Raw genomic sequence first — 57,671 nt, forward strand, 5'->3', positions numbered from 1 at the left:
TACATTAACCTCGCAACAAAGATACGATTTCGGAAGTAACGACATTGATTTCGTTTTCTCCGTTTACCTGACGCAAAAGACCTTTATTCTCATAAAACGCAAGCAGCGGTGCTGTCTTGTTATCATACTCATCCAGACGCTTGCCTACGCTCTCTTCGTTGTCATCCGGACGTTGATACAACTCACCGCCATCAATGTCGCAAATGCCTTCTTGCTTCGGCGGGTTGAAAATTAAATGGTAGGATGCTCCGCAAACCCTGCAGATTCTACGTCCCGTAAGACGCGCCATCAGCAGTCCACGGTCTACATTCAAGTTGATTACATGATCCAATGAAATATTGAGGCGGTTTAAGATATCTTCCAGCGCTTCCGCTTGCGAAAGGGTTCTTGGAAAGCCATCCAATAAGAAACCTTTTTCGCAATCGGACTGCTGAAGCCGTTCTTCAACGATTCCAATAGTCACATCATCAGGTACAAGCAAGCCTTGTTCGGTATAAGATTTGGCCTTCAATCCAACCGGAGTCCCCTGCTTGATTGCCAAGCGGAAGGCGTCACCTGTCGAAATATGCGGAATGCCAAGCTCTTTAACGATAACTGCTGCTTGTGTCCCCTTGCCTGCCCCAGGAGGGCCCATGAATAGAATGTTCACGATTTCTCTCTCCCCCCAAAAGTTCGCCACCAAGCAAGAAACAGCACAATAGGTGCCGGGAAGTCTGTAAATCTCATGCTTCGCCGGAACCTATCCACTATTTATTGATGAAGCCTTTGTAATGGCGTTTGATCAATTGGCTCTCGATCTGCTTCATGGTATCCAATGCTACACCGATAACGATCAGGATGGATGTACCACCAATCTGAACCGAATCAGGTAGACCGGAGAGCTTCCCGAAGAATACAGGAAGTACGGATATAAACGCCAAGAACAGCGCGCCGGACATAGTCAGACGGGACATTACCTTGGTGAGATATTTCTCCGTTGCTTTACCAGGACGGATGCCCGGGATATAACCGCCATTCTTCTTCATGTTGTCGGCCATCTGCTGTGGATTCATCTGAACAAACGTATAGAAGAACGTAAATCCAATAATCATCAGCACATACAGAACCATACCGAGAGGCTCATTAAACTTCAGGTTGCCAGCAACCCATTTCGCCCACTCATGTGTTGACCAGAAGCTGGAGAGTACAACCGGGAATTGCAGTAGAGAAACAGCGAAAATGACAGGAATAACGCCAGCTGCGTTAATCTTCAGCGGAATATGCGTATTCTGTCCACCATACATCTTGTTGCCGACTACGCGTTTGGCATATTGCACAGGAATCTTACGAATCCCTTGCTGTACGAAGATTACTCCAACAATAATCGCCGCAACCAAGATCAACACGATAACGACTTTAAGAATATTAAGGAACATCTGATCCGGCTGTATAAAGCTGGACTGAGCCGTAGCCGTGATATGTCCCGGTATGGCAGCGACGATTCCCGCAAAAATCAGGATCGAAATCCCGTTTCCTATTCCCTTTTCCGTGATCTGCTCACCCAGCCACATCAGAAACGATGTACCCGCAGTCAAAATGATCGCGATAAGCAGATAATCCGCAAAGGTTGCATTCGGGATCATCTCAGTGCTGTAGATCCGGTTGAATCCGATTGAAGTCGCAAACGCTTGAATCAGACCGAGCACTACTGTGCCGTAACGGGTGACTTGCGCCAGCTGCTTTTTCCCGTGCTCCCCTTGTTTAGCCCATTCGGCAAACTTAGGGATAACATCCATCGAAAGCAATTGCACGATGATCGATGCGGTAATGTACGGGTAAATACTAATCGCAAAAATCGAGAAGTTTTTGAGCGCTCCGCCCGAGAAGGTGTTCAGAAGACCCATCAAAGCGTCACCGCTTTGATTTGTTGTTTCCAGTACTTCTTTGTTCACACCAGGAACCGGTACAAACGAACCGAGTCGGTAGATGATCAGAACGAACAGGGTAAACAGGATCTTTTTGCGCAAATCTTCAATATGCCATATATTCTTAAGCGTCTTGAACATTAGATCACCTCGGTTTTACCGCCGGCAGCCTCGATTTTCTCTACCGCAGATTGAGAGAACTTATTTGCTTGTACAGTCAATTTAACAGCTAGTTCGCCGTTACCGAGAATCTTAATGCCGCTTTTGGAATTCTTGACAACACCAGTTTCAATCAGCAACTGTGGAGTCACTTCAGTTCCTTCAGCAAAGCTATTCAGATCTTCCAGGTTCACAATCGCATACTCTTTACGGGTAGGATTGATGAAACCACGTTTAGGCAGACGACGATAGAGTGGGTTTTGTCCACCCTCGAAGCCGGGACGAACACCACCGCCGGAACGGGAGTTTTGACCCTTATGACCGCGACCGGAAGTTTTTCCGTTACCGCTACTAGGTCCGCGACCAACGCGATTGCGTTCTTTGCGGGAGCCCGGAGCTGGAGCAAGTTCATGTAACTTCATCGTTTGCACCTCCTTATGTTTGTTAATTTATGCGAGGCGTTTAGCCTTCGATTTCTGTAACGGACAGCAAGTGGCTCACTTTGTTGATCATTCCGCGAATTGCAGGAGTGTCATTGTGAACCACGGACGAGTTAGTCTTACGCAGGCCGAGCGTCTTAACAGTAACACGTTGTGTTTCTGGACGTCCAATTACGCTGCGTACGAGGGTAATTTGCAATTTTGCCATTGACGTTCCCCTCCTTAACCGCGCAATTCTTCGACAGATTTGCCGCGAAGTTTCGCGACCTCTTCAATGCGTTTCAGACGGGAAAGACCCTCTAAAGTTGCATTGACCATGTTCATGGAATTCGAAGAACCCAAAGATTTTGTCAAGATGTCGCCAACGCCTGCCAATTCCAATACCGCACGAACTGGACCGCCGGCAATAACGCCAGTACCTTCCGATGCTGGTTTCAGCAGCACGCGTCCTGCGCCGAAATGTCCAGTAACCAGATGGGGAATCGAAGTTCCTACGATTGGAATGTGAATCAGGTTTTTCTTGGCGTCTTCAATGCCTTTACGGATGGCATCCGGAACTTCGCCGGCTTTACCGATACCAGCACCAACGTAGCCGTTGCCATCGCCCACAACAACAAGTGCACTAAAGCTGAAACGGCGTCCGCCTTTTACAACTTTTGCTACACGGTTAATGTGTACAACTCTTTCTGTCAGCTCTAAACTGTTCGGATCTACACGCAAGTCGTTAACCTCCTTTTAAGAAATATTCTAGAATTCAAGACCAGCTTCGCGAGCTGCATCAGCCAAAGCCTGAATTCGTCCATGGTACAAGTATCCACCGCGGTCAAATACAACCACTGCATAACCCTTAGCTTTAGCACGCTCAGCGATCAGTTGACCTACTTTGCTTGCAGCTTCAACGCTGCCGCCATTGCCGATTGTAGCGCTCAGATCCTTATCAAGTGTCGAGGCAGATACGATTGTAACGCCTGTCACGTCATCGATCAATTGAGCGTAGATGTGTTTCGAAGAACGGAACACGTTCAAACGTGGACGCTCAGTAGTTCCCTGGATTTTTTTACGAACACGCAGGTGTCTTTTGAGACGAGCCTTGTTTTTATCCTCTTTTGTAATCATGACTTCCCTTTCACTCCCTTCAGTTTGCCGTAAACAGCTTCACTTTAAGATGCACGGGGTATCTTACAATGAAGAGTAAGCCGATTATTTCTTCTTACCGGCTTTACCTTCCTTGCGGATGATACGCTCGCCTTCATATTTGATACCTTTACCTTTATACGGTTCTGGTTCACGTACGGAACGGATTTTGGCAGCATACGCGCCAACGCGTTCTTTATCGATACCTTTAACGATGATCTTCGTGTTCGCAGGAACTTCGAACTCGATGCCCGCTTCCGGTGTAATTTCAACCGGGTGGGAGTAACCAACGTTCAGAACGATTTTATCTCCGGATTTGCTTGCACGATATCCGACCCCAACCAGCTCCAGAGATTTCGAGAAACCTTCAGTCACACCGCTCACCATGTTGTTGACAACGGAGCGGGTTGTGCCGTGAAGTGAACGATGCAATTTGTTGTCCGACGGGCGGACAACGGTGATTTCGTTATTTTCAACTGTAACCTTCATGTCTTTATGAAGCTCACGAGTCAAAGTGCCCTTAGGACCTTTTACTGTAATAACGGCGTTGTCCAAAGTGACATCTACACCGCTAGGTACTGCGATTGGTTTGCGACCAATACGAGACATGTGTTGCACCTCCTTATCTTGTGACGTTTATTACCAAATGTAGCAGACAACTTCTCCGCCCGATTTTGATTGACGAGCTTCTTTGTCGGTCATAACTCCCTTAGATGTGGAGATAATCGCGATTCCTAGGCCGCCGAGTACACGAGGCACTTCATTGCTCTTCGTGTAAACGCGAAGGCCTGGTTTACTGATTCTTTTCAGACCAGAGATAACGCGCTCTTGGTTAGGGCCGTATTTCAAGAAGATACGGATAATCCCTTGTTTGCTATCTTCAACGAATTCCGCATCACGGATGAAACCTTCACGCTTCAAGATGTCCGCGATTTGTTTTTTCATAGTAGAAGCAGGCATTTCTACTGTCTCGTGACGCACAGTGTTGGCGTTACGAATACGAGTAAGCATATCTGCAATAGGATCAGACATAGTCATGTGTGTAAACCTCCTTCCCGTTTATAAACTTCTTACCAACTTGCTTTTTTCACGCCAGGGATCTGGCCTTTATAAGCTAACTCACGGAAACAAATTCTGCAAATTTTGAACTTTTGCAGTACCGAATGTGGACGACCGCAACGCTCACAACGTGTATATGCACGTACTTTGAACTTAGGCTCGCGTTGTTGTTTAACTTTCATCGAAGTTTTTGCCACTTTAGCCTGACACCTCCTAAACAGTTTCGGAGAAATGGATGATTCTTACTTAGCGAAAGGCATTCCCAGCTGATTCAGCAGCTCACGGGATTCCTCATCCGTCTTTGCAGTCGTTACGATAACGATGTCCATACCGCGGACCTTATCCACTTTGTCATACTCGATTTCTGGGAAGATCAGTTGTTCTTTAAGACCAAGCGTGTAGTTACCACGGCCGTCAAAGGCTTTAGTGGAAACACCGCGGAAGTCACGTACGCGTGGAAGCGTTACGTTGAACAATTTGTCCAGGAAGTAATACATACGCTCGCCGCGCAGTGTTACTTTAACCCCAATCGGCATATTTTCGCGCAGTTTGAAACCGGCGATGGATTTTTTAGCTTTAGTGATTACTGGCTTTTGACCAGCGATCAGTTGCAAGTCATTAACTGCAGCATCAAGTACTTTGGAGTTCTGAACAGCGTCACCCACACCCATGTTGATGACAACCTTCTCGATCTTAGGTACTTGCATAACAGTTGTATAGTTAAACTTCTGCATCAGAGCAGGTGTTATTTCATTCAAATAACGTTCTTTCATTCTTGCTGCCATGAAGATTTACCTCCTTTCTTTAGGACTGTATTAGTCGATAATCTCTCCGGATCTCTTTGCTACCCGAACCTTCTTACCGTTATCGAGTACTTTGTAACCGATACGAGTAACTTTACCGCTCTTCGGATCAATGTGCATTACGTTGGACACATGAATCGAAGCTTCTTGTTCGATGATTCCGCCTTGCGGATTCAACTGGTTAGGCTTCTGGTGTTTTTTCACCATGTTCACGCCTTCTACCAGAACGCGGTTTTCACGAGGATAAGCAGCGATGACACGGCCTTTTTTACCTTTGTCTTTCCCGCTGATCACAAGTACCACATCATCTTTCTTCACATGCAGTTTATTGTTATGGGATTCCAGAACTTTTTTCACTCTAGGCATTTATTACACCTCCTATGACTAACCTTCTCAGAACTTCACGTTACTTTAGGGGTAACTTTTTTAGATTACTTCCGGTGCCAAGGAAACGATCTTCATGTAGTCTTTATCGCGAAGTTCGCGAGCAACTGGTCCGAAGATACGTGTTCCGCGCGGGCTTCTGTCGTCTTTAACAACAACAGCTGCATTTTCGTCGAATGCGATGTAAGAACCGTCTTTACGGCGTACAGAACGTTTAGTACGAACAACCACCGCTTTAACAACATCACCCTTTTTGACAACGCCGCCTGGTGTTGCTTGTTTAACGGAACAAACGATCAGATCACCGATTGCTGCTGTACGGCGTCCAGTACCACCCAGTACGCGGATACACATCAGTTCCTTCGCACCAGAGTTATCAGCCACATGCAAACGTGTAAATGGTTGAATCATTATTAATTTCCTCCTTCCGGAAAGGCTCTGCTCATTATCTTAGATGATAACCGCTTTTTCAACCACTTCAACAAGTCTCCAACGTTTGTCTTTAGACAAAGGACGAGTTTCCATGATTTTTACAGTATCACCGATTTTAGCAACGTTTTCCTCATCATGTGCTTTGAATTTATTCGTAGACTTGATGCGTTTGTGATACAAATTGTGTTTCTTATAGGTTTCAACAGCAATTACGATGGTTTTATCCATTTTGTCGCTGACTACTTTACCGATCAGCACCTTACGTGCATTACGTTCTTCGCTCATAGTTAGCCTCCTTCCTGATTACGGATCATTAATCCGCCCTCACTTAGCTGATCCCGAGTACTCTTTGATGGATAACGGTTTTAGCACGAGCTATTTCCTTACGCACATCACGAATCCGAGTCGGGTTATCCAATTGGCCAGTTGCCAATTGAAAACGGAGATTGAAAAGTTCTTCTTTGAATCCTGCGATCTTTTGTTCAATCTCGGCAGTGGTTAAGTTGCGAAGTTCATTAGCTTTCATTTGCTTCACCACCCAATTCTTCACGTTTCACAAACTTAGTCTTGATAGGCAGCTTGTGAGCGGCAAGACGCATCGCTTCACGAGCGATTTCTTCCGACACGCCTCCGAGTTCGAACATAATCTTGCCCGGTTTAACTACGGCTACCCATTTCTCAACGTTACCTTTACCACTACCCATACGAACCTCAAGAGGTTTTTGAGTAATAGGCTTATCTGGGAAAATCTTGATCCAAACTTGACCGCCACGTTTGATGTAACGTGTCATTGCGATACGGGCAGCTTCAATCTGACGGTTAGTGATCCAAGACGGCTCCAAAGCTTGCAAGCCGAATTCGCCGAAGTTCAATTCGGTACCGCCTTTTGCCATACCCTTCATGTGACCGCGTTGTTGCTTGCGGTGTTTAACGCGTTTTGGTACCAACATGATTAGTTGCCTCCTTCCTGAGCAGCTTGTTTCTTAGCTGGGGGAAGAACTTCTCCACGGTAGATCCATACTTTTACACCGATACGGCCGTAAGTAGTATGTGCTTCAGCCGTTCCGTAATCGATATCGGCACGAAGCGTATGAAGTGGAACTGTTCCTTCGCTATAACCTTCTGAACGGGCAATCTCAGCGCCGCCAAGACGTCCGCCAACTTGAGTTTTAATTCCCTTTGCACCGGAACGCATAGTTCTTTGAATCGCTTGTTTCAGAGCACGACGGAACGATACACGACGTTCCAATTGTTGTGCAATGCTTTCAGCAACAAGAATTGCATCCAGTTCAGGGTGCTTAATTTCGTTGATGTTGATGTGAACCTTTTTGCCACCAGCGATAGTTGTAACTGCGCTGCGAAGTACTTCTACTTCTGCTCCGCCTTTACCAATTACCATACCTGGTTTAGCAGTGTGAATTGTAACGTTCACGCGGCTTGCCGCTCTTTCGATCTCGATGCGGGAAACAGCGGAATCCTTCAACTTACCTTTAAGGTATTCCCGGATTTTGACGTCTTCCATTAAAAGAGTACCGAAATCTTTGCCTGCATACCATTTAGATTCCCAATCGCGAATAATACCGACTCGGAGTCCGACTGGATTTACCTTTTGACCCACGTGTTATCCCTCCTTATTTCTCAGATACCACCAAAGTAATGTGGCTGGTACGTTTATTGATCCGACTTGCACGGCCCATGGCGCGTGGACGGAAACGCTTCATCGTAGGACCCTGGTTAACGAAAACTTCGCTAACGAACAAACTGTTCACGTCCATAGAGTAGTTATGCTCAGCATTGGCGATCGCCGAGTTAAGCAACTTCTCAACTACTGGAGAAGCGGATTTTGGAGTGTGGCGAAGAATTGCAATTGCTTCCCCCACTTGCTTGCCGCGAATCAAGTCAACAACCAGTTTCGCTTTGCGAGCGGAAATCCGCACCGATCTTGCATGTGCTTTTGCTTCCATTGTTTTCCCTCCTCTCAAACGAAGACCTTAATTATCTTCTTGTTTTCTTATCGTCACCCGCGTGGCCTTTGTAAGTACGTGTTGGCGCGAACTCGCCCAACTTGTGACCTACCATATCTTCCGTTACGTATACTGGCACGTGTTTACGGCCGTCATATACACCAAACGTATGTCCGATAAACTGAGGGAAAATGGTTGAGCGACGGGACCAGGTTTTAACAACGACCTTCTTATCTGCCGCGTTCAATTCCTCAACTTTTTTCAGCAGGTAGCCATCGATGAACGGCCCCTTCTTTAAACTGCGACCCATGTATGAATCCTCCCTTCATCCGGTTCTTCAAACCGCGAATCGACGCTTCGCGTTAATCTAACTTGCCAGAAGCGTCTTATTTCGTGCGGCGGCGAACGATATATTTATCAGATGCTTTGTTTTTCTTACGCGTTTTGTAGCCGAGGGTTGGTTTACCCCAAGGTGACATAGGCGATTTCCGTCCGATTGGAGCGCGGCCTTCACCACCACCGTGTGGGTGATCGTTAGGGTTCATTACAACACCGCGTACTTCAGGACGTTTGCCCAGCCAGCGACTGCGTCCGGCTTTACCAATCTTGATCAGTTCATGATCACCGTTACCTACGGATCCGATCGTTGCACGGCATACGCTGAGGATTCTGCGAACTTCACCGGAAGTCAAACGAACAGAAACGTATTTTTCTTCTTTACCCAGCAATTGAGCTTCTGTACCGGCAGCGCGTACCAACTGACCGCCTTTGCCTGGTTTAAGTTCAATGTTGTGGATAACTGTACCGACTGGAATGTTCGCCAGCGGAAGGCTGTTACCAATTTTGATGTCAGCCGCAGGGCCAGACTCAATCTTATCCCCAACTTTAAGGCCTTGAGGAGCGAGGATGTAACGTTTCTCTCCATCGGCATAGTGGATCAAAGCAATATTTGATGTACGGTTCGGGTCATACTCGATCGTAGCAACGCTACCTGGTATGCCGTCTTTTGTACGTTTGAAGTCGATGATACGGTATTTACGTTTGTGTCCGCCGCCATGGTGACGAACTGTAATTTTACCTTGGTTGTTACGTCCCGCATGTTTGAACAGCGGTGCAAGCAAAGATTTCTCTGGCTCATTTGTTGTGATTTCTTCAAACGTAGACACGGACATGTTACGTCTGGCCGGAGATGTCGGTTTGTACTTTTTGATTGGCACTGTATTCCCTCCTTACTTTACAGAGTATTATTCAACCGCTTCAAAGAATTCGAGCGGCTTGCTGTCCGGGCTGAGCTTAACGATGGCTTTTTTCCACTCTGGAGTATAACCGGAGTATTTACCATAACGCTTCAGTTTGCCAGGTACTCGCATTGTGTTCACACTAACTACTTTAACTTTGAAAATAGCCTCGACAGCTTTTTTGATTTCGGTCTTGTTAGCACGGATATCCACTTCAAAAGCGTATTTCAATTCGCTCATGTATTCGGATGTGCGTTCCGTAATCACCGGACGTTTGATAATATCACGAGGATCTTTCATTACGCGAACACCTCCTCTACCTTCAGAACTGCTTCTTTAGTGATGATCAGTTTGTCGTACGTCAGTACGTCAAGAACATTGATGCCGTCAGCCGCTACGAATTTCACCCCAGGGATGTTACGAGCGGAAAGTGCCACATTGTCATCATAGCTAGGAGCTACGATCAGGGCTTTGCTGCCTACTTTAAGATTGTTCAGAATCGCTGCGAATTCTTTCGTCTTCGGAGCATTCATTGTCAAGCTATCCAATACGATGATGTCATTCCCGAGTACTTTCGAGGACAACGCGGATTTGATGGCCAAACGGCGAACTTTCTTAGGCAGTTTCCAGGAATAGCTGCGTGGTGTTGGTCCGAAGACTACGCCGCCGCCTTTCCATTGTGGAGAACGAATGGAGCCTTGACGAGCACGACCTGTACCTTTTTGTTTCCAAGGCTTACGTCCGCCGCCACGCACTTCAGAACGTCCTTTTACTTTATGTGTACCACGACGAAGGGAAGCTCTTTGCATAAGCGCAGCTTCGTGCAGAACATGCACATTCGGTTCAATACCGAACACTGTATCGCTCAATTCAACTTCGCCAACTTCGTTACCACTAATATTATAAAGTGTTACTTTTGGCATTTCATGTTCCTCCTTTCTTCAGTAATTATTTCTTAACGGTTTGTTTAACTTTCACAAAGCTGTTTTTAGGACCTGGAATAGCGCCTTTAACCAGCAATACGTTACGTTCAACGTCTACTCTGATGATTTCAAGCTTTTGAACCGTTACGGTCGTGTGACCCATATGTCCTGGCAGGCGTTTGCCCTTTGGAACACGGTTAGCTTGGATGGAACCCATGGAACCTGGTCTTCTGTGGTAACGCGATCCGTGTGCCATTGGTCCGCGGCTTTGTCCCCAACGTTTGATAACACCTTGGAAACCTTTACCCTTAGATGTACCTGTTACGTCAACAAATTCGCCTTCAGCGAAGATATCAGCCTTCAGCTCTTGTCCAACCTCGAGTGCCCCGAGGTCAACACCGCGAATTTCGCGAACGTAGCGCTTAGGTGTTGCATTTGCCTTTTTGGCGTGACCCTGTTCAGGCTTGTTGGAGCGACTTTCCTTCTTGTCGGAAAAGCCCAACTGCACTGCTTCATATCCGTCGATATTCAGGTCTTTCTTTTGCAGTACCACACAAGGACCAGCTTCGATAACCGTAACCGCGATTACGTTACCTTCTGGAGTAAACACTTGAGTCATACCGAGTTTTTTTCCTAAGATACCTTTCAATGTTGACACCTCTTTTCTTTTCCTAGTTGCTTTAATAGATAGTATTACAATTTGATTTCGATATCTACACCGGACGGTAGATCCAAGCGCATCAAGGCATCCACAGTTTGTGGTGTTGGGTTCACAATATCGATCAAACGTTTGTGAGTCCGTTGTTCAAACTGTTCACGGGAATCCTTGTACTTGTGTACCGCACGGAGAATAGTAATGATTTGCTTCTCAGTTGGCAGCGGGATCGGCCCGGATACACCAGCACCCGAACGTTTTGCTGTTTCAACGATTTTCTCTGCGGATTGATCAAGAATTCTGTGGTCGTATGCTTTCAAGCGGATACGAATTTTTTGCTTTGCCATTTTAGTCCCTCCTTCTATCGCCCAATTTATTATCGGACATACTCCGTGAAAATTTTCTGACGTCGACCTCATGGCAAAGGGGCCGGGTGTGTCAGTAACCTCTCACATCATCGCAACGTCTCAGAACAACATTTATTATTATATATAATAGGCGGACACTTTGCAAGCGAAAATACAAAACAACTCATGATTTTTTTCACAAGTTGTTTTCTTTCTATATATATGGCACATATGTAGTCGTTCCTAATTAAAGACCTTCTGTAGCTGAACGGAAATACTCCGCTGAGGCGGTAGATTGTGCTGTTGTAGAGCCGATTCCTTCGATAGTTTTAATCAACACTCTTATCTCTTGTTCTACGGTCACAATTTCCTGGGTGCTGGTCTGCATGGAATCCACGATTTCACTAAACAGCCGGCTGGTCTCAACCGATTGATGTTTACCGCTCTTAGTCAGTTCCTGTACCTTGCGGATCTCTTCAACAACCTGAGAGATCAGCCTCCCTGATAGATCGGTTAGCTCGCCGATGCGTACAACTGTATTCTTGGTATCCTCGGCTAGCCGGTTGACCTCCTGCGCAACTACGCTGAAGCCTCTACCATGCTCTCCAGCCCTCGCAGCTTCTATAGTAGCATTGAGTGAAAGAATTTTGGTCTGATCAGCAATTTCCTGAACTGCTGCAACAATCTTCTGGATCTGCCGAGATGAGCTGGTTGGTTCATTCACAGACCGTTCCATTTCATTGGTGCTTTCATAAATCAGATGGATTTGACCGGTAAGGCTGTCCAAGTGCTCATGCCCGTCCCTAGCCATCCCCTGAGACTCCTTAGCCGAATTTGCAGTTCGTTGGAACGTACTACTCACTTCGTTACTGCTTGCCACCAGCTGCTCTACAGCAGCGTTAGTATCCATGCTGAGATCTACTAGCTCACCGCTGAATTCCGCAATTTTTTGCTTCAGTTCATTTTTTACGATTAAGTACTGTTCTTCCTTCTCTCTAGTATTTTCCTTTTCATACGCTTCTAGTACCAGCTGTTGCTCCAAATTCAGCAGTTTGGTTATGGTCTGAACCACTTTTAAGGTCTCGTTTTTTTTCAGGTATTGATTATATACAGCTGTAATAAATACATTTTGCAGGTTTTGAAAAGCCGACAAATACCATTTTGGATCCAGTCCGACCCTCTTATGTATCTTCGCAATGCTGAGACGTTTGGCAATGTAATGTTCATCAACGTTTCCATCGAAGATTTCAATAATATGCTGCTTTAAAGTCTTTTTTAACCGTTCAATACTGCTGTGTTCAAGAATAATCGCTTCCAGTTTACCGACTCCAAGCACCGTCTTGTAAAACTGGTCGGTTATGATGTCGATATCTCTTTCCACAACCGGTTTCAATAGACGCAGAAGCGTAAGATCTTCCTCAGTTAAGTCAATCATTTGCATCTGTTCATTGAGTTCCTCATGCCCGGCAAGGGTATGAAAAGACTGCGTGGCAGTGGGTATAAGATTCTTGCTGTCCATTGAGTGAACTTTGGGAGATTCCTCGCTTGTTATACGTGATGTTAAACCATGTATAAAGAAAAAGGACATCTCCCCATACTTCCACTCTCCCTGAATTTCCTGAAAATAACATCGCTGATATAGAAATATTTTACTCTATGGATAGAATAATTGTATAGAATTATAAGTAATACTTTGTTGAATAATGTTGAAAAATAAGTTATTAGAACCGTTATTTTGTCGTATATTGACGTTTCTTGATTCTATTCTTTCATTTCTGCCATTTGATTCAGTGCTTTTAGATCTAAAATGTCTACCGTTCTCTTACGGACCGTGATAATCCCCATACTTTCCAGATAATTCAGCTTGCGGCTAAGTGTTTCGGCAGTGGCTCCAATCATAGCGGCGAACTCTTTTTTGGCAGCCGGCAAATCAATGCTGTTACCTTGTACACGGGAGGAATCCTCCGATTGATTCCTGTTATGCAGATAAAGCAGCAACCGGGCGAGGCGTTTTTCTACATCATATATATGCATTGCACCAGCCAGCTCTTCGGCTTGATGCAACTGTTCGCTCATTGACATTAAAAAGCTGAATGCAAGCGCCGCGTTGTTCTCCAATAAAGGAACAAATTGTTTGCGGTGCATCCGGCATACACTTCCACTCTCTACAACTTCGGCTGTTACATAATTTTGTTTGTGGTGCAGCAAAGCAAACTGTCCGAAATAGTCGCCGGGGAACAGGAATCGGAGGATATGCTGCTTGCCTTCTTTATTGCTCTGCGTGAGCTTAATGAGGCCACTCTTCACTACAAAAAGTGAATCTGACTCTTCTCCCTCTCTGAATACAAGACTTCCCTTAGCATAATGGCTCGATTCTACTATCGCTTCTACCATTATCAATTCTTCATCTGATAGATTCTTGAATACGGGCACCTGGGAAACACAAGAATGAGAATTGCATACTGTGCATTCCATTCACTCACCATCCTTTCTGCTGTTCTCACCATAACAAGGATCCTAGAGCTGCCCAGTGACTGCCCTCACAACTTTTTTTAAAAAACTTGATCTGCATCAAGGAATATATTATCAATATCCGTCACAATAGGTCCTATAGAGAGATCTAAAGGAGATGGAGTATCTATGCTGCAATATACCTTCGAAGATATGAAAAGTATGGACAGATCTGTGCTTGGCAACATGGTTCCGCTTGAATTATTCCGCACCATCCGCCTTATCGGAATGAACCAGGGTCTCCCCCTTGGCGGTAAAGGAACTACACTTACTGTGGGCCGAAAAATCGGTGAGAGTCTACCAGTGAACACACTCGAGGAGTTACTACAACTATTCGAGGATTTGAAAATAGGGATTCCACGCATCCTGCATGAGGATGACCGCAAGATCAACATCGCGGTGGAGGACTGCTTTTGTAAAGGTCTCCCGACGCTGGAGGAAGAGAAGCTGATTTGTGATTTGGAAGGAGCTATCCTGGAAGGGGCTTTATCCAAAATCATGGGAAGACGGATATCCGTCAGAGAAATAAAATGCAATGCTGCAGGTCATGAGCATTGTGAGTATGAAGTTAAACTTTAAAACAACAATAAAAACGAAGGTTGGGATTAATGATGGAGAAAAAGACATTAGTAGAGGCAATTCAATATCAGGAGGAACGGTTTACGAAGAAAATCCTATTTCAAAAAGGTGATAGTGTAATGTTTATGCTTAATTTCATGCCAGGCCAACAGCTTCCAGCGCATAAGCATCCCGGAGCAGATGTATTCATCCTTGCTCTGAAGGGAAACGGCATCATTAATGTTAACGATGTAGAGCAGGATCTAGCTGAAGGTGATGTTATCCACCTCGCCGGTGATGAATCCTTTTCCTACCGTAACAATGGTCATCAACCTGCAAGTTTGCATGTGGTAATATCCAAAGTTCCAGGCCCAGCGTACACCCAAGAAATTTCCTAATCGTTTCTTTTGAATTCAACTCTATTTCCGCGTTTTTATAAGGAAATAGAGTTTTTTGTATGCAAAAAAACAGGGAGTCTTCCGGAGAAGAATCCCTGCCTTTATGGTTCAGCACTATCCTAACGGATAGAACCGAATTATTTTTGGATGGAAGCTACGCTACCTGCTCCAACTGTACGTCCGCCTTCGCGAATGGAGAATTTAGTACCTTCTTCAATAGCGATTGGGGAGATCAGGGAAACAGTTACTGTGATGTTGTCACCAGGCATAACCATTTCAGTACCTTCTGGCAGGTTGATGATGCCAGTTACGTCAGTTGTACGGAAGTAGAACTGTGGACGGTAACCAGTGAAGAATGGTTTGTGACGTCCGCCTTCTTCTTTAGTCAGAACGTAGATCTGAGCAGTGAACTCAGTGTGTGGTTTAACGGAGTTCGGCTTAGCAATTACTTGGCCGCGCTCGATCATGTTACGGTCAACACCACGCAGAAGTGCGCCGATGTTGTCGCCTGCTTGAGCGGAATCCAGCAATTTACGGAACATTTCTACGCCCGTAACTACGGATTTCTTAGTTTCTTCATGAATACCAACGATTTCGATTTCTTCTCCGACTTTAACTGTTCCGCGTTCTACGCGACCAGTTGCCACAGTACCGCGGCCAGTAATGGAGAATACATCTTCGACAGGCATCAAGAAAGGCTTGTCAGTTTGACGTTCTGGAAGCGGAATGTACGTATCAATCGTTTCGAACATCTCAACGATTTTTTGTGCATACTCGCCATCAGGGTTTTGAAGAGCTTCACGAGCAGATCCACGGATGATTGGAGTATCATCGCCTGGGAAGTCATATTCGCTCAGCAAGTCGCGAACTTCCATTTCAACCAGTTCAAGCAACTCTTCGTCTTCAACCATGTCGCATTTGTTCAAGAATACAACGATGTAAGGAACGCCTACTTGACGGGACAGCAGGATGTGTTCGCGAGTTTGTGGCATAGGGCCGTCAGCTGCGGATACAACCAGGATAGCTCCGTCCATTTGCGCTGCGCCAGTGATCATGTTTTTAACATAGTCGGCGTGACCAGGGCAGTCTACGTGTGCGTAGTGACGGTTAGGAGTTTCATATTCAACGTGAGCTGTGGAGATAGTGATACCACGTTCGCGTTCTTCAGGAGCCTTATCGATTTGGTCGAATGCTACAGCAGCGCCACCGTATTTTTTGGACAATACAGTAGTGATTGCAGCAGTCAGAGTTGTTTTACCATGGTCGACGTGACCAATAGTACCGATGTTAACGTGTGGTTTGTTACGTTCAAACTTTGCCTTTGCCATTTGAACAGTTCCTCCTTATTGTGGGGTTCCTTATATTTGAGCCGCCGGGCTAATTGCTTATCTAGGATGACTGATCGGTTGTACCCGGACAGCAAGTTAAAACAGTTAATTATTCTCCGCCTTTGTTCTTAGCAACGATCTCTTCCGCAATGGATTTAGGAACTTCTTCATAGTGAGAAAGCTCCATGGAGAATACGCCGCGTCCTTGAGTACCTGAACGGAGTGTTGTGGAGTATCCGAACATTTCGGAAAGAGGCACCTTCGCACGGATAATTTGCGCTCCACCACGGGAATCCATACCTTCGATCCGACCGCGACGGGAGTTCAGCATACCCATTACATCACCCATATATTCCTCAGGAACAGTTACTTCCACTTTCATGATTGGCTCAAGCAGGACAGGCTTACACTTGTCTTTAGCTGCTTTGAGTGCCATCGATCCGGCAATTTTGAACGCCATTTCGTTGGAGTCAACATCATGATAAGAACCATCAACGATGGTAGCCTTAACGTCAACAAGCGGGAAGCCTGCGATAACGCCGTTTTTCATTTGCTCTTCAATACCGGCAAGTGCAGGAGCGATATACTCTCTAGGAACAGAGCCACCGACTACTTTACTTTCGAACTTGCTGCCAGTACCCGGCTCGAGAGGTTCAAATTCAACCCATACGTGACCGTACTGACCGCGACCGCCGGATTGGCGAACGAATTTACCTTCGACACGAGCTGGTGCTTTGAATGTTTCGCGGTAAGCAACCTGTGGTTTACCCACATTGGTTTCTACTTTGAATTCGCGGCGCATACGGTCGATGATAATATCAAGGTGAAGCTCACCCATACCTGCCAGGATTGTTTGACCTGTTTCTTCATCAGTGTGAGCACGAAGAGTTGGATCCTCTTCAGTCAACTTACCGAGAGCAACACCCAGTTTATCTTGGTCAGCTTTGGTTTTTGGTTCAACTGCGATTTCGATAACCGGATCAGGGAAGTTCATGGACTCCAGAATAACCGGATGTTTCTCATCACAAAGTGTATCGCCAGTACTTGTGTCCTTCAGACCAACGGCTGCCGCAATATCACCAGCGTAAACGATGGAGATTTCTTGGCGGCTGTTCGCATGCATTTGCAGGATACGGCCGATACGCTCGCGTTTGTTCTTAGTAGCGTTAACTACATAAGAACCGGATTCCAGAACACCGGAATACACGCGGAAGAACGTGAGTTTACCCACATAAGGGTCTGTCATGATTTTAAATGCCAGTGCTGAGAATGGTTCTTCGTCCGAAGAGTGGCGAACCGCTTCAGTTCCGTCATCCAGATGACCTTGAATAGCCGGTACATCCAGTGGGGATGGCAGGTAATCAACGACAGCGTCCATCATAAGTTGGACACCTTTGTTACGGTAGGAGGATCCGACAATTACAGGGAAGATCTTAACTTCTACAACGCCTTTGCGCAGAGCAGCTTTGATCTCATCAACTGAAATTTCTTCGCCTTCCAGGTACTTCATAGTCAGATCTTCGTCAAGTTCTGCTACTTTCTCGATTAACTCAAGACGCAGCCCCTCAACTTGTTCCAGATATTCAGCCGGAATGTCCGTTACTTCGATATTTTGGCCCAGATCGTCTTTAAACATATGAGCTTTTTGCTCAACCAGGTCAATAATACCAATGAAGTCGTTTTCGGCACCAATTGGCAGTTGAATAGCAACTGCATTGGCTTGCAAGCGATCACGCATGCTGTCGATAACGTTTAGGAAATCCGCACCGATGATATCCATTTTATTTACATATGCGATCCGGGGAACGCCATAACGGTCAGCCTGTCTCCATACGGTTTCAGACTGAGGCTCAACGCCCTCTTTCGCACTGAAAACGCCTACTGCCCCATCCAATACACGAAGGGAACGTTCAACTTCAACTGTGAAGTCAACGTGTCCAGGGGTATCAATGATATTGATGCGGTGACCTTTCCATGCAGCAGTTGTAGCAGCGGAAGTAATAGTGATTCCGCGCTCCTGTTCTTGCTCCATCCAGTCCATTGTAGCAGCACCCTCGTGAACTTCACCGATTTTGTGCGTACGGCCTGTATAGAATAGAATCCGCTCAGTGGTAGTAGTCTTACCAGCATCAATATGCGCCATGATCCCGATGTTACGTGTATTTTTTAAGGAGAACTCTCTTGCCATGAATTGGGTCTCCCTTCAAAATATAAGTTATTTGAACGGCCTTAAATCCTACCAGCGGTAGTGAGCAAACGCTTTGTTTGCTTCAGCCATTTTGTGTGTGTCTTCACGTTTCTTAACGGAAGCGCCTGTGTTGTTGGAAGCGTCGATGATCTCAGCCGCCAAACGCTCTTCCATCGTCTTCTCACCGCGGTTGCGTGAGTAGTTTACGAGCCAGCGTAATCCCAAAGCAGTACGTCTTTCAGGTTTAACCTCGATAGGCACTTGGTAGTTAGCACCGCCGACACGACGAGCTTTAACTTCCAATACCGGCATAATATTCTTGATGGCAGCTTCGAAAACTTCCATCGGATCTTTGCCTGTGCGTTCTTGAATCAACTTGAACGAATTGTACAGAATGCTTTGAGCGACACCTCTTTTACCACCCAGCATAATACGGTTGATCAAACGAGTAACCAACTTGCTATTATACAATGGATCTGGCAATACATCTCTCTTAGTAACTGGACCTTTGCGTGGCATGGATATCCCCCTTTCTCAATGTTTGTTATTCAGATATTCTTAACTTATTTCTTTGCTTTAGGACGTTTTGCACCATACTTGGAACGAGCTTGCATACGGTTAGCAACGCCTGCTGTATCCAAAGCGCCACGAACGATGTGATAACGAACTCCTGCAAGGTCCTTAACTTTACCTCCGCGCAGCAATACAACACTGTGCTCTTGAAGGTTATGTCCAATACCCGGAATGTAAGCAGTCACCTCAAGACGGTTCGTCAAACGAACACGGGCATACTTACGAAGCGCGGAGTTTGGTTTACGTGGAGTCATTGTGCCTACACGAGTGCACACACCGCGTTTTTGCGGGGCGCTCAAATTTGTAGTCTCACGCTTGAGGGCGTTGAACCCTTTTTGAAGAGCGGGAGATTTGGATTTTTCGATTTTGGCTTGACGGCCTTTACGAACCAGTTGATTAATAGTTGGCATTGTTGTGCCACCCCCTTCCTGAAATAGTAATCTATTTACGAACATTAAGTCCACAGACCCAGGCGGTTCATAAAAAGACAAATGAAAAGTCTTTGTTGCCGAAGTGTACCCCGGTACAAAAACGCTTCTCGTGCTATTGTTTTAAGACGGCTGCCATAGCAGCACCAACTTCTATACCGCAAGCTTTGCCCAAATTCAGCATTGTGTCCACATAAGTGACCTTCACACCTTGTTTGTTACAAAGCATAACAATTCTGGAAGTAAGCCGTTGATCTCCGTCCTCTGCCACATAGACTTCTGCGGCTTGGCCCAACTCTACCGCCTTGACGGTTTGTTTGGTACCGATCTTGACCTGAGCATCCTGCAGTCCTCTATCATCAGTCATAATAAATCATTACCTCCAATGAACAAGAATAACCAGGCTACTCACGCACCTTAGACATATTAGCATTATCAGTAGATGATGTCAAGAGAATCGGCAATAAATTTATTAATATTCACAGCAGGCAGCAGCGCCACGTCTATAAATAGCCGTAGCATAATCAACTGCCCGCCATGATTATTTAACTATTCAGCAGGAACCGTTTCTAAAGCTTCTTGCGAGCTTTCGACATTCGGATCACTCAGCTTCACATTACGGTAACGATTCATGCCAGTACCTGCAGGAATCAACTTACCGATAATAACATTTTCTTTGAGTCCAAGCAACTTATCTACTTTACCCTTAATTGCAGCATCAGTCAAGACGCGGGTAGTTTCTTGGAAGGAGGCCGCAGACAGGAAGGAATCTGTCTCCAGGGATGCCTTAGTAATACCGAGCAGTACCGGTTTGGCAACTGCAGGCTCATTACCAGCAAGAATGGCTTCCTTATTCGCAGCTTCGTATTCATGAATGTCAGCAAATGCACCTGGCAAGAGATTCGTATCACCAGCATCGATAATACGGATTTTGCGCAGCATCTGCTTAATCATAACTTCAATGTGCTTATCATTGATCTCAACGCCTTGGTTACGGTATACACGCTGTACTTCTTGCAGAATGTAGTTTTGTACCCCGCGGATCCCTTTGATGCGCAGCATTTCTTTAGGGTCGATCGAACCGTCAGTCAGCTCATCGCCAGCCTCAATCTCCTGGCCTTCACTGACACGTAGACGCGAACCGTAGGTGATGGAATAAGTCTTGGATTCAGCTTCACCTTGAACCTCGATTTCGCGGCGGTCCTTGGTTTCGCGGATTTCCTTGATTACCCCGTCAATTTCACTGATTGTAGCCTGACCTTTAGGGTTACGGGCTTCAAACAACTCCTGGATACGCGGCAAACCTTGCGTGATGTCATCACCGGCAACACCCCCGGTATGGAACGTACGCATTGTAAGCTGGGTTCCCGGCTCACCGATGGATTGTGCCGCGATGATACCGACAGCTTCACCGATTTCCACGAACTTACCTGTTGCCAGGTTACGTCCGTAGCATTTCTTGCATACACCGTGACGCGCACGGCAGCTCAGCACAGAACGGATCTGCAGTTTGGTCACACCAGCGTTAACAATCGCCTCAGCTTTGTCGGAGTCAATCAGATCGTTGCGGTTAACGAGGATTTCCTTCGTTTCCGGATGACGTACAGTTTCAAAGGAGTAGCGGCCTTCAATACGGTCGTACAAATCTTCGATAACTTCCTTGCCATCTTGAATACGGCTGACGGTGAAGCCTTTATCGGTACCACAGTCTTCTTCACGGACAATAACGTCTTGGGCAACGTCAACGAGACGACGGGTCAAGTATCCGGAGTCGGCTGTACGCAGCGCTGTATCGGCCAGACCTTTACGCGCTCCGTGAGTGGAGATAAAGTACTCGAGGACGGTCAGACCTTCACGGAAGTTCGCCTTGATTGGCAATTCGAAAATCCGTCCCGATGGTGTAGCCATCAGTCCGCGCATACCACCCAGCTGGGTAATCTGCGATTTGTTACCACGCGCTTTGGAGTCAACCATGAGCATGATGGAATTGAAACGGTCCATCGATTTCAACAGCACATTGGTAAGATCATCCTTCGTCTTCGACCAGATCTCAATAACACGGTCATACCGTTCGTCATTGGTGATCAGACCACGGCGATATTGGTTGGCAACCACATCGACCTTAGCCTCGGACTCTTTCAGGATTGTAGCTTTTTCCTCCGGCACGATAACGTCCGATACGGCAACCGTAACACCGGAACGTGTGGAGTACGTAAAGCCGAGTTGCTTGATTCTATCCAAAATCACAGACGTTTTGGTCGTGTGATAGGTTTCGAAGCAGCGGGCAATAATCAGACCCAGGTATTCCTTACCTACAGCACTTGCTTCCGGAGCATCCATAATCAGCTCACGGATGTCCGCGCCTTTTTCATAGATAAAGTATTTCTCTGGTGTGCCTTGCAGCAGGTTTGTTTTGGTCGCTTCATTGATATAAGGGAAGCTGCTAGGATAGATCTCGTTAAAGATGATCTTTCCGACCGTAGTAATCAGCATTGCGCCTTGTTGCTGTTCTGTAAAGCAGGTTTTACCCAGAGCCTTAACAGGAATAGCTACACGGGCGTGCAGACCTGCGGTTCCACGCTGGTAAGCTGAAACAGCTTCGTTCACGGTGCGCAGAATCATACCCGTACCCTTTTCTTCCTTGTTGTCCATAGTCAGGTAGAACGTACCGAGGACCATATCCTGGGAAGGGGTAACAACCGGTTTGCCGTCCTTAGGGTTCAGGATGTTACCGGAGGCCAGCATGAGCAGACGTGCTTCCGCTTGAGCTTCTGCAGACAGAGGAACGTGCACCGCCATTTGGTCACCGTCAAAGTCGGCATTGTAAGCCGTACATACGAGCGGGTGAAGACGGATAGCATGACCTTCTACCAGAATCGGTTCAAACGCTTGAATACCGAGACGGTGAAGTGTAGGGGCACGGTTCAGCAGAACCGGATGCTCTCTGATTACTTCTTCAAGCACATCCCATACTTCAGGACTTACACGCTCAACTTTACGTTTTGCGCTCTTGATGTTATGGGCCAAGCCCTTGTTCACCAATTCTTTCATAACAAACGGTTTGAAGAGTTCAAGCGCCATTTTCTTTGGAAGTCCGCATTGGTACATTTTGAGATACGGTCCTACAACGATAACGGAACGTCCGGAATAGTCAACCCGTTTACCGAGCAAGTTCTGACGGAAACGTCCTTGTTTACCTTTCAGCATATGGCTGAGCGATTTGAGCGGACGGTTACCAGGACCCGTTACAGGGCGGCCGCGACGGCCGTTGTCGATAAGTGCATCGACAGCTTCCTGAAGCATCCGTTTCTCATTCTGCACGATAATATCAGGAGCACCCAGATCAAGCAGTCTTTTCAGACGGTTGTTCCGGTTGATTACGCGACGATAGAGATCGTTAAGGTCAGACGTAGCAAAACGGCCACCATCCAACTGAACCATCGGGCGAAGCTCCGGAGGAATAACCGGAAGCACATCCATGATCATCCAATCAGGCTTGTTGCCGGAGTTGCGGAACGCTTCAATAACTTCCAGACGTTTGATCGCCCGGTTGCGGCGTTGGCCTTGGGCGGTGCGAAGCTCTTCCTTGAGGAATTCCAATTCCTTCTCGATGTCGATATCCTGAAGCAGCTTCTTCACAGCTTCGGCACCCATGCCGGCTTGGAAACCGTAGCCGTATTTCTCACGGTAGCTGCGGTATTCTTTCTCGGACAGCAGTTGTTTCTTCTCCAGCGGTGTTTCACCTGGATCGGTTACAACATAAGATGCAAAGTAGATGATCTCTTCAAGCGATCTCGGAGACATATCGAGGGCCAGACCCATACGGCTTGGAATACCTTTGAAATACCAGATATGAGATACAGGAGCCGCCAGTTCAATGTGGCCCATACGTTCGCGGCGAACTTTAGCGCGGGTAACTTCCACGCCGCAACGGTCGCACACTACGCCCTTATAACGGACACGTTTGTATTTACCACAGTGACATTCCCAGTCTTTTTGCGGTCCGAAGATACGTTCGCAGAAAAGACCTTCTTTTTCCGGCTTCAATGTACGATAGTTAATGGTTTCCGGTTTTTTTACTTCTCCGCGGGACCAAGAACGAATCTTTTCCGGAGAAGCAAGCCCGATTTTCATGAATTCAAAATTGTTAACGTCCAACAAGGAGCAACCCTCCTTAACCTATATCCTGATTTAGTACCGGAGGCCCTCCCTTGACTGTTAGATCAAAAGAGGGCACGGTCCTTTTTAAATGAAATTGATTCTTACAGTTAAATTACTCTATTCCGACTTCTGTGCCTTCTAAATTGAGGCTCAGCTTGTCGCCTGACGTCTCATCCTCATCATCCAGTTCCTTCATTTCAATTTCCTGCTCATCGCCGCTGAGGATCTTAACATCCATACCAAGCGACTGCAGTTCCTTGATGAGTACTTTGAACGATTCCGGAACACCTGGTTCTGGAACATTCTCGCCTTTGACAATGGATTCGTACGTCTTGACACGGCCAACCACGTCATCGGACTTCACAGTTAAAATCTCTTGAAGTGTATATGCAGCACCGTAAGCTTCAAGCGCCCAAACTTCCATCTCACCGAAACGCTGTCCGCCGAACTGGGCTTTACCGCCGAGTGGCTGCTGTGTAACGAGAGAGTAAGGTCCTGTGGAACGGGCATGAATCTTATCGTCAACCATGTGCGCCAGTTTGATCATGTGCATAACGCCGACAGTAACTTCACGCTCGAAGCGTTCACCTGTACGGCCGTCATAAAGCACTGTCTTACCATTACGCTGCATGCCGGCTTCTTCCATCGTATCAAACACGTCGTTCTCACGCGCTCCATCAAATACTGGAGTAGCTACGTGAATACCGAGCTGCAGGGCAGCCATACCGATATGAACTTCGAGCACCTGGCCGATGTTCATACGGGAAGGAACGCCCAGAGGGTTCAGGACAACCTGTACCGGTGTACCGTCAGGAAGGAATGGCATATCTTCTTCAGGCAGGATACGGGCAACGACACCCTTGTTACCATGACGTCCGGCCATCTTGTCACCTTCAGAAATCTTACGTTTCTGAGCGATGTAGACACGAACCAGCTGATTTACACCCGGAGGCAGCTCATCGCCGTTCTCGCGTGTAAATACTTTGACGTCAACGATAATACCGTCACTACCATGAGGAACGCGCAGCGAAGTATCGCGCACTTCGCGGGCTTTCTCACCAAAGATAGCGTGCAGCAGGCGTTCTTCGGCAGTCAGTTCAGTTACACCCTTCGGAGTAACTTTACCCACCAGAATATCACCAGCGTTGATTTCCGCACCGATGCGGATGATGCCGCGCTCATCAAGATTGCGCAACGCTTCTTCACCGACATTCGGAATATCACGAGTAATTTCTTCAGGTCCCAGCTTGGTGTCACGAGCCTCGGATTCGTATTCCTCGATATGAATCGAAGTGTATACATCTTCCTTAACCAGTTTCTCACTCAGCAGGATCGCATCCTCGTAGTTATAACCTTCCCAAGTCATGAACGCAACAACTACGTTGCGGCCAAGAGCAAGTTCGCCCATTTCCGTGGATGGTCCATCGGCCAGAATGTCGCCTTTCTTAACAATGTCGCCTCTTTTAGCCAGCGGACGTTGATTAATGCAGGTACCCTGGTTCGAACGCATAAATTTGTGTAATTTATATTTAACGATATCGCCTTTAACTTCCTTGCCTTCGACAGCTTCAACGCGGCGCAGCCAAATTTCGTTGGCCGACGAGCGTTCAATAATACCGTCATACTTGGAAACAATACATACGCCCGAATCCTTAGCGGATTTATGCTCCATTCCTGTGCCGACAAGCGGCGCTTTAGGAATTAGAAGCGGAACGGCCTGACGCTGCATGTTCGATCCCATCAGTGCGCGGTTGGAGTCATCGTTCTCAAGGAACGGAATGAGCGCCGTAGCGACCGATACAACCTGTTTCGGCGATACATCCATGTAATCCACGCGATTACTAGGCATTGTTGTAATGTTATCTGAATCTTTGTTGTAACGAACGATAACCATGTCTTCCTTGAAGGAGCCCTCTTCGTCGATCAGTACGTTAGCCTGAGCAACTACATAGTTATCTTCTTCATCGGCAGTCAGGTAATCGATCTGCTCGGTCACCTTGCCAGTCTTCGGATCCACCCAACGGTACGGCGCTTCAATAAAGCCGTATTCATTGATCCGGGCAAAGGTGGACAAGGAGTTGATCAGCCCGATATTCGGGCCTTCCGGCGTTTCAATTGGACACATACGGCCGTAGTGACTGTGATGGACGTCACGAACCTCAAAGCCCGCGCGTTCACGAGTCAGACCGCCGGGTCCGAGTGCCGATAGACGGCGTTTGTGCGTCAGTTCAGCCAGCGGGTTCGTCTGGTCCATAAATTGGGACAGCTGCGAACTACCGAAGAACTCTTTAATCGACGCGATAACCGGACGAATGTTGATCAAAGCCTGTGGCGTAATCGCATTAGCATCCTGAATCGACATTCTCTCACGCACTACGCGTTCCATACGGGACAACCCGATACGGAATTGGTTCTGCAGCAGTTCACCTACAGAACGCAATCGACGGTTACCCAAGTGGTCGATATCATCGGTGTTGCCGATGCCGTGCAGCAAATTAATAAAGTAGCTGATTGAGGAGATAATATCAGCCTGAGTAATATGCTTCACTGATTTGTCGATATTGCCATTGGCAATCAGCTTGATAACCCGTCCTTCTTCAATCGGCGAGAACACGTCGATCGTTTGCAGAGGGATATCAATACTGTCCATAACCCCACCGCTTACACGGTAGTTTTTGGCAGCAACATTCTTCTCGAAATAAGGAATCAGCTCATCAAGCAGACGACGGTCAACCATTTGGCCGGATTCCGCCAGGATTTCACCTGTGGACTCATCAACCAGAGGTTGAGCCAAACGCTGATTGAACAGACGATTCTTAATGTGCAGCTTTTTGTTGATCTTGTAGCGGCCTACATTGGCCAGATCATAGCGCTTTGGATCAAAGAAACGTGCGACCAAAAGGCTCTTGGCATTATCAAGTGTCGGCGGTTCGCCCGGACGCAGACGCTCGTAGATCTCGATAAGCGCCTTTTCCGTAGAGTCCGTGTTGTCTTTATCCAGCGTATTGCGAATATATTCATCATTGCCAAGCAGTTCCAGAATCTCAGCATCACTGCCGAACCCGAGAGCACGCAGAAGCACGGTAACCGGGATCTTACGAGTCCGGTCGATGCGGACATACATAATGTCCTTAGCGTCGGTCTCAAGTTCCAGCCAGGCTCCGCGGTTAGGAATTACTGTGGCGGTGTAGGTTTTTTTACCGTTCTTATCCACTTTTGTGCTGAAATAGACGCTTGGAGAGCGAACCAACTGGCTGACAATAACCCGTTCTGCACCATTGATAATAAAAGTGCCGGTCTCCGTCATCAGCGGGAAATCTCCCATGAACACTTCCTGCTCTTTGACCTCACCGGTCTCCTTATTAATGAGCCGTACTTTCACCCGCAGAGGAGCCGCATATGTTACGTCCCGCTCTTTAGCGTCGTCAACCGTATATTTCGGTTCACCCAGGCTGTAATCAATGAACTCAAGCACCAAATTCCCTGTGAAATCCTGGATCGGCGAGATGTCCTGGAACATTTCCCGCAATCCTTCCTCCAAAAACCAATCATAAGATTTTTGTTGGATCTCGATCAGGTTCGGGACCTCGAGTACCTCGTTAATTCTCGCATAGCTCCGCCGAGTGCGTCGACCATACTGAACAAGATGTCCTGCCAACTTTACTCACCCCTCATGTCTACTCACTTAAAAATTGATTGCGAACCCTTGTTTGGACCATTATAATGGAACCATAACACAAGGATTCAGCCACAAATAGAGAAAAGCCCTTATCGAAATCTTCCGAAAAAAGAGCGCATCTATCCATGAACAAAATACTCCTTATCCAGTAGATTTGCCCAAAACGTACGTATTATACGTCACCAAGCAACAGTTTATGCGCTATTATCTATTTCCCCGGCGACCTTCGCCGTGGCGGTAACATAGAGAACTGAATTCGCACAAACTTGCCGTACGGCATGCGCTTGCCGGTCGACAATATATTACTTGACATTTCAGCAAACTAAAGACATGGAGCCTAGCTTAATACTGACATTTTATAATAATACCACTATCTATATCACAAGTCAATGACTAATCAACTATTTTTTTGCGCCCTGATAATACGATAGCCTTTGTCTTTCCCCACTTCTTCCACAACCGGAAACAAGCTTTCGAGTTTGGCTGCCGCTGAAGGTGCCCCCTGTTTCTTCTGGATTACAATCCACAGACTTCCACCCTCATTCAAATGCTCATACGCCTCTTCAAAAATACGATGCACTACCGCTTTGCCGGCACGTATAGGAGGATTCGTAAGTATGACATCATACTTTTGTCCCTTTACTGCAGACAACACATCGCTTTCCATAACCGTAACATTGCGGATTCCATTATGCTGGGCATTCTCGCGAGCCAGCTCGACCGCACGGCTGTTAATATCAATCATCGTAACATGGCCGCCCGGAGCCAGAAACGCTGCACTAATGCCAATCGGTCCGTACCCGCAGCCTACGTCAAGCACTGCAGATCCATCCGGAATGTCCATAGCCTCAATTAGAACACGGCTGCCATGGTCAATATCCCCTTTGGAAAAAACACCGGCGTCACTGGTAAACCGCAGGGTTTTCCCTCTCAGAACCGTGCTTAGGGTACGTCTGTCATGACGCGCTTCCGGCTGCTGCGAGTAATAATGCTGCGACATAAGATCCTCCTTTCATTTTGTTCTTCCTATTGTATACAGCAACCCCCTTGAACAAGTTCAAGGGGGTTGCAAGAACCGGAAGGAGAAGATTCTCCCCGGGGCATTACCTTATTGAAGCGAATTACTTCACTTCTACAGCTGCGCCTGCTTCTTCCAATTTCGCTTTGGTAGCATCGGCTTCTTCTTTGCTTACTTTTTCTTTGATTGGTTTTGGAGCGTTGTCTACGAGGTCTTTAGCTTCTTTCAAGCCCAGGCCTGTGATTTCGCGAACGATTTTGATAACGTTGATTTTGGAAGCGCCAGCGCCTGTCAAAATTACGTCAAACTCGGATTGTTCTTCTGCTACTGCTGCTACTGCGCCGCCAGCTGCTACTGGAGCTGCTGCAGTTACGCCGAATTCTTCTTCGATTGCTTTAACCAGGTCGTTCAGTTCCAATACGCTCATGCCTTTAATTTCTTCCAAAATTGTTTCTTTGCTCATGATTGAACCTCCATTTTATATTTAAATTTATTTGTGGTATTGATTATGATGCTAGAGACAAAGGCTTACGCGCTTTGTTCTTCTTTCTCAGCGACTGCTTTAACTGCAAGCGCGAAGTTGCGCACTGGAGCTTGAAGCACGCTAAGCAGCATGGACAGCAAACCATCGCGGGATGGAAGCTCAGCCAGTGCTTTCAGTTGGTCAGCGTCGATAACTTTACCTTCTACAACGCCGCCCTTCAGTTTCAGAGCGTCGTTCTTCTTAGCGAAGTCATTCAAAATCTTGGCTGCTACTACCGCATCAGTTTCACTGAATGCTACTGCTGTAGGACCAGTCAGAACTGCGTCCAACTCAGTCAAATCAGACGCCGCAGTTGCACGACGCACCAAAGAGTTCTTCAGGACTTGAAAATCAACGCCAGCTTCACGAAGCTGCTTACGCAGTTCGGTCACTTGCGAAACGTTCAATCCACGGTAGTCCGCAACAACAGTGGAAACACTGTTCTGCAGTTTGCTTGTTACAACATCAACCGCTTCCTGTTTAGCTTGGATTACTTTTGCATTTGCCATTTGTATACACCTCCTGAAAATTTATGTGACGACGATTCTTCCGGAAAATTCTCGTCGTTCCTACGCAGGCATTAGAAAAGCCTCCGCAGATTCACGAAGGCTTGATAAAACGTAAGTTACACAGGCATGTACCCGGCACTTCTTGTTTCTATCACAACACCTCGGTAGGAAATTAAGCCCTACGGCACCTACTGTCTACGGTAAGCATATTCAAGTTGAAGAATGATCACCTTAAAGTTCACAACTGTTATAGATTATCAAAGATGACTCTAGGAGTCAACCCCTATTATCTGTAAGAAGTTGTATTTACACGAGCGCTTGGTCCCATAGTAGACGAAATAGCAATGTTCTTCAGGTAAACACCTTTAGCAGCAGCCGGTTTCGCACGGTTCAGAGCGTCGATCAGGGATTTAAGGTTTTCGTTCAATTGTTCAGCACTAAAGGACACTTTGCCGATAGGCGCGTGAATTTGACCGGCTTTATCAAGACGGTATTCGATTTTACCGGCTTTGATTTCTTGCACAGCCTTGGTAACGTCGAAAGTAACTGTGCCAGCTTTAGGGTTAGGCATGAGGCCTTTACCACCGAGCAGACGACCCAGTTTACCAACTTCACTCATCATATCAGGTGTAGCTACGCAGACATCAAATTCAAACCAGCCCTGTTGGATCTTGTTGATCATATCCTGATCGCCTACAAAATCCGCGCCAGCAGCTTCTGCCTCTTTCGCTTTTTCACCTTTTGCAAATACAAGCACGCGTTGTGTTTTGCCTGTGCCGTGAGGCAGGACAACAACACCACGAACAGCTTGGTCTTGTTTACGCGGGTCTACACCCAGACGAACTGCTGCTTCAACGGTTTCGTCGAATTTGGCAGTTGCCGCCTTTTTCACAAGCTCTACAGCTTCTGAAGGCTCGTAAGTTGCTTCGCTGTCGATCAGCTTAGCAGATTCCATGTATTTCTTACCATGTTTAGCCATGAAAATGTTCCTCCTTTGTGGTGTTAGCGGAAATTCCTCCCACATATTGCGGTCATGAATGACCGGTGCATCGAATACATATTAGTCTTCGATTGTGATACCCATACTGCGGGCAGTACCTTCAACCATACGCATTGCAGCTTCGATAGATGCAGCGTTCAGGTCGGGCATTTTTGTTTCAGCGATTTCACGAACCGCTGCGCGGCCGAGCTTCGCTACTTTTTTCTTGTTTGGTTCACCGGATCCTTTTTCTACTTTAGCAGCGATGCGAAGCAGAACGGCAGCCGGAGGAGTTTTAGTGATGAAGGTAAACGAACGGTCTTCAAATACTGTAATCTCAACCGGGATGATCAGGCCAGCCTGGTCGGCAGTACGAGCGTTGAATTCCTTACAGAATGCCATGATGTTGACACCTGCTTGACCTAACGCCGGACCTACTGGAGGCGCTGGATTCGCTTTCCCTGCAGGAATCTGCAGTTTCACCATTTTAATAACTTTTTTAGCCATGAGTGACACCTCCTTGCGTAAATAGTGGTATTCGAACGCTTAAAGCGTTCTCCCACAAGAAACCCTTGACACTGTTATATTTTCTCCACTTGAGTGAAATCCAACTCCAGCGGGGTTTCCCGTCCAAACATGTTAACATGCACTTTGATCTTGCTCTTGTCAGCCAAAATCTCTTCCACGGAGCCCACAAAATTCGCAAAGGGACCAACCATAATACGTACGGATTCCTTAATTTCGAAATCAATCTTCGCTTTAGGTTCAACCATGCCCATATGCTTCAGAATTTGTTCAACTTCTTCCGGAAGCAGAGCGGTAGGTTTGGATCCGGAACCTGTCGAACCGACAAATCCGGTAACGCCCGGCGTATTGCGGACAACATACCAAGAATCATCAGTCTGAACCATTTCGACCAAAACATAACCAGGGTAAACTTTACGCATGACAGTTTTTTTCTTGCCATCCTTGTTTACCAGTTCTTCTTCCATAGGAACAAGAACACGGAATATTTTGTCTTCCATGCCCATGGACTCAACGCGTTTTTCCAAATTGGCCTTAACCTTATTCTCATACCCGGAATAGGTATGAACAACATACCATCTTTTTTCCATACAAGCCACCTGGGACCTCTCTAAATAATCGTTTCGATCAGAGCGGAAATACCGATGTCCAGAACCCAGAAGTAAAGCGCCATAACTACAATTGTACCGAGAACGATCAATGAATAGTTTTTCAACTCTTTACGGCTAGGCCAGCGAACTTTTTTGAGCTCGCTCCAGCTCTCAGTGAAAAAGGAAAACAATGACTTGAAACTACGTTTCACGCCGACTACACCTCCAAAGACTATCTGGTTTCGCGATGAGGAGTTTGCTCGTTACAGAACTTGCAAAATTTCTTCATCTCCAAGCGGTCGGGGTGATTTCGCTTGTTTTTGGTTGTCGCATAGTTTCTTTGTTTGCAACTTGTACAAGCCAAAGTGATAATTACCCGCATGATATGCACCTCCCGAAGACGTACTTCTAACCTTATAATTAGAAGACGCAAATATTGATCCTAAAAAAAACCCGCGAATTTAGGCCTACCTAAAACACTTTAGCATAATTTCAAGCTCTGTGTCAACGAAAGAATTCCCCATCGCACTGGGTAATTTCGGGTAATGTAGCCGTGTTCCATTCATTGTCTTGTTCTTGTCTTTCCCAGCTGTTCGCTGCCTTGTGTAAGGTCGTCATGAATGACTGCACGGACGGAATTCCTCGATAGAACATCGATAGGCACTATTCTTACCATTATGGAGCAATCCGACTGTGAATAAACCTCTTTAGCAACGGCAATCAACTAAAATCCTGTCTTTTCCATCAAAACTTGCATAAACACTAAAAAAAGACTCGATGACCGAGCCTTTCCTGTCCATTATATCATTAATTGTCACGCACTTCCAGATATCTTTCCAATTTACGTTTCACTCGCTGCAAAGCATTGTCGATCGACTTCACATGCCGCTTCAAATCTTCCGCAATCTCCTGATAGGATCTGCCGTCCAGATACAGCATCAGAACTTTGCGTTCGAGATCACTGAGGATCTCCGCCATCTTATCCTCCAGGCCGATAAATTCCTCCTGGTTAATAATCAGTTCTTCCGGATCCAGCACCTGGGTTCCGCAAATGACATCCATCAGCGTCCGGTCGGAATCTTCATCGTATATAGGCTTGTCCAAAGAGACATACGAATTAAGCGGTATATGCTTCTGGCGGGTAGCCGTCTTAATGGCAGTTATAATCTGACGGGTAATACAGAGTTCGGCAAAGGCCTTAAACGAAGACAGCTTATCGCCCTTGAAGTCACGAATTGCCTTATAAAGGCCAATCATGCCTTCCTGTACGATATCTTCACGATCCGCTCCAATCAGAAAATAAGAACGGGCCTTGGCACGTACGAAATTACGGTACTTGTTAATCAAGTGCTCCAATGCGCCACTGTCGCCACCACGGAAGATCTCGACAATTTCTTCATCACTTATGAAATCATACTCAGACAGCATTAATTCCTTGAGGTCGACACTCACCAAGAATCCCCCCGGCTGCAACGCAAGACACATCGTCACTTCTCGAAATATAGGATCAGTATATATTATGTTACCTTACACCGTCAACCGCATTTGTCCAAAAACAATCCTTTATAACAATTTTTGGTATTTAATCAAAGGATTATGGGTTTCCGGATGCATTCATTGCCGCCGCCAATCCTCTAGGCGTTTCCGCATCTCGGGTGGAAGTTTCTCTTCCAGGGAATGGCGCTGGGAGCTGATACCCTGCGGATCGATAGCTTTCTTAACCTGCTTTTGATTTTCTTCGATCTCCAGCCGCAGTTCTCTGGCAGAAATCCGCAACGCGCCTTGCGCAAAGATTACATGCTGCTCCACAAAATCGCTGGTTGCCACATAAATCTGCCGGCGGCGGTGAGCGAATTCTCCAACCAGCCGCTCAATGCACTCGTCCGCGGTTTCTTTTTCCTTAGTGAAAAAGACCTGTACCTTCCCCTGCACAAAGGAACGGCCAAGTCCCGGAACACGGTAAGCATCGAATACGGCAATGACGCGCCGCCCGGTGAATGCCTGATAATCGGCCAGCATATCCAGCAGCCGGTCGCGTGCTCCCTGCATGCCTGTCTCCGACAGTGCCGAAAGTTCCGGCCAGCCGCCGATCATGTTGTATCCATCCACAAGCAGCACATCGCGCCAGTCTGCCATAGCTATCCCTGTACTTGCCGGCGCCGCAATACCTCATACATAATGACGCCGGCCGCAACTGAGGCATTCAAAGAGTTGATCTTACCGGCCATTGGCAGCTTCAGCAATACATCGCATTTTTCACGGATCAAGCGGCCCATTCCCTTGTTCTCATTGCCAATAACAACAGCTACCGGACCGGTGAAAATATCCGATTCATACAGGTTCTGATCCGTTGCAACATCTGTTCCGACCACCCAGACGCCCAGCTCCTTAAGCCGGTCTATAGTCTGGCCAAGATTGGTGACCCGTGCTACGGGAACATATTCTACAGCTCCGGCTGAGGTTTTGGACACGGTGGCCGTAATTTGCGCAGAGCGCCGTTTGGGCACAATCACCCCGTGTACGCCGGTGCAGTCAGCTGTCCGTAGAATGGAGCCCAAATTATGGGGATCTTCAATCTCATCCAACAGGATAAGAAAAGGCGGTTCTCCTTTGGCCTCGGCCGCAGCCAGAATATCGGCAACTTCCGCATAAGCGAACGGTGCAGCCTGAGCCACCACTCCCTGATGCTGCACTCCGGGTGCAAGCTGGTCCAGCTTCCGTTTATCTACATGCTGGATCACAATTCCCGCTTTGCGCGCTTCAGCGACGATCGGTGCGGTTAAATGCTTTTGCGCTGTTTCGGCGATCCAAATCTTGTTCAGTGTACGGCCGGCACGAAGCGCTTCAAGCACCGAATGCTTACCGGCCAGTATTTCTTCTTCTGTCTTTATTTCTTCTTCCATGTTCATGCCTCCTGTTCTATAAGTTTTATGGCCTCACTTGGGCCGGTTCATCATGTACTCTATACTGCTGTGGACGAGTTCTTGTATTCTCTCCTGCTGCCCTGTGTAATACAGGTGCCCGATCAGGCATTCAAAAGCGGTGGCATGGCGGTATTCCAGCACATCCGCATTTTTGGGGATCGTCCCTGACTTAGCGTTCCGTCCTTGCCGGGCGACATCCTTCTCCTCATCCGTGAGCATCGGGTCGAGAAAGGCAAGAATGGTGCTTTGCGCCTTAGCCGAGACCAGTCCGGTTGCCGTGCGGTGCAAGTGATTCGGACGCAGATTCGGCAGCGAGATCAGATATTGGCGGACAGCCACTTCATAAATCGCGTCTCCCGCATAAGCGAGCACGATTGGCGAGAGCTGCCGGACCGGCTTGGAGGGTTCGTACGGGAACCAAGCGTTGTTCACCTTGAACTCCCCGCTCATTTACGACGCCACCGCATTCCTTGTGGAGTGTCTTCAAGCAGGATGCCCAAACGGTTCAACTCGTCGCGGATTTCGTCGGACCGTCCCCAGTTCTTATTCTTGCGCGCTTCTGCCCGCTCTGCGATCAGCCGCTCCACATCTTCACTTGCGACCTCTTCTTCAAGCTCGGGAGCAAGGCGCAGAACCGCATTCATCTCCGCAAAAGCCTTCAGCAGCGCCGCAAAATCCGCGGATTTCGCCTCGTTGTTCGCAAGCGTAAGATTCGCAAGGCTTACCCAGTCGAATACAGCAGTGATCGCATCCGGGGTATTGAAATCATCCTGCATTTTAGCATGGAAAGTCTCCAGTATATTCGTCAGGCGGGCCGCGGTCTCTGCGCTCGCTGCTTCCCCAGCCCCTTCAGGGGCAAGTTCCAGACGATGCTTCACATTACTCTCTGCCAGCGCGATCCGCTCGGCGCTTTTCTCGGCAGACAGCAGCGCTTCTTCCGAAAAGTTCAGCGGATTGCGGTAATGGGTGGAGAGCATGAAATAGCGGATCGTTCCGGCTTTGAAACGCTGGCGGATATCCTTGACCAGCAGCCCGTTGCCGAGCGATTTCGACATTTTCTCGTCTCCGATGTTGAGAAATCCGTTGTGCATCCAATAGTTCGACAGCGGCTTGCCGGTCAGCACTTCCGTTTGTGCGCATTCGCATTCATGATGCGGGAACTGTAGATCCTGCCCCCCGCCATGGATATCAATAGTATCGCCCAAATATTCGCGGACCATGGCCGAGCACTCGATATGCCAGCCGGGACGTCCATTCCCCCAAGGGCTGTGCCAATGGATTTCCCCCGGTTTGGCCGCTTTCCACAGCACAAAATCCTCGGGTTTCTCCTTGCGCGAATCTACTTCCACACGAATCCCGAATTGCAGTTCCTCGAGATTCTGGCGGGACAGCTTGCCGTAATCGGCAAATTTGCCCGTGCGGTAATACACATCGCCGCCGTTCTCATAAGCATAACCTTTGTCTTCAAGCTCCTTGATGAGCTCAATGATCAGATCCATACTTTGTGTAACCCGCGGATTCATCGTTGCCGGCTTTACACCAAGACCGGCAAGATCTTCACCGTAGGCAGCGATAAAAATTTCAGCGACTTCAGCTACTGTAGTATTCATTTCCTCCGCTTTGCGGATCAGCTTGTCATCGACATCGGTGAAATTGGTAATATATCGCACCTCATTGCCGATTGCCTCTAAATAATTGCGGACCGTATCAAAAACGATAACAGGTCTGGCATTTCCGATATGCATATAGCCGTAGACGGTTGGTCCGCATACGTACATTTTTACCTCGCCTGACTTCAGAGGCACAAACTTCTCCTTGCTGCGACTCATTGTGTTGTAGATTTGCAAAGCCATGCTGTTCCCAATCCTTTCTGATGTTCCGGCATTCACTGGAATACCGGGATGCTTAAATTTCATAGTCCCCTATATATTGCTGGCTCTCCAGCCGCCGCTGCTCGGCTTTCTGCTTATCCTCGTTCCCTAGCTGTTCCCGGATCTCCTCAATCTCCTTCTGCAGGAAACGCAGGGAATCTACCAGCGGATCCGGCATCTTGGTATGATCGAGACGATCGGATACCCGTTCCCCGTTGCGCTTGACTACTCGGCCGGGATTGCCTACCACAGTGCTGTTATTGGGCACTTCACGCAGTACGACTGCGTTGGAGCCGATATTGGAATTATCGCCGATCCGGAACGATCCCAGTACTTTCGCACCGGAACCAATTACAACATTATTGCCGACAGTAGGATGGCGTTTCCCTTTTTCTTTACCGGTTCCCCCAAGCGTAACCCCTTGATAGATAATAACATCATCACCGATTTCACAAGTTTCGCCAATGACTATCCCCATGCCATGGTCGATAAACAACCGATTCCCGATACGGGCGCCGGGATGAATTTCGACACCGGTCATAAACCTGCTGATCTGTGAAACGATGCGCGCCAGCGTAAACCAGCGCCGTTTGTAAAAAGAGTGGGCCATCCGATGACCCCAAATGGCGTGAAGTCCGGCATAAGTGAAGACAACCTCGAATCTGCTGCGGGCTGCGGGATCGTTGTCGAATACTGCCCGAATGTCCGACTTGATATGCTTAAACATCACGGTTCCCCTCTTCTTGGCTTCCCCGCCTCCTGTTTACAGGTACGCATAAGGAAGGTATTGGCGCAGCCCACTATCTCTCTACACGTTTGCCGCGGGCTTAGGCTTGGTCAGAAATCCATCTTTATGTCTAAAGAATCTGCTCTCCTATTTCAACAAAAAACGCCTCTGCAGCTTAAAGCTGCAGAGGCGTGTAACCGCGGTTCCACTCTGCTTGGATGATTGCATATTCCCCAGCCCAGCATAACGGCCTCTGGATGCAACATCCCTCTTGCGTCGTTAACGGCAACGTTCCCGGCACAGTCTAACGTCCCTCAAGGGAACGCTCAACCCTACAGCTCACAGGCGCATGTTCAGCGGCGGACAAATGAATAACTTCCAGCCTCTTAAGGAAGTTCCTTACGAGGTTATTCTCTCTGGCAATTGTCCTTATGCGCGTACTTTTCCTGATCACAGCTATTACAATATTCTTCTATCTTAGCGAAAAGATAAGGGACTGACAAGAGGTTTCCCCCCAGGCCATCAAAGCTTAGGCCCCTTTGATTTGTGATTTCAAACGTTCAATGACACGGTTCCGGCCCAGCAGGGCAATCGTCACATTCAGATCACGGCCATGCGTCTGACCCGTCAAAGCGACACGGATTGGCATAAACAGCGCTTTTCCTTTGTGGCCCGTCTCTTTCTGCACTTCTTTAATCAGAACAGCCATATTGCTGGCAGTGAAATCTTCAGCACCTTCCACCTTGGCCAGAAAAGCGGAGAGAACTTCAGAAACCTGGCTCTCAGCCAGAATCTGAGCCGCTTCCGTTTCGAGCTCCACATGGCTGCGGAAGAACATTTCGGACAGCCCGACAATATCCGATGCAGCCGTCAGCTGCTCCTGATACAGTGCAACAAGTGTTTCCGCCCAGGTCTGCTGTTCATCATTAAGCTGAGCCGGCAGTCTTCCCGCCTTTTGCAGATGAGGAATGGCCAGTGCTGCAATCCGCTTCGGATCCGCATGCTTAATGTAGTGATTGTTCAAATGAGCCAGCTTGTTCGTGTCGAACACAGCGGGACTCTTGGACAGGCGCTCAGCGGTAAAGATCGAGATTAGCTCTTCTTTATTAAAGATTTCCTCTTCACCTTCCGGAGACCAGCCAAGCAAGGAGATGAAGTTAAAGAGCGCTTCCGGCAGATAGCCGAGCTGGTCATACTGCTCGATGAATTGAATAATGGATTCATTCCGTTTGCTCAGCTTCTTGTGGTCATCACCGACAATCAGCGTCATATGACCAAAGAGCGGCGGTTCCCAGCCAAGTGATTCGTAAATCATCAGCTGACGCGGCGTATTGGAGATGTGGTCTTCCCCGCGCAGCACGTGGGAGATTTCCATCAGATGATCATCTATCGCTACAGCAAAGTTATAGGTCGGAATTCCGTCCTTCTTCACGATTACAAAATCGCCCATTTCTTTAGTAGTAAAAGAAATGCTGCCTTTTACGATGTCCTCAAAGGTATATGTGCGATCTTCCGGCACCCGGAAGCGGATGCTGGCAATACGTCCTTCCGCTTCAAACGCGAGGCGTTGTTCCTCTGTCAAATCGCGGTGCTTGCCCGAATACCGCGGAGTTTCGCCGCGGGCCGTCTGTTCCTCACGTTCCGCTTCCAGCTCCTCTTCGGTGCAATAGCAGCGGTAAGCCAGACCGCGGTCCAGCAAATCCTGCCAGTAGATACGATACAAATCAAGGCGTTCGGTCTGGCGGTAAGGGCCGTATTCTCCGCCAACGTCGACACTCTCGTCCCAGTCTACTCCCAGCCATTTCAAATATTTCAGCTGGCTTTCTTCCCCGCCGGCGACATTGCGCTTTACATCCGTATCTTCGATCCGGATAATGAATTTCCCGCCCAGATTACGGGCAAATAAATAGTTAAACAGTGCTGTTCTGGCATTTCCGATATGTAAATGTCCCGTAGGGCTCGGTGCGTAACGCACCCGGACTTGATCCGCCATAGTATTCCCTCCGCTTCATAATGGTTAAAATTAGGTCACTTGCAGCCATCTCAAGATGATATCACATCTTGGAGCAGGCAGACAATAGATTGTGCCGCAATTCCTTCGCCGCGTCCGGCAAAACCGAGCTGTTCGGTAGTGGTCGCTTTTACATTCACTTTCGAGGTTTCCGCTCCCAGCGCGCGGGCAATGATCTCAGTCATCTGCGGGATGTACGGAGCCATCTTTGGCTTCTGGGCAATAATGGTTGAGTCGATATTGCCGAGCTTATATCCACGCTCGCGGGCAAGACTCCATACCTGCTCCAGCAGCTTCAGGCTGTCCGCATCCTTGAAGGCCGGATCGGTGTCAGGAAAATGCCTGCCGATATCGCCAAGCCCAAGCGCCCCCAGAATAGCATCACTTACCGCGTGCAGCAGCACATCCGCATCGGAGTGCCCCAGCAGCCCTTTTTCATAAGGAATGGTGACTCCGCCAATAATACACGGTCTTCCCTCTACCAGCTGGTGTACATCAAAACCTTGTCCTACAGCTATCATGCTTAACCCTCTCCCCTGTTTCTTTCTGTAAATTCGGCAAAATCGAGGTCTTCCGGCGTTGTGATCTTTATGTTCCTGTAGCTTCCCTCCACCACAGATACCGGAATCCCGCTGCGCTCGGCCAGGCTGGAGTCATCGGTGCCAATGAATCCTTCCCGCTCCGCCGCGGCATACGCCTCAAGCAAATCAGACAGACGAAAAGTCTGCGGGGTCTGAATCGCCCACAGACTTCGCCGATCCGGCGTAGACAGCACCTTGCCATCACCGTCCACCTGCTTGATCGTATCCTTTACCGGCACTGCAAGTACGGACGCGCCGACCGCTCTGGCCCGTTCGTAGCAAGCATCAATCTCACTCTCCTGCACGAATGGACGTACACCGTCATGCACCATGACCCAGTTGGTGTCTAGCTGCTTTAGCCCCAAATGTACGGAGTGCTGACGTTCGGAGCCTCCGGGAACGACAGCCTTCACTTTATCCAGCTTATAGGCCTCTACCCATTCCCGGCAGCGTTCTATGTCCTCCTGGCCAGTGACCAGCACAATTTCAGAGATAAGCTCATGCTGCTGGAACACCTCCAGCGTATGCACGATAATGGGTTTGCCTTGAAGCAGCAAATATTGCTTGCTCTCGGCAGTCCCCATCCGTGTTCCTCTGCCTGCCGCCACAATCACGGCGCCCACACTGTTCGACATTCTTTTTGCTCCTGTCTTTCACGTATATCCCCATCATAACGTGTTTGGCGGTCATTTCCAACCCAAAAGACATTTTGCGATATGGCTTCTTGCTTATTGCGCTTTTTCCAGCAGCTTCGGTTTGGCAAAAATCATTCTGCCGGCTGAGGTCTGCAGCACGCTTGTAACCAAAACCTCCATTGTCGTGCCGATGTACTCGCGTCCGCCTTCAACGACAATCATTGTCCCATCATCGAGATAGGCTACCCCTTGTCCATGCTCCTTGCCGTCTTTAATGACCTGTACGATAATCTCCTCTCCCGGCAGAACAACCGGTTTTACCGCATTTGCCAGATCGTTGATATTAAGTACGGAAACCCCCTGCAGCTCACAGACCTTATTGAGATTGAAATCATTGGTTACCACCTTGCCCCGCAGCACTTTGGCGAGCTTGACCAGCTTGCTGTCCACCTCGGAGATCTCTTCGAAATCGCCTTCGTAGATCAGTACCTTCACATCCAGTTCTTTCTGGATCTTATTGAGAATATCTAGACCGCGCCGGCCGCGGTTGCGTTTCAGCAGATCGGAAGAATCGGCGATATGCTGAAGCTCTTCCAAAACAAACTCAGGGATGACAATCGTCCCCTCGATAAATCCCGTTTTGCAGATGTCGGCAATCCGCCCGTCAATAATGACGCTGGTATCGAGAATTTTATGCTCCTCCAGTCCGCGGCCCTCCGGTTCAGCCGACTGCCCCCAGCGCCCGGTTGTCCAAAGCGAGGCCAACTCCTCTTTCTTCTCCAGACCGATACGCAGCCCCATATAACCCAGAGCTAACGTGGCAACCACCTGCACCAGCTCACCTGCCTTCCCCAGCCAGTCCATGGCCGGATGGAGCAGCAGGGTCAACAGCAGCCCTCCCGTAAGTCCTGCGGCACCTGCGGCCAATTCATTCATCGGAATTCGCGAGCAGTACAGCACCGCCTCACGCAGCTTTGAACCTGCCCACTCCGCGCATAAAGTCCCCGCAAACAAAAAAATAATGGCACCCAGCACCGTAAATAAAATGCTTCCTTCCACAGGCAGATTTTCCCCCAGCTTTCCCATTCCCTCAGGGAACCCTTTTTCTGCCGTATGGTATAGCGAAAAACCGGACCAGGCTCCGCATAACCCGGCAAGCGTCAACATCACTTTTTTCCACATAACCTTAAGCACCTCCTTTTATTCATCCTAAAATGATCTATACCTCACCAGTATGTTCCAATTTTCAGGACGGTAATCGGGGGTTGCTTATTTTTTCTCATACTTTTACCTTACCGCTTCTGTAAAGACTCCCAGGAACTCCTATTCCCGTTGAAAACAGGGGGGGCCTGGCATATAATGAACTCAATTACGAACCCAGGGGTGAATGAAATATGAGCGCACCAGGTTTACAGGCCTTTCAGGATCAAGTCTCCGAACTGCTGCTCCGTCACCGTAGTCTTCTGGATGTAATGTCCAAGAATGGGCAGAGCAGCGCATCCGTCAACCGTGCCGTTGTCAAGGCCATTACCGAATGCGGCTGTATTCAGCTGCATGCCACCAAACAGGTGTTCGAGCCCGCTTTGGGACTTGAACAAGCCAAGGAACTCGCAGGAACTCATCTTGAGGGCCATCTGTGCGAGAACTGCCGTGAAGTTGTCGCTTCCGAGCTGGGGCGGGAATTGTTCTATATGTCCGCACTGTGCAATCTGCTTGACATCAATATGGACGAGGTTGTGGTGAAGGAATCGCAGAAATGCGCTACGCTCGGTTTATTCAACCTATCCTAATCATGACTGCAGACGCTCTTGTATGCTTTCTTCATACGTTCAACCGAAAAAGGCTTTGCCGTCCACTGAGGTCAGGGAGGGCAAAGCCTTTTTCGGTATATATAAAGGAATGATTATCTAGAGGAATAACTTACAGGCTACCCGTTCTTGGAGTGATAGATCTTGTCTTCCGATCGTCTTCTGCGGCGGTGACGGCGACGTGCCGTGAGCCGGTCAATATTATGCTTAAATCCGTACAAAGCATACAGCGCGAGCAGTCCAAAGATCATCTTGGCAATCTGCTCCGGGAACACAACTGCTACTGCTACCGCCACAATAATCACTAACGGCGCACCAACGACCGCTTTTTTGGGCAGTCCGATCTTCTTGAAGTTAGGGTATTTGACTGTGCTGACCATCAGATAAGATAAGAGTAAAGTGGCAACAATCATGAATGGAGCGGAAACATCCTTATGAAAAAGGGCCAGTGTGGCGAGCACGCCACCTGCAGCAGGAATAGGCAAACCGACAAAATATCCGGGGATTCCCGGGCGGACATTAAAACGGGCCAACCGCAGCGCCCCGAATACCGGGAATATTGCTGTTACAGTCCAGCCGAGCGCAGAACTCAAATCCTGCAGGCTTGTAAGATACATAATTAGCGCAGGTGCCACACCAAAGGATACGACATCGGATAGGGAATCCAGCTCCTTGCCAAATTCACTCTCGCAGCCCAGCGCCCGCGCTACACGGCCATCTAGTCCGTCAAGCAGCATAGCGATAATCACCATGATAGCGGCCATGCTAAGCTTGCCGTCAAACGCCATCATGATACCAAACATTCCAAGCATCAGGTTACCAATGGTAAAAAGACTCGGAATTGATTTTTGTATCATTTCTTCACCTCTATTTTATTACTTTGAGCCTAACTTCTTCAATATTACGTGATTGTATGTTATTTACATTTGCCTGTCAATAAGAACTTGTTTCTGCAGGCGTTTAAGTCCGTCCTGGATATTTCGTGCCCGAACCTCTCCGATTCCATCCACCTCATCGAGTTCCGCGATGCTCGCAGTCATCAGATTCGGCAGCATTTCGAAGCGCTCCACCAGATTGTGGATGATCACATTCGGCAGGCGTGGAATCTTATTAAGCAGCCGGTACCCGCGCGGAGTAACGACTTCCTCGGAGGCAATCGCTGTAGAGGAATAACCAAGCAGACGGGCAATATGATTGTCATCCATCAGCTCATCGTCGCTGGAACGTTTGAGTCCGGCAATAATTTCGCGGATTTTGTCCTCCTGTTCCTCTCTTGCATAGTCTCTGTACAGAAGCCATGCTTCTTCCTCTGTATTTCCGACCAGTTCTTCCATCTGCATGCTGATCAAGCGCCCTTCGTTGCCGAGTTCGTTGATATAGCGCTTGATTTCCATTTTAATGCGCAGTACCATCTCCACCCGCTGGATCACCCCGACAACTTCAGCCACGGTAACGAGGCCTTCATATTCAGAAGCGGAAAGGTTCGTTAAGCCCTGGGTAAGTACTGCTTTGTACTTCTCCAGGGTTTGTATGGCCTGGTTGGCCTTGGCCAGAATTGCCCCAATCTCCTTAAGTGCATAACGGATGGAACCTTGATACAAGGTAATGATGTTGCGCCGCTGGGAAATGGATACCACCAGCTTGCCCGTCTGCTTGGCGACACGCTCTGCAGTGCGGTGGCGGATCCCTGTCTCAATGGATGAGATGGAGGAATCGGGAATGAGCTGCGTATTTGCGTACAGTATCCGTTTCAAATCCTCGCTCAGAATAATGGCTCCGTCCATTTTAGCTAATTCATATAAATAATTGGGTGAAAAATCGCAGTTAATGGAGAATCCCCCATCGACAACTTCCATCACCTCCGGGCTGTATCCGACAACAATCAAAGCTCCCGTCTTTGCACGCAGCACATTCTCCAGACCTTCCCGGAAGGGAGTTCCGGGCGCCGCCATCCTCAGCAGATCATTCATATTATCTAATTGATTATATTCTTTCATCTTCCTATGCCCCCTAATCTAACGCGACCGACAGTGCATCTGCTACGGTACTGACGCCAATAATCTGGATATCCTGCGGATGTTTCCAGCCTTTCATGCTCTTCTCTGGCATAATCACTCTCCGGAAGCCAAGCTTAGACGCTTCCTTCACCCGCGTTTCCGCGCGTGAGACCCCCCTGACCTCACCGGTGAGACCGACTTCACCAAAGAAGACATCATAAGGCTTGGTTGATATATCGCGGAAGCTGGAAGCAATGCTGATGGCTACAGCCAAATCTACTGCCGGTTCATCCAGCTTTACCCCACCGGCAACGTTCAGATAAGCATCCTGGTTCTGCAGGAACATCCCCATCCGCTTCTCCAGCACCGCAATAATAAGCGCCATCCGCTGGTGGTCCATACCTGTGCACATCCGGCGGGGGGAAGGGAAATGAGTTGCAGCGACAAGTGCCTGAAGCTCAACAAGCACAGGTCTGGTTCCTTCCATACTAGCCACTACTGCTGAACCCGCTACACCTAGCGGACGTTCGGACAAGAACAGCTCGGAGGGATTCTCCACTTCTGTAAGCCCGATCTCCCCCATCTCAAAGATACCGATCTCATTGGTTGAACCGAAGCGGTTTTTGACTGCCCGCAGCAACCGGTACGTATGATGCCGCTCTCCTTCAAAATAGAGCACGCAATCCACCATATGCTCCAGCATTCGGGGCCCGGCAATCGCGCCTTCCTTGGTGACATGACCAACAAGTACTGTTGCGATCCCGCGGATTTTGGCGATACGCATAAATCTTGTCGTACATTCCCGAACCTGTGTCACGCTGCCAGGTGCACTGGTTACTTCCGGCATGAATACCGTCTGGATGGAGTCAATGACGAGGAACTGAGGTTTGATCTGTTCAATGGCTTCCTCGATGCTTTCCATATTCGTCTCGCACAGTACATACAGCTCTGCCGACAACGCCCCGAGGCGATCGGCACGGAGTTTCGTCTGCCGAACCGATTCTTCTCCCGAGATGTACAGTACGCGTAACCCTTGAGTAGTCAATGCATGCGAGGTCTGCAGCAGCAGAGTTGATTTCCCGATGCCGGGGTCGCCTCCGACCAGCACCAGTGAACCCGGCACAATACCTCCGCCGAGAACCCGGTTAAGCTCACCGATGCCTGTCAATATACGGGGCTCTTTGTCACTTTCTATATTTATGATCGATTGCGCCTTTTCTTTACTCTGAATAATAGGTGCATTCATTCCTTGTGTTTTGACTACACTTTCGGTCTCCTCAACCATGGAGTTCCATGCCTGGCAGCCCGGGCATTTGCCGAACCACTTCGGCGATTCGTAGCCGCATTCGGTGCAGAAAAATTTAGTTTTTGGTTTAGCCATGTGTACTCCTTACCGTCCGAACTGCTTAAATTGCGGATAATTTTCTCTTATTCAAAGTTTACCATTTCTGCACCTTGAACGAAAGGTCAGTTCAGAGCTACTTTTGAGGAGTATCTCATTAACTTTCCTGAAATTCGGGTGAATTATCACCAAAAGGGTCTGCACAGCAACAAAAAGCCCCCGCCCCTCTATACGGAGGAGCGGGAGCTATGTTTCACAGATGGATATTATTTCTCAGTTTCCACTTCTTTTTCCAGGGAAGCTGCTGGCGGCTCAACGGTAGTTACGACAAGCTCACCGTTCACCTCATCGATCTTGAGGGAATCGCCTTTTTTGATGTTGCCCTTCAGCAGTTCTTCGGACAGCCGGTCCTCAATATGCTTCTGGATCGCCCGGCGAAGCGGTCGTGCGCCGAAGGCTGGATCATAGCCCTCTTTGGCCAGGAAGGCTTTGCCTCCCTCTGTCAGCTCAAAGTCGACATCGTACTCACGCAGCCGCTTGCGCAGCTCATCGGACATCAGCGTAACAATTTCTGCGATATGCTTTTCTTCCAGGGAGTGGAAGACAATGATCTCATCGATCCGGTTCAGGAACTCGGGACGGAAGCTCTTCTTCAGCTCATCCATAACCTTGCCCTTCATATTGGTGTAGTCTGCTCCCGCATCCTGCACCGCTGTGAAGCCCAGCGTCGAATTCTTCTTGATCGCCTGCGCCCCTACATTGGAGGTAAGAATGATCAGAGTGTTGCGGAAATCGACCACGCGGCCTTTGGAATCGGTCAGACGGCCGTCTTCCAGCACCTGCAGCAGGATGTTGAATACTTCCGGATGGGCCTTCTCAATTTCGTCCAGCAGTACTACTGAATATGGTTTACGGCGTACCTTCTCGGTTAGTTGTCCGCCTTCTTCATAACCCACATAACCTGGAGGCGCTCCTACCAGACGGGAAGTGGAGTGTTTCTCCATGTACTCCGACATATCAATCCGGACCACCGCATTCTCATCACCGAACATGGCTTCCGCAAGCGCCCGTGCCAGCTCGGTTTTACCAACCCCGGTAGGACCGAGGAAGATGAAGGAGCCCATAGGACGTTTAGGATCCTTAAGTCCTGCACGTGCCCGGCGGAGGGCCCGGCTGACTGCCTTGACGGCTTCGTCCTGGCCGATTACCCGTTCATGCAGGATAGACTCCATATTAAGCAGACGGTCGGTTTCCTCTTCCTTCAGCTTGCTGACCGGTATACCGGTCCAGCTGGCTACCACTTGAGCGATATCCTCCGGTGTAACCTGTGAGTCAGTGCGGCCTTGCTTCTCTTTCCACTGGTTCTTGGTCGTGTCCAGTTCCTCGCGGATCTTTTGCTCCGTATCCCGCAGTGCGGCAGCCTTCTCGAATTCCTGGCTCTGCACGGCTGAATCCTTCTCCTTGCGGATATCATCCAGACGCATTTCCAGTTCCTTCAGATTTGGCGGAATCGTATAAGAATTCAATCTTACCTTGGAGCCAGCTTCATCAATCAGGTCAATTGCTTTGTCCGGAAGAAACCGGTCAGGAATGTAACGGTCGGACAGTTTTACAGCCTCTACGATGGCTTCATCCGTGATCTTCACCCGGTGATGGGCTTCGTAACGGTCACGTAGTCCGTAAAGAATTTGTACAGCTTCCTCAGGAGAAGGCTGATCCACCGTAATAGGCTGGAAGCGGCGTTCCAAGGCTGCATCTTTCTCAATATATTTGCGGTATTCATCCAGCGTTGTGGCACCGATGCATTGCAGCTCTCCACGGGCCAGAGCCGGCTTCAGGATGTTGGAGGCGTCAATAGCACCTTCCGCACCGCCTGCACCGATCAGGGTGTGCAGCTCATCAATGAAGAGCACGATGTTTCCTGCCTGGCGAATCTCATCCATAATCTTCTTAAGGCGGTCTTCAAACTCACCGCGGTATTTGGTTCCGGCTACTACAGAACCCATATCCAGAGTCATTACGCGTTTGTCACGCAACGTTTCCGGAATTTCATTATTGATGATCTTTTGGGCCAGACCTTCGGCAATGGCTGTTTTACCAACCCCAGGCTCACCGATCAGCACCGGATTGTTCTTCGTCCGGCGGCTCAGCACCTGAATGACACGTTCAATTTCCTTACTGCGGCCGATAACCGGATCCAGGTTGCCATCCTTGGCATAGGCGGTAAGGTCACGGGCCAGGCCATCCAGCGTTGGTGTGCTGACATTAGCAGGCGCACCGCTGTGGCTGGAAGTAGCTTCGCTGCTGCCAAGCAGTTGCAGCACTTGCTGGCGGGCCTTGTTAAGGCTGATCCCCAGGTTGTTGAGTACACGGGCAGCTACACCCTCGCCTTCACGGATAAGCCCGAGCAGGATATGCTCAGTGCCGACGTAAGTGTGTCCCAGCTTGCGGGCTTCGTCCATCGACAGCTCAATAACTTTTTTGGCACGAGGAGTATACGCGATGTTTGTTGGCTGCTCCTGTCCTCTGCCGATCAGTGTTTCCACTTCATCCTGAATTTTCTCAAGACCCAGACCAAGTCCGATTAGAGCTTTCGCGGCTATGCCGTCTCCTTCACGAATCAGTCCGAGCAAAATATGTTCTGTCCCAATGTTGTTGTGTCCCAAACGAACAGCTTCTTCTTGCGCCAGCGCCAGCACTTTTTGTGCGCGTTCCGTAAATCTTCCAAACATCATATCTCCTGCACCTCCACGAATAATAAATATCTATAATTAATGTTGTGATCCCAGTGTTTCCCGGAGCAGCTTTGCCCGGTACATATCACGTTCAGTGGCCGTGAGCTCATCGCCGAACAGCTTTTGCAAAAATCCGGGCTGTGTCTTGACATTCAGCTCATTCAACACTGAAATCGAAGGCCCTTCCAGTATCCCCAAATCGACTCCAAGCCGCAAATCGGATAACCGCTGGGCCGACTCTTTAAGCTCCATCACTGCCGCATAGGACAAAATGCCGTAAGAGCGTTTAATCCGGTCGGTAATCCGCAGTGCAGAATCAACCAGCAGGCGTTCACGGGCGTTCCGTTCATGCTCTATAATCTGGGTGACCACACTGTGAAGATTCTCAATGATCTCACTTTCGGTCTGTCCCAGCGTAATCTGGTTGGATATCTGAAAGATGTTCCCTACTGCTTCGCTGCCCTCGCCATAAATTCCTCTTACGGTTAGGCCCACCTGATTTACAGCGGATAGAATCCGGTTGATCTGATGGGTCATAACCAGTGCCGGTAAATGCAGCATTACCGAGGCTCTTAGCCCGGTTCCTACATTGGTGGGGCAACTCGTTAAGTACCCTCTTCTATCATCAAAGGCATAATTGACAGAAGCCTCAAAAATATCGTCGATGGCCGTTGCCCTTACCCAAGCCTCTTTAACCTGCAGGCCGGGAAACAGACATTGAATCCGGAGGTGGTCTTCCTCATTGATCATGATGCTGACCGACTCATCCTCGTTCAGAATGACCGCTCCACCCCGTGAATCATTGGCTAGATTTGGACTGATCAGATGTTTCTCCACCAGCACTTTTTTATCCAGCTCATCCAGCTCATCCAGCTTCAGCAGTTGAAAGGTACCAAAGTCCGCTGCAGCTTCTCCCTGAAACACGGGTGCCAGCTGCTCCAGCGCCTCTTCCGCCTGCTCGGCAGATGCCAGCAAAGGAAAAGGCAGGTGCTCCAGATTGCGGGCGATACGCATACGGCTGCTGATTACAATCTCGGAATGGCTGCCACCGCAGCGCATCCAGTCACTAAGCGCTTGTTCGGTAAACCGGAGACTTGACATGCCGCATCCCCCCTATATATGAAAGACTTTACTCTTGTGCCATTTCTTTTTCAAGTCGGCGGATCTGATCCCGCAGCTCGGCTGCAGTTTCGAACTCCTCTTGCATAATGCTTTGCTGCAATTCCAATTTCAGTTCATCAATTTGCCGTTTGCACATAATTTGTGCCCCTGCACGTTTCGGCAGCTTGCCTACATGAGCGGTACTGCCGTGCACTCTTCGGAACAGCGGATCCAGCGTGCTGTCAAAATATTTATAGCAGGAGCTGCAGCCGAACCGTCCAAGTTTGCTGAACTGGGAATACGTCATGCCGCAATTCTCGCATTTCAGTCCCTGTGCATTTTGGGTTGCCGCGGATTTCTCCTTGCCGGAACCTTCCAGATCCAGTAAACCGGAGAGCAGGCTGTGAATGGAGAACCCGCCCGCGGTTCCGGGAATTAACTCCCCCTTCTCCCGCGCACAGCTTTCACAAATATGAAATTCCGTCTTCTCTCCACTCACAATTTTGGTGAAATGAAGGGTAGCCGGTTTGACGCCGCATTCCTGGCAAAGCATAAGCGGTGTCCCCCTTACCATTCGTATTATTTACCAAGCAAAGAAATCAGCATGGCTTTCATAATCTTGGCACGAATCTCATCCCGGTAGGGCAGATTAATCGTCAGACAATCCCGGGAAACAGCGGCGCGCATGAGACACGCTTCACGCTTGGTTAAGAACAGGGCCTCCTCAAGCTGGTAGATCAGCCCTTCGGCGGAATTCTGGTCAATATCATTGCCTATCGTGGATTTGAGATGTGCGTAAAGTGCCACATTCTGAGGAAGCTCAAAGCGCTGAATCCGGATGTAACCTCCGCCTCCACGTTTGCTCTCGACCACATAGCCCTTCTCCAAAGTAAAGCGCGTACTGATGACATAATTAATCTGCGACGGTACACAGGAGAACTGGTCCGCCAGATCATTACGCTGAATTTCCACCGTACCTTCGGGACTTTCATGCAAAATATTCTTCAGATATTGTTCGATAATATCGGAGATATTACGCATCACTCATCCTCCAGTGTTCAAAGCGTTAGGTTAATTCTTGCTGTACATCCGTCCGGCGGTGATCTCTTAAGACCTTAACCTAAGCACCTAAAGGCGAATCGGACACAATGTCCTGCCTTTCAGACTTTACAACTTAGGAGAGACTGCTTTCGGGATGCGTTGACTTTGACTTTCTTTGACTTTTTCATATTATAACATATTCTCACTGAATTCCAAGTGGTTAGTCTTATTTTTTACTTATTGCCGCCATTGTATTCGGAATAACCCTTGGATCAACATGCATTTTAGTATGAAAAATAAAAAGCTCTCCCTGCTTCATTCAGCGCGAAAGAGCTGCTTACGATCAGAAAAAATCAAACAGTGCGGTCCGTGCCTGCGGCATAATCCCTTTCAGCCACTCCACGGCTTCTAGACTGCCGGTTAACTGCCCACAGCGGTGCAATTCTTCCGGACGTTTGTATCCAAGCAGCAGCACCGTCAATGTTCCAATACCGCAGCGCAAATCCGCCTGCTCTCCTGCACCCTCTACTTGTATTAAAGATGCCTCACCTTGCTGATTGACCTTCCACTCCCACAGCCCGTTGTTCCATGAGGCATGCTCATCCTCAATATACAACGTGCGCTTTTGCAGCTCATTCTGTTCCTTAAAGGTGAGTCCTTCCACAAAGGCTTTGGCATTAACAATACGCGCCATAAAATAAGGATAATTCTCCTGCGGAATACGGGGATCCGGAAGCAAAAACGGCAGCATATCATCTGCTGGTACCAGCTTTAATTTCGCAGCGGTGACCATCGAATCATGGTTGGCGAGAAAAGTCCACAATCCCCGGCGGGCTTCTTCGTCCATAAAAATGAATTCATCAATAACCAGTTCTTTGTTCTCTATTTTATAGAGCACATAACCTCCCGGTTCACCCGCTGCAGAATAAAACACACAATGATGTGTATCCTCATCCACTACGCTGTTCTCCCACCATTCACGATCACGCAGCAGCGTACCGTTATACCCGGAAGCAAAGCGCCCGTATAACTGCTCCATTACTTCAATATTTGCTTTATCGCGCTCTACACGCCCCTCCATTTCGGCCTTCCGCGGAAACTTGCCCACCGGTATCGTGTACTTCTTATATTCACAGTAGATCTCCCACCCGAACCTGCGGTAAAAAGGAATCAAGAAGGGATGCAGGAAGGACAACGTATGACCTGATTCGTTCATTGTTTGCAGCGTGTGGGACAAAAGCTTAGCCACAAGTCCCTGTCTGCGGTTCTCCGGCCATGTCGCCACTCCGGCAATCCCACCCATGGAGACGGCTTTGCCTTGCACATACACCTGAAGAGGCAGCAGCGTCAGCTTCGCACTTAGCTCCCCTTCCTCAAAGATGCCCCAGACTCTTTCCGGCTTAAACTTCTGTTTGGATTTTACTCTGTCGTCACCGTTAAGTTTGAATTGAAAAGCGTACTCGGACAAGCCAAGGCTTGCCTCAAAATCCTCTAGCCGCAATTGCCTGATCTCCAATACCTTCACCTCATTATCAAATAGAATAGTGCTTATCAAGAGTATATCAAGTCCAGAAAAGGTACGCGAATCTGCTAAGAGAGATTATAAAGAATCCAATGGTTATCCAATGGTTATCCAATGGTTATCCAATGGTTATCCAATGGTTATCCACAGCTTATACACAGCAGCACAAAGAACCGGAAAGAATATCTTTCCGGCAAAAAATAGTTATCCACGATTCTACAGTCTCTATCCACAAATTCCACATATTATCCACAAAACCCGTGTATTACTTGGATTTTCTCTTGACGAATCCCCAACAATATGTCTTTCATCCACATCATTCAGGGATAGTTCCCTATCAAATAATGTATCCACATGTGTGTAAGTTTTCTGCGTTTGCTGAAAATTATCCACAACATTTCCACAGCCCTGCACAAACACAAAAAAGCCACTGTCAATGAATCAACAATGGCTTTGTGTGCTTGGCGGCGTCCTACTCTCCCAGGACCCTTCGGTCCAAGTACCATCGGCGCTGGAGGGCTTAACGGTCGTGTTCGGGATGGGTACGCGTGGAACCCCTCCGCTATCGCCACCAAACGGGCATTTACAGCGTAAATGCTTCAGGAACCTTGATTCCTGAAAACTGAATCCGAAACAAATCTGCGTCTTAAATTGTTGGATAAGCCCTCGACCGATTAGTATTGGTCAGCTCCATGCATTGCTGCACTTCCACCTCCAACCTATCTACCTCGTCGTCTTCAAGGGGTCTTACTAATTGGGAAATCTCATCTTGAGGGGGGCTTCACGCTTAGATGCTTTCAGCGCTTATCCCGTCCGTACGTAGCTACTCAGCCATGCTCCTGGCGGAACAACTGATGCACCAGCGGTACGTCCATCCCGGTCCTCTCGTACTAAGGACAGCTCCTCTCAAATTTCCTGCGCCCACGACAGATAGGGACCGAACTGTCTCACGACGTTCTGAACCCAGCTCGCGTACCGCTTTAATGGGCGAACAGCCCAACCCTTGGGACCTACTTCAGCCCCAGGATGCGATGAGCCGACATCGAGGTGCCAAACCTCCCCGTCGATGTGGACTCTTGGGGGAGATAAGCCTGTTATCCCCAGGGTAGCTTTTATCCGTTGAGCGATGGCCCTTCCATGCGGTACCACCGGATCACTAAGTCCGACTTTCGTCCCTGCTCGACTTGTTGGTCTCGCAGTCAAGCTCCCTTATGCCTTTGCACTCTTCGAATGATTTCCAACCATTCTGAGGGAACCTTTGAACGCCTCCGTTACTCTTTAGGAGGCGACCGCCCCAGTCAAACTGCCCGCCTGACACGGTCCCCGTACCCGATTAGGGTACCAGGTTAGAACCTAGATACGATCAGGGTGGTATCCCAACGGCGCCTCCGCAGAAGCTTGCGCTCCTGCCTCTACGGCTCCCACCTATCCTGTACAGATCGTACCCAAATTCAATATCAAGCTGCAGTAAAGCTCCATGGGGTCTTTCCGTCTTGTCGCGGGTAACCTGCATCTTCACAGGTATTAAAATTTCACCGGATCTCTCGTTGAGACAGCGCCCAAGTCGTTACGCCATTCGTGCGGGTCAGAATTTACCTGACAAGGAATTTCGCTACCTTAGGACCGTTATAGTTACGGCCGCCGTTTACTGGGGCTTCGGTTCACAGCTTCGGACTAAGTCCTAACCGCTCCCCTTAACCTTCCAGCACCGGGCAGGCGTCAGCCCGTATACTTCGCCTTGCGGCTTCGCACAGACCTGTGTTTTTGCTAAACAGTCGCTTGGGCCTTTTCACTGCGGCCCCCTCGGGCTATTCACCCTACCGAGGCACCCCTTCTCCCGAAGTTACGGGGTCATTTTGCCGAGTTCCTTAACGAGAGTTCTTCCGCGCGCCTTAGAATTCTCTTCTCGCCTACCTGTGTCGGTTTGCGGTACGGGCACCTTCTCCTGGCTAGAGGCTTTTCTTGGCAGTGTGAGATCATGACCTTCGCTACTACAATTTTCGCTCCCCATCACAGCCCAGCCTTAATGGTGTGCGGATTTGCCTACACACCAGCCTCACTGCTTAGACGGACATCCATCAGTCCGCGTCACTACCCTCCTGCGTCACCCCATCGCTCATAGCGGATTACGGTGGTACAGTAATTTCAAACTGTTGTCCTTCGACTACGCCTTTCGGCCTCGCCTTAGGTCCCGACTTACCCTGAGCGGACGAGCCTTCCTCAGGAAACCTTGGGCTTTCGGCGGATCAGATTCTCACTGATCTTTTCGTTACTCATACCGGCATTCTCACTTGTATGCTGTCCAGCGCTCCTTACGGTACACCTTCAACCTGCATACAACGCTCCCCTACCCCAGATACATCGTATCTAGCCATAGCTTCGGTGGTGTGTTTAGCCCCGTTACATTTTCGGCGCAGAGTCACTCGACCAGTGAGCTATTACGCACTCTTTCAATGGTGGCTGCTTCTAAGCCAACATCCTGGTTGTCTGTGCAACTCCACATCCTTTCCCACTTAACACACACTTGGGGACCTTAGCTGATGGTCTGGGCTGTTTCCCTTTTGACAATGGATCTTAGCACTCACTGTCTGACTCCCGGCAAGAAGTTAATGGCATTCGGAGTTTGACTGAGCTTGGTAACCCTTGCGGGCCCCGCACCCAATCAGTGCTCTACCTCCACCACTCCATTCACCGAGGCTAGCCCTAAAGCTATTTCGGGGAGAACCAGCTATCTCCGAGTTCGATTGGAATTTCTCCGCTACCCCCACCTCATCCCCGCATTTTTCAACATACGTGGGTTCGGGCCTCCAGTGCGTGTTACCGCACCTTCACCCTGGACAGGGGTAGATCACACGGTTTCGGGTCTACGTCCACATACTCATTCGCCCTATTCAGACTCGCTTTCGCTGCGGCTCCGGCTTCTCACCTTAACCTTGCATGTTAAACGTAACTCGCCGGTTCATTCTACAAAAGGCACGCCATCACCCCTAGATTGGGCTCTGACTTTTTGTAAGCACACGGTTTCAGGTTCTATTTCACTCCCCTTCCGGGGTGCTTTTCACCTTTCCCTCACGGTACTGTTTCACTATCGGTCGCCAGGTAGTATTTAGCCTTAGCAGATGGTCCTGCTGGATTCATACGGGGTTTCACGTGCCCCGCACTACTCGGGATCCGTCTCGGAGAGAACACAGTTTAGGCTACAGGGCTTTTACCTCTATCGCGGGCCTTTCCAGACCTCTTCGCCTACCATATTCCTTTGTAACTCCATGTGAGACGTCCCACAACCCCAAGGGGCAAGCCCCTTGGTTTAGGCTGTTCCGCGTTCGCTCGCCGCTACTGACGGAATCACTATTGTTTTCTCTTCCTCAGGGTACTTAGATGTTTCAGTTCCCCTGGTCTGCCTCTATCTCCCCTATGTATTCAGAGAGAAGTAACTGCGAATTACCACAGCTGGGTTTCCCCATTCGGACACCCCCGGATCAAAGCTTGCTTACAGCTCCCCGAGGCAGTTTCGTTGTTCGCCACGTCCTTCGTCGGCTCCTGGCGCCTAGGCATCCTCCGTGTGCTCTTATTAGCTTAACCAATGCGTTTTCCGTTAGGAAAATCGCTAGCATCGCTATTAATATAAACTTGTTTACACAAGTTCAGCTTAAAGGAATGTTCTAAAACGCAAATTCGTTTCGGTATCCAGTTTTCAAGGATCAAGGTGTTACTATTGATGAAGTTTGTTGGTGGAGCCAAGCGGGATCGAACCGCTGACCTCCTGCTTGCAAGGCAGGCGCTCTCCCAGCTGAGCTATGGCCCCGCAAATTCCATCAAAACCGAACAAATGGATACGCGTTAAGTATCTTGGAAGCTAAGCTTCCGATTTGAATGTCACCGTTGCAGGTGACGATTCTCCATAGAAAGGAGGTGATCCAGCCGCACCTTCCGATACGGCTACCTTGTTACGACTTCACCCCAATCATCTACCCCACCTTCGGCGGCTGGCTCCCTTGCGGGTTACCCCACCGACTTCGGGTGTTGTAAACTCTCGTGGTGTGACGGGCGGTGTGTACAAGACCCGGGAACGTATTCACCGCGGCATGCTGATCCGCGATTACTAGCAATTCCGACTTCATGCAGGCGAGTTGCAGCCTGCAATCCGAACTGAGACCGGCTTTGCTGGGATTGGCTCCACCTCGCGGCTTCGCTTCCCGTTGTACCGGCCATTGTAGTACGTGTGTAGCCCAGGTCATAAGGGGCATGATGATTTGACGTCATCCCCACCTTCCTCCGGTTTGTCACCGGCAGTCACTCTAGAGTGCCCAGCCTTACCTGCTGGCAACTAAAGTCAAGGGTTGCGCTCGTTGCGGGACTTAACCCAACATCTCACGACACGAGCTGACGACAACCATGCACCACCTGTCTCCTCTGTCCCGAAGGCCGCCACTATCTCTAGTGGATTCAGAGGGATGTCAAGACCTGGTAAGGTTCTTCGCGTTGCTTCGAATTAAACCACATACTCCACTGCTTGTGCGGGTCCCCGTCAATTCCTTTGAGTTTCAGTCTTGCGACCGTACTCCCCAGGCGGAGTGCTTACTGTGTTAACTTCGGCACCAAGGGTATCGAAACCCCTAACACCTAGCACTCATCGTTTACGGCGTGGACTACCAGGGTATCTAATCCTGTTTGCTCCCCACGCTTTCGCGCCTCAGCGTCAGTTACAGCCCAGAAAGTCGCCTTCGCCACTGGTGTTCCTCCACATATCTACGCATTTCACCGCTACACGTGGAATTCCACTTTCCTCTTCTGTACTCAAGCCACCCAGTTTCCAGTGCGACCTCAGGTTGAGCCCAAGGTTTAAACACCAGACTTAAATAGCCGCCTGCGCGCGCTTTACGCCCAATAATTCCGGACAACGCTTGCCCCCTACGTATTACCGCGGCTGCTGGCACGTAGTTAGCCGGGGCTTTCTTCTCAGGTACCGTCACTCCGGTAGCAGTTACTCTACCGGACGTTCTTCCCTGGCAACAGAGCTTTACGATCCGAAAACCTTCATCACTCACGCGGCGTTGCTCCGTCAGGCTTTCGCCCATTGCGGAAGATTCCCTACTGCTGCCTCCCGTAGGAGTCTGGGCCGTGTCTCAGTCCCAGTGTGGCCGTTCACCCTCTCAGGTCGGCTACGCATCGTCGCCTTGGTGAGCCGTTACCCCACCAACTAGCTAATGCGCCGCAGGCCCATCTCCTTGTAGCAGATTGCTCCGCCTTTCATCCTTCGTCCATGTGAACAAAGGAATTATCCGGTATTAGCTACCGTTTCCGGTAGTTATCCCAGTCAAAGAGGTAGGTTGCCTACGTGTTACTCACCCGTCCGCCGCTAAGTTAATCCAGAGCAAGCTCCTTCATAACTCCGCTCGACTTGCATGTATTAGGCACGCCGCCAGCGTTCGTCCTGAGCCAGGATCAAACTCTCCAAATTGGTTTTTTCGAGCGGTCACTTCACCCGAATTACTCCGAGAAAATAACCATCCGAAAAAGATATTGAAAAGAGCGATTGCTCATTTTGAAACTGACGATTCATTAAATGAATCTTAAAAAATTAACGCGTTCCATTTGTTCAGTTTTCAAAGAACTTGCTCCCGGCTTTCAACGTTATGTCTCTTGCACAGGAATTAGATCATATCATGTTTCTGTATTGCTTGTCAACTTATTTCTTCTTCGCTGATCAAGTTCAGCGTCGATGCCTCATAAGCACAAGAGATAATATATCATGCTGAATGAGTGTTTGCAACCCTTTTTTATAAAATAATAAATTTACGCATAATTGGAACGACTTGGGCACAAATTGATTCCCATAACGCTTCGATTGTGGCTAAAATAGGATTTATCGGATTTCCATATATATGCTCGCCCATTAACCCGTTTGAAAGGAGCTCAGATGAATAAGAATTCTATACCCGCTGCTCCCTCTCTAGTTGCAAAAG

The 57,671-nt window shown here is 48.6% G+C and carries 62 protein-coding genes, 1 tRNA gene, 3 rRNA genes and 1 other annotated feature (1 of these 67 only partly in view); of the genes, 4 read left to right on the forward strand and 62 right to left on the reverse strand.

Annotated features, from left to right (window positions below; genetic code table 11):
* Window positions 1-4 precede the first annotated feature (4 nt).
* From NSS79_RS30620 to NSS79_RS30740, 25 genes are all read right to left on the reverse strand, one after another.
* A complete protein-coding gene (locus tag NSS79_RS30620; protein WP_342437332.1) occupies window positions 5-649 on the reverse strand; it encodes an adenylate kinase in 645 nt (214 codons plus the stop codon).
* Between the two features lie 97 nt (window positions 650-746).
* Window positions 747-2,045, reverse strand: a complete 1,299-nt coding sequence (gene secY / locus NSS79_RS30625) for a preprotein translocase subunit SecY (protein ID WP_038597052.1) — start codon at window positions 2,043-2,045, stop codon at window positions 747-749.
* The gene (gene rplO, locus NSS79_RS30630) at window positions 2,045-2,485 is read right to left on the reverse strand and encodes a 50S ribosomal protein L15 (RefSeq protein ID WP_020427058.1); all 441 of its coding nucleotides are present in this window, start codon (window positions 2,483-2,485) and stop codon (window positions 2,045-2,047) included. Before rplO ends, secY begins: the two co-directional genes overlap by 1 nt.
* Before the next feature lie 40 nt (window positions 2,486-2,525).
* Complete coding sequence (gene rpmD, locus NSS79_RS30635; RefSeq protein WP_019908243.1) at window positions 2,526-2,711, reverse strand: 50S ribosomal protein L30; 186 nt, start codon at window positions 2,709-2,711, stop codon at window positions 2,526-2,528.
* Window positions 2,712-2,725: 14 nt separating this feature from the next.
* A complete protein-coding gene (gene rpsE / locus NSS79_RS30640) occupies window positions 2,726-3,223 on the reverse strand; it encodes a 30S ribosomal protein S5 (protein WP_036652980.1) in 498 nt (165 codons plus the stop codon).
* A 27-nt stretch (window positions 3,224-3,250) separates the two neighbouring features.
* Window positions 3,251-3,619 (reverse strand): 50S ribosomal protein L18, encoded by a 369-nt coding sequence (rplR, locus tag NSS79_RS30645; protein WP_038597055.1) that lies wholly within the window; start codon window positions 3,617-3,619, stop codon window positions 3,251-3,253.
* Between the two features lie 84 nt (window positions 3,620-3,703).
* Entirely contained in the window at window positions 3,704-4,246 is a 543-nt protein-coding gene (rplF, locus tag NSS79_RS30650; protein ID WP_038597058.1) for a 50S ribosomal protein L6, read from the reverse strand.
* A gap of 30 nt (window positions 4,247-4,276) precedes the next feature.
* On the reverse strand, window positions 4,277-4,675 hold the full coding sequence (gene rpsH / locus NSS79_RS30655) for a 30S ribosomal protein S8 (RefSeq protein WP_019908239.1): 399 nt from the start codon (window positions 4,673-4,675) through the stop codon (window positions 4,277-4,279).
* Window positions 4,676-4,707: 32 nt separating this feature from the next.
* Window positions 4,708-4,893: a type Z 30S ribosomal protein S14 gene (locus NSS79_RS30660; RefSeq protein WP_036589425.1), complete on the reverse strand. Its 186-nt coding sequence runs from the start codon at window positions 4,891-4,893 to the stop codon at window positions 4,708-4,710.
* Window positions 4,894-4,938: 45 nt separating this feature from the next.
* Complete coding sequence (rplE, locus tag NSS79_RS30665; protein ID WP_038597061.1) at window positions 4,939-5,481, reverse strand: 50S ribosomal protein L5; 543 nt, start codon at window positions 5,479-5,481, stop codon at window positions 4,939-4,941.
* A 30-nt stretch (window positions 5,482-5,511) separates the two neighbouring features.
* Window positions 5,512-5,865, reverse strand: coding sequence for a 50S ribosomal protein L24 (rplX, locus tag NSS79_RS30670; RefSeq protein WP_019908235.1), 354 nt, complete (start codon window positions 5,863-5,865; stop codon window positions 5,512-5,514).
* 60 nt (window positions 5,866-5,925) lie between these two features.
* Window positions 5,926-6,294, reverse strand: coding sequence for a 50S ribosomal protein L14 (rplN, locus tag NSS79_RS30675; protein WP_019908234.1), 369 nt, complete (start codon window positions 6,292-6,294; stop codon window positions 5,926-5,928).
* A 39-nt stretch (window positions 6,295-6,333) separates the two neighbouring features.
* The gene (rpsQ, locus tag NSS79_RS30680; protein ID WP_038597064.1) at window positions 6,334-6,600 is read right to left on the reverse strand and encodes a 30S ribosomal protein S17; all 267 of its coding nucleotides are present in this window, start codon (window positions 6,598-6,600) and stop codon (window positions 6,334-6,336) included.
* Between the two features lie 43 nt (window positions 6,601-6,643).
* Complete coding sequence (gene rpmC / locus NSS79_RS30685; RefSeq protein WP_019908232.1) at window positions 6,644-6,841, reverse strand: 50S ribosomal protein L29; 198 nt, start codon at window positions 6,839-6,841, stop codon at window positions 6,644-6,646.
* Window positions 6,831-7,265, reverse strand: a complete 435-nt coding sequence (rplP, locus tag NSS79_RS30690; protein WP_036652954.1) for a 50S ribosomal protein L16 — start codon at window positions 7,263-7,265, stop codon at window positions 6,831-6,833. Before rplP ends, rpmC begins: the two co-directional genes overlap by 11 nt.
* A 2-nt stretch (window positions 7,266-7,267) precedes the next feature.
* Window positions 7,268-7,933: a 30S ribosomal protein S3 gene (gene rpsC, locus NSS79_RS30695; protein WP_038597067.1), complete on the reverse strand. Its 666-nt coding sequence runs from the start codon at window positions 7,931-7,933 to the stop codon at window positions 7,268-7,270.
* Between the two features lie 13 nt (window positions 7,934-7,946).
* Window positions 7,947-8,279: a 50S ribosomal protein L22 gene (gene rplV, locus NSS79_RS30700; protein ID WP_019908228.1), complete on the reverse strand. Its 333-nt coding sequence runs from the start codon at window positions 8,277-8,279 to the stop codon at window positions 7,947-7,949.
* 31 nt (window positions 8,280-8,310) lie between these two features.
* On the reverse strand, window positions 8,311-8,589 hold the full coding sequence (rpsS, locus tag NSS79_RS30705) for a 30S ribosomal protein S19 (RefSeq protein ID WP_019908227.1): 279 nt from the start codon (window positions 8,587-8,589) through the stop codon (window positions 8,311-8,313).
* Between the two features lie 76 nt (window positions 8,590-8,665).
* The gene (gene rplB, locus NSS79_RS30710; protein ID WP_038597071.1) at window positions 8,666-9,496 is read right to left on the reverse strand and encodes a 50S ribosomal protein L2; all 831 of its coding nucleotides are present in this window, start codon (window positions 9,494-9,496) and stop codon (window positions 8,666-8,668) included.
* 27 nt (window positions 9,497-9,523) lie between these two features.
* A complete protein-coding gene (gene rplW / locus NSS79_RS30715; RefSeq protein ID WP_019908225.1) occupies window positions 9,524-9,817 on the reverse strand; it encodes a 50S ribosomal protein L23 in 294 nt (97 codons plus the stop codon).
* Window positions 9,817-10,440 (reverse strand): 50S ribosomal protein L4, encoded by a 624-nt coding sequence (gene rplD, locus NSS79_RS30720; RefSeq protein ID WP_342437333.1) that lies wholly within the window; start codon window positions 10,438-10,440, stop codon window positions 9,817-9,819. Before rplD ends, rplW begins: the two co-directional genes overlap by 1 nt.
* A 25-nt stretch (window positions 10,441-10,465) precedes the next feature.
* Window positions 10,466-11,089: a 50S ribosomal protein L3 gene (gene rplC / locus NSS79_RS30725; protein ID WP_076112955.1), complete on the reverse strand. Its 624-nt coding sequence runs from the start codon at window positions 11,087-11,089 to the stop codon at window positions 10,466-10,468.
* Window positions 11,090-11,133: 44 nt separating this feature from the next.
* Window positions 11,134-11,442 (reverse strand): 30S ribosomal protein S10, encoded by a 309-nt coding sequence (gene rpsJ, locus NSS79_RS30730; RefSeq protein ID WP_017692074.1) that lies wholly within the window; start codon window positions 11,440-11,442, stop codon window positions 11,134-11,136.
* 247 nt (window positions 11,443-11,689) lie between these two features.
* The gene (locus NSS79_RS30735; protein ID WP_342437334.1) at window positions 11,690-12,961 is read right to left on the reverse strand and encodes a globin-coupled sensor protein; all 1,272 of its coding nucleotides are present in this window, start codon (window positions 12,959-12,961) and stop codon (window positions 11,690-11,692) included.
* A gap of 242 nt (window positions 12,962-13,203) precedes the next feature.
* A complete protein-coding gene (locus NSS79_RS30740; protein ID WP_342437335.1) occupies window positions 13,204-13,836 on the reverse strand; it encodes a Crp/Fnr family transcriptional regulator in 633 nt (210 codons plus the stop codon).
* A gap of 246 nt (window positions 13,837-14,082) precedes the next feature.
* Between NSS79_RS30740 and NSS79_RS30745 the strand changes: the two genes are divergently transcribed.
* The gene (locus NSS79_RS30745; protein WP_342437336.1) at window positions 14,083-14,532 is read left to right on the forward strand and encodes a V4R domain-containing protein; all 450 of its coding nucleotides are present in this window, start codon (window positions 14,083-14,085) and stop codon (window positions 14,530-14,532) included.
* Between the two features lie 29 nt (window positions 14,533-14,561).
* On the forward strand, window positions 14,562-14,909 hold the full coding sequence (locus tag NSS79_RS30750; RefSeq protein ID WP_342437337.1) for a cupin domain-containing protein: 348 nt from the start codon (window positions 14,562-14,564) through the stop codon (window positions 14,907-14,909).
* A gap of 137 nt (window positions 14,910-15,046) precedes the next feature.
* Here NSS79_RS30750 and tuf read toward each other — a convergent pair whose 3' ends face one another.
* From tuf to NSS79_RS30875, 25 genes are all read right to left on the reverse strand, one after another.
* Window positions 15,047-16,237: an elongation factor Tu gene (gene tuf, locus NSS79_RS30755; RefSeq protein WP_342437338.1), complete on the reverse strand. Its 1,191-nt coding sequence runs from the start codon at window positions 16,235-16,237 to the stop codon at window positions 15,047-15,049.
* Window positions 16,238-16,346: 109 nt separating this feature from the next.
* Window positions 16,347-18,425 carry an elongation factor G gene (fusA, locus tag NSS79_RS30760; protein WP_340896377.1) on the reverse strand — a complete coding sequence of 693 codons (2,079 nt, stop codon included), beginning with the start codon at window positions 18,423-18,425 and terminating at the stop codon, window positions 16,347-16,349.
* A gap of 48 nt (window positions 18,426-18,473) precedes the next feature.
* Window positions 18,474-18,944, reverse strand: a complete 471-nt coding sequence (rpsG, locus tag NSS79_RS30765) for a 30S ribosomal protein S7 (RefSeq protein ID WP_036652908.1) — start codon at window positions 18,942-18,944, stop codon at window positions 18,474-18,476.
* Window positions 18,945-18,988: 44 nt separating this feature from the next.
* Window positions 18,989-19,408, reverse strand: a complete 420-nt coding sequence (gene rpsL / locus NSS79_RS30770; protein WP_038597092.1) for a 30S ribosomal protein S12 — start codon at window positions 19,406-19,408, stop codon at window positions 18,989-18,991.
* A gap of 133 nt (window positions 19,409-19,541) precedes the next feature.
* On the reverse strand, window positions 19,542-19,793 hold the full coding sequence (locus NSS79_RS30775) for a ribosomal L7Ae/L30e/S12e/Gadd45 family protein (protein WP_340896375.1): 252 nt from the start codon (window positions 19,791-19,793) through the stop codon (window positions 19,542-19,544).
* A 182-nt stretch (window positions 19,794-19,975) separates the two neighbouring features.
* A complete protein-coding gene (gene rpoC / locus NSS79_RS30780; RefSeq protein WP_342437339.1) occupies window positions 19,976-23,587 on the reverse strand; it encodes a DNA-directed RNA polymerase subunit beta' in 3,612 nt (1,203 codons plus the stop codon).
* Window positions 23,588-23,699: 112 nt separating this feature from the next.
* A complete protein-coding gene (rpoB, locus tag NSS79_RS30785) occupies window positions 23,700-27,245 on the reverse strand; it encodes a DNA-directed RNA polymerase subunit beta (RefSeq protein ID WP_342437340.1) in 3,546 nt (1,181 codons plus the stop codon).
* Window positions 27,246-27,663: 418 nt separating this feature from the next.
* Complete coding sequence (locus NSS79_RS30790; protein ID WP_342437341.1) at window positions 27,664-28,266, reverse strand: class I SAM-dependent methyltransferase; 603 nt, start codon at window positions 28,264-28,266, stop codon at window positions 27,664-27,666.
* 121 nt (window positions 28,267-28,387) lie between these two features.
* Complete coding sequence (rplL, locus tag NSS79_RS30795) at window positions 28,388-28,747, reverse strand: 50S ribosomal protein L7/L12 (RefSeq protein WP_038597106.1); 360 nt, start codon at window positions 28,745-28,747, stop codon at window positions 28,388-28,390.
* 65 nt (window positions 28,748-28,812) lie between these two features.
* On the reverse strand, window positions 28,813-29,316 hold the full coding sequence (rplJ, locus tag NSS79_RS30800; RefSeq protein WP_038597109.1) for a 50S ribosomal protein L10: 504 nt from the start codon (window positions 29,314-29,316) through the stop codon (window positions 28,813-28,815).
* A gap of 64 nt (window positions 29,317-29,380) precedes the next feature.
* Window positions 29,381-29,535, reverse strand: a sequence feature (ribosomal protein L10 leader region).
* Between the two features lie 67 nt (window positions 29,536-29,602).
* On the reverse strand, window positions 29,603-30,295 hold the full coding sequence (rplA, locus tag NSS79_RS30805) for a 50S ribosomal protein L1 (protein WP_342437342.1): 693 nt from the start codon (window positions 30,293-30,295) through the stop codon (window positions 29,603-29,605).
* Between the two features lie 81 nt (window positions 30,296-30,376).
* Window positions 30,377-30,802, reverse strand: a complete 426-nt coding sequence (rplK, locus tag NSS79_RS30810) for a 50S ribosomal protein L11 (protein ID WP_020427083.1) — start codon at window positions 30,800-30,802, stop codon at window positions 30,377-30,379.
* Window positions 30,803-30,876: 74 nt separating this feature from the next.
* Window positions 30,877-31,410, reverse strand: coding sequence for a transcription termination/antitermination protein NusG (nusG, locus tag NSS79_RS30815; protein ID WP_020427084.1), 534 nt, complete (start codon window positions 31,408-31,410; stop codon window positions 30,877-30,879).
* Window positions 31,411-31,430: 20 nt separating this feature from the next.
* Window positions 31,431-31,622 carry a preprotein translocase subunit SecE gene (gene secE, locus NSS79_RS30820; protein ID WP_038597114.1) on the reverse strand — a complete coding sequence of 64 codons (192 nt, stop codon included), beginning with the start codon at window positions 31,620-31,622 and terminating at the stop codon, window positions 31,431-31,433.
* Window positions 31,623-31,642: 20 nt separating this feature from the next.
* Window positions 31,643-31,792 carry a 50S ribosomal protein L33 gene (gene rpmG / locus NSS79_RS30825; RefSeq protein WP_074086515.1) on the reverse strand — a complete coding sequence of 50 codons (150 nt, stop codon included), beginning with the start codon at window positions 31,790-31,792 and terminating at the stop codon, window positions 31,643-31,645.
* A gap of 425 nt (window positions 31,793-32,217) precedes the next feature.
* Window positions 32,218-32,862, reverse strand: coding sequence for an RNA polymerase sporulation sigma factor SigH (sigH, locus tag NSS79_RS30830; protein ID WP_020427086.1), 645 nt, complete (start codon window positions 32,860-32,862; stop codon window positions 32,218-32,220).
* A 162-nt stretch (window positions 32,863-33,024) separates the two neighbouring features.
* A complete protein-coding gene (locus NSS79_RS30835; RefSeq protein ID WP_038597117.1) occupies window positions 33,025-33,546 on the reverse strand; it encodes an NYN domain-containing protein in 522 nt (173 codons plus the stop codon).
* Window positions 33,547-33,548: 2 nt separating this feature from the next.
* Entirely contained in the window at window positions 33,549-34,313 is a 765-nt protein-coding gene (gene rlmB, locus NSS79_RS30840) for a 23S rRNA (guanosine(2251)-2'-O)-methyltransferase RlmB (RefSeq protein WP_038597120.1), read from the reverse strand.
* A gap of 33 nt (window positions 34,314-34,346) precedes the next feature.
* Complete coding sequence (locus NSS79_RS30845; RefSeq protein WP_342437343.1) at window positions 34,347-34,784, reverse strand: Mini-ribonuclease 3; 438 nt, start codon at window positions 34,782-34,784, stop codon at window positions 34,347-34,349.
* The gene (gene cysS, locus NSS79_RS30850) at window positions 34,781-36,187 is read right to left on the reverse strand and encodes a cysteine--tRNA ligase (RefSeq protein ID WP_342437344.1); all 1,407 of its coding nucleotides are present in this window, start codon (window positions 36,185-36,187) and stop codon (window positions 34,781-34,783) included. Before cysS ends, NSS79_RS30845 begins: the two co-directional genes overlap by 4 nt.
* A 52-nt stretch (window positions 36,188-36,239) precedes the next feature.
* The gene (cysE, locus tag NSS79_RS30855) at window positions 36,240-36,932 is read right to left on the reverse strand and encodes a serine O-acetyltransferase (protein WP_342437345.1); all 693 of its coding nucleotides are present in this window, start codon (window positions 36,930-36,932) and stop codon (window positions 36,240-36,242) included.
* A 529-nt stretch (window positions 36,933-37,461) separates the two neighbouring features.
* On the reverse strand, window positions 37,462-38,925 hold the full coding sequence (gene gltX / locus NSS79_RS30860; RefSeq protein ID WP_038597127.1) for a glutamate--tRNA ligase: 1,464 nt from the start codon (window positions 38,923-38,925) through the stop codon (window positions 37,462-37,464).
* A 50-nt stretch (window positions 38,926-38,975) separates the two neighbouring features.
* Window positions 38,976-39,464 (reverse strand): 2-C-methyl-D-erythritol 2,4-cyclodiphosphate synthase, encoded by a 489-nt coding sequence (gene ispF / locus NSS79_RS30865; RefSeq protein WP_038597129.1) that lies wholly within the window; start codon window positions 39,462-39,464, stop codon window positions 38,976-38,978.
* Between the two features lie 2 nt (window positions 39,465-39,466).
* Entirely contained in the window at window positions 39,467-40,159 is a 693-nt protein-coding gene (ispD, locus tag NSS79_RS30870) for a 2-C-methyl-D-erythritol 4-phosphate cytidylyltransferase (RefSeq protein WP_342437346.1), read from the reverse strand.
* Between the two features lie 93 nt (window positions 40,160-40,252).
* The gene (locus NSS79_RS30875; RefSeq protein ID WP_342437347.1) at window positions 40,253-41,341 is read right to left on the reverse strand and encodes a PIN/TRAM domain-containing protein; all 1,089 of its coding nucleotides are present in this window, start codon (window positions 41,339-41,341) and stop codon (window positions 40,253-40,255) included.
* Window positions 41,342-41,553: 212 nt separating this feature from the next.
* Here NSS79_RS30875 and NSS79_RS30880 point away from each other — a divergent pair, with 212 nt between their 5' ends.
* Window positions 41,554-41,949, forward strand: a complete 396-nt coding sequence (locus tag NSS79_RS30880) for a DUF1573 domain-containing protein (RefSeq protein ID WP_342437348.1) — start codon at window positions 41,554-41,556, stop codon at window positions 41,947-41,949.
* Window positions 41,950-42,086: 137 nt separating this feature from the next.
* Here the strand turns inward: NSS79_RS30880 and pssA are convergent, their stop codons facing one another.
* The 12 genes from pssA to NSS79_RS30940 form a co-directional block, all read right to left on the reverse strand.
* Window positions 42,087-42,824 carry a CDP-diacylglycerol--serine O-phosphatidyltransferase gene (pssA, locus tag NSS79_RS30885; protein ID WP_038597137.1) on the reverse strand — a complete coding sequence of 246 codons (738 nt, stop codon included), beginning with the start codon at window positions 42,822-42,824 and terminating at the stop codon, window positions 42,087-42,089.
* 63 nt (window positions 42,825-42,887) lie between these two features.
* The gene (gene disA, locus NSS79_RS30890; protein ID WP_342437349.1) at window positions 42,888-43,964 is read right to left on the reverse strand and encodes a DNA integrity scanning diadenylate cyclase DisA; all 1,077 of its coding nucleotides are present in this window, start codon (window positions 43,962-43,964) and stop codon (window positions 42,888-42,890) included.
* A gap of 13 nt (window positions 43,965-43,977) precedes the next feature.
* A complete protein-coding gene (radA, locus tag NSS79_RS30895) occupies window positions 43,978-45,345 on the reverse strand; it encodes a DNA repair protein RadA (RefSeq protein ID WP_342437350.1) in 1,368 nt (455 codons plus the stop codon).
* A gap of 227 nt (window positions 45,346-45,572) precedes the next feature.
* On the reverse strand, window positions 45,573-48,041 hold the full coding sequence (gene clpC / locus NSS79_RS30900) for an ATP-dependent protease ATP-binding subunit ClpC (RefSeq protein WP_038597145.1): 2,469 nt from the start codon (window positions 48,039-48,041) through the stop codon (window positions 45,573-45,575).
* Window positions 48,042-48,077: 36 nt separating this feature from the next.
* Window positions 48,078-49,142: a protein arginine kinase gene (locus tag NSS79_RS30905; protein ID WP_038597147.1), complete on the reverse strand. Its 1,065-nt coding sequence runs from the start codon at window positions 49,140-49,142 to the stop codon at window positions 48,078-48,080.
* A gap of 28 nt (window positions 49,143-49,170) precedes the next feature.
* Window positions 49,171-49,695, reverse strand: a complete 525-nt coding sequence (locus tag NSS79_RS30910) for a UvrB/UvrC motif-containing protein (protein WP_076112967.1) — start codon at window positions 49,693-49,695, stop codon at window positions 49,171-49,173.
* Between the two features lie 26 nt (window positions 49,696-49,721).
* Window positions 49,722-50,183 carry a CtsR family transcriptional regulator gene (locus NSS79_RS30915; protein WP_038597151.1) on the reverse strand — a complete coding sequence of 154 codons (462 nt, stop codon included), beginning with the start codon at window positions 50,181-50,183 and terminating at the stop codon, window positions 49,722-49,724.
* 343 nt (window positions 50,184-50,526) lie between these two features.
* Window positions 50,527-51,699 (reverse strand): GNAT family N-acetyltransferase, encoded by a 1,173-nt coding sequence (locus NSS79_RS30920; protein WP_342437351.1) that lies wholly within the window; start codon window positions 51,697-51,699, stop codon window positions 50,527-50,529.
* Between the two features lie 465 nt (window positions 51,700-52,164).
* Window positions 52,165-52,281 (reverse strand): 5S ribosomal RNA (gene rrf / locus NSS79_RS30925).
* Window positions 52,282-52,359: 78 nt separating this feature from the next.
* Window positions 52,360-55,287, reverse strand: a 23S ribosomal RNA gene (locus tag NSS79_RS30930).
* A gap of 147 nt (window positions 55,288-55,434) precedes the next feature.
* Window positions 55,435-55,510: transfer RNA gene (locus tag NSS79_RS30935), tRNA-Ala, on the reverse strand.
* A gap of 100 nt (window positions 55,511-55,610) precedes the next feature.
* Window positions 55,611-57,166: ribosomal RNA gene (locus NSS79_RS30940) — 16S ribosomal RNA — on the reverse strand.
* The 16S, 23S and 5S rRNA genes sit together here with 1 tRNA gene alongside, the layout of an rRNA operon.
* 459 nt (window positions 57,167-57,625) lie before the next feature.
* Between NSS79_RS30940 and NSS79_RS30945 the strand changes: the two genes are divergently transcribed.
* On the forward strand, window positions 57,626-57,671 hold the start of the coding sequence (locus tag NSS79_RS30945) for an MFS transporter (RefSeq protein WP_342437352.1). The gene runs 1,211 nt beyond the window's last position; the window shows 46 of its 1,257 coding nt (coding positions 1-46); the start codon lies at window positions 57,626-57,628; its stop codon lies off the right edge, out of view.

The sequence above is a fragment of the Paenibacillus sp. FSL L8-0436 genome (assembly GCF_038593025.1).
Taxonomy (GTDB): Bacteria; Bacillota; Bacilli; order Paenibacillales; family Paenibacillaceae; genus Paenibacillus_AQ.

Coding starts and splice junctions, on each gene's coding strand:
- gltX (WP_038597127.1), bottom strand. CDS start 38,925: ATGGCGGATCAAGTCCGGGTGCGTTACGCACCGAGCCCTACGGGACAT.
- cysS (WP_342437344.1), bottom strand. CDS start 36,187: ATGGCTTTGCAAATCTACAACACAATGAGTCGCAGCAAGGAGAAGTTT.
- rplL (WP_038597106.1), bottom strand. CDS start 28,747: ATGAGCAAAGAAACAATTTTGGAAGAAATTAAAGGCATGAGCGTATTG.
- rplV (WP_019908228.1), bottom strand. CDS start 8,279: ATGGAAGCAAAAGCACATGCAAGATCGGTGCGGATTTCCGCTCGCAAA.
- ispD (WP_342437346.1), bottom strand. CDS start 40,159: ATGTCGAACAGTGTGGGCGCCGTGATTGTGGCGGCAGGCAGAGGAACA.
- pssA (WP_038597137.1), bottom strand. CDS start 42,824: ATGATACAAAAATCAATTCCGAGTCTTTTTACCATTGGTAACCTGATG.
- rlmB (WP_038597120.1), bottom strand. CDS start 34,313: ATGGAAGAAGAAATAAAGACAGAAGAAGAAATACTGGCCGGTAAGCAT.
- NSS79_RS30775 (WP_340896375.1), bottom strand. CDS start 19,793: ATGACTGATGATAGAGGACTGCAGGATGCTCAGGTCAAGATCGGTACC.
- nusG (WP_020427084.1), bottom strand. CDS start 31,410: ATGGAAAAAAGATGGTATGTTGTTCATACCTATTCCGGGTATGAGAAT.
- rplA (WP_342437342.1), bottom strand. CDS start 30,295: ATGGCTAAACATGGTAAGAAATACATGGAATCTGCTAAGCTGATCGAC.
- NSS79_RS30835 (WP_038597117.1), bottom strand. CDS start 33,546: ATGGCAGACTGGCGCGATGTGCTGCTTGTGGATGGATACAACATGATC.
- NSS79_RS30880 (WP_342437348.1), top strand. CDS start 41,554: ATGAGCGCACCAGGTTTACAGGCCTTTCAGGATCAAGTCTCCGAACTG.
- rplK (WP_020427083.1), bottom strand. CDS start 30,802: ATGGCTAAAAAAGTTATTAAAATGGTGAAACTGCAGATTCCTGCAGGG.
- ispF (WP_038597129.1), bottom strand. CDS start 39,464: ATGATAGCTGTAGGACAAGGTTTTGATGTACACCAGCTGGTAGAGGGA.
- rpsG (WP_036652908.1), bottom strand. CDS start 18,944: ATGCCACGCAAAGGTCCAGTTACTAAGAGAGATGTATTGCCAGATCCA.
- rpsS (WP_019908227.1), bottom strand. CDS start 8,589: ATGGGTCGCAGTTTAAAGAAGGGGCCGTTCATCGATGGCTACCTGCTG.
- NSS79_RS30905 (WP_038597147.1), bottom strand. CDS start 49,142: ATGTCAAGTCTCCGGTTTACCGAACAAGCGCTTAGTGACTGGATGCGC.
- cysE (WP_342437345.1), bottom strand. CDS start 36,932: ATGTTTAAGCATATCAAGTCGGACATTCGGGCAGTATTCGACAACGAT.
- NSS79_RS30790 (WP_342437341.1), bottom strand. CDS start 28,266: ATGTCGCAGCATTATTACTCGCAGCAGCCGGAAGCGCGTCATGACAGA.
- rpmD (WP_019908243.1), bottom strand. CDS start 2,711: ATGGCAAAATTGCAAATTACCCTCGTACGCAGCGTAATTGGACGTCCA.
- NSS79_RS30735 (WP_342437334.1), bottom strand. CDS start 12,961: ATGGACAGCAAGAATCTTATACCCACTGCCACGCAGTCTTTTCATACC.
- rplN (WP_019908234.1), bottom strand. CDS start 6,294: ATGATTCAACCATTTACACGTTTGCATGTGGCTGATAACTCTGGTGCG.
- NSS79_RS30875 (WP_342437347.1), bottom strand. CDS start 41,341: ATGTGGAAAAAAGTGATGTTGACGCTTGCCGGGTTATGCGGAGCCTGG.
- NSS79_RS30845 (WP_342437343.1), bottom strand. CDS start 34,784: ATGAGCGGGGAGTTCAAGGTGAACAACGCTTGGTTCCCGTACGAACCC.
- radA (WP_342437350.1), bottom strand. CDS start 45,345: ATGGCTAAACCAAAAACTAAATTTTTCTGCACCGAATGCGGCTACGAA.
- rpsL (WP_038597092.1), bottom strand. CDS start 19,408: ATGCCAACTATTAATCAACTGGTTCGTAAAGGCCGTCAAGCCAAAATC.
- fusA (WP_340896377.1), bottom strand. CDS start 18,425: ATGGCAAGAGAGTTCTCCTTAAAAAATACACGTAACATCGGGATCATG.
- rplO (WP_020427058.1), bottom strand. CDS start 2,485: ATGAAGTTACATGAACTTGCTCCAGCTCCGGGCTCCCGCAAAGAACGC.
- disA (WP_342437349.1), bottom strand. CDS start 43,964: ATGAAAGAATATAATCAATTAGATAATATGAATGATCTGCTGAGGATG.
- NSS79_RS30740 (WP_342437335.1), bottom strand. CDS start 13,836: ATGGTAGAAGCGATAGTAGAATCGAGCCATTATGCTAAGGGAAGTCTT.
- rpsQ (WP_038597064.1), bottom strand. CDS start 6,600: ATGAGCGAAGAACGTAATGCACGTAAGGTGCTGATCGGTAAAGTAGTC.
- secY (WP_038597052.1), bottom strand. CDS start 2,045: ATGTTCAAGACGCTTAAGAATATATGGCATATTGAAGATTTGCGCAAA.
- NSS79_RS30750 (WP_342437337.1), top strand. CDS start 14,562: ATGATGGAGAAAAAGACATTAGTAGAGGCAATTCAATATCAGGAGGAA.
- NSS79_RS30910 (WP_076112967.1), bottom strand. CDS start 49,695: ATGCTTTGCCAGGAATGCGGCGTCAAACCGGCTACCCTTCATTTCACC.
- rplE (WP_038597061.1), bottom strand. CDS start 5,481: ATGGCAGCAAGAATGAAAGAACGTTATTTGAATGAAATAACACCTGCT.
- rpsH (WP_019908239.1), bottom strand. CDS start 4,675: ATGACTATGTCTGATCCTATTGCAGATATGCTTACTCGTATTCGTAAC.
- rpsJ (WP_017692074.1), bottom strand. CDS start 11,442: ATGGCAAAGCAAAAAATTCGTATCCGCTTGAAAGCATACGACCACAGA.
- rplR (WP_038597055.1), bottom strand. CDS start 3,619: ATGATTACAAAAGAGGATAAAAACAAGGCTCGTCTCAAAAGACACCTG.
- clpC (WP_038597145.1), bottom strand. CDS start 48,041: ATGATGTTTGGAAGATTTACGGAACGCGCACAAAAAGTGCTGGCGCTG.
- rplX (WP_019908235.1), bottom strand. CDS start 5,865: ATGCCTAGAGTGAAAAAAGTTCTGGAATCCCATAACAATAAACTGCAT.
- rplW (WP_019908225.1), bottom strand. CDS start 9,817: ATGAAAGATCCTCGTGATATTATCAAACGTCCGGTGATTACGGAACGC.
- rplJ (WP_038597109.1), bottom strand. CDS start 29,316: ATGGCAAATGCAAAAGTAATCCAAGCTAAACAGGAAGCGGTTGATGTT.
- tuf (WP_342437338.1), bottom strand. CDS start 16,237: ATGGCAAAGGCAAAGTTTGAACGTAACAAACCACACGTTAACATCGGT.
- NSS79_RS30915 (WP_038597151.1), bottom strand. CDS start 50,183: ATGCGTAATATCTCCGATATTATCGAACAATATCTGAAGAATATTTTG.
- rplD (WP_342437333.1), bottom strand. CDS start 10,440: ATGCCAAAAGTAACACTTTATAATATTAGTGGTAACGAAGTTGGCGAA.
- rplF (WP_038597058.1), bottom strand. CDS start 4,246: ATGTCTCGTATTGGTCGCAAACCAATCGCAGTACCTAGCGGTGTAGAT.
- NSS79_RS30745 (WP_342437336.1), top strand. CDS start 14,083: ATGCTGCAATATACCTTCGAAGATATGAAAAGTATGGACAGATCTGTG.
- rplP (WP_036652954.1), bottom strand. CDS start 7,265: ATGTTGGTACCAAAACGCGTTAAACACCGCAAGCAACAACGCGGTCAC.
- rpmC (WP_019908232.1), bottom strand. CDS start 6,841: ATGAAAGCTAATGAACTTCGCAACTTAACCACTGCCGAGATTGAACAA.
- rpmG (WP_074086515.1), bottom strand. CDS start 31,792: ATGCGGGTAATTATCACTTTGGCTTGTACAAGTTGCAAACAAAGAAAC.